Origin of the sequence: Nannocystis pusilla (genome assembly GCF_026626665.1) — a bacterium.
GTDB lineage: Bacteria > Myxococcota_A > Polyangia > Nannocystales > Nannocystaceae > Nannocystis > Nannocystis pusilla.
Genome location: NZ_JAPNKE010000002.1, coordinates 10,346,129 through 10,403,799, shown reverse-complemented (window position 1 = coordinate 10,403,799; position 57,671 = coordinate 10,346,129). Strand labels below are relative to the sequence as shown.

Here is a 57,671-nt window from a genome sequence, read left to right as displayed (position 1 = left end):
TCCGCCGCCCCGGACCGCCGCTGCGCTTCCGGCAACTGCACGACCGCGAGCCGCAGCCCCTGAGGCCCGGCACGCGCGAGTCGATCCTCGTCGCCTGTCCCCGCTGCGACGGCTGCGCGCGCCTCGTCACCCTGTACAGCGAAGACACCCCGCCGTCGCGGACGCGCCGCATGCACTGTCCCGCGTGCGGGGCGATCCGCGAGGAGCCGATCGGCCTGCGCTACTGGCTGCGGACCGACTGCTGCGGCCACGTCCTGTGGGCCACCGGAGCCGAGCACCTGCGGGAGCTCGAGGACTACGTGCGCAGCCCGCTGCGCGAGCGCCTGCGCCTGTTCCTGCCCGACCGCTACCGGATCGCCCGCCTGCCGCGCTGGCTGATCCTCGCCCGCCACCGCGACGAGGTCCTCCGCGGCCTCGCCCGCCTCCGGCGCATGCTGCCGACCGGCGGCTGACGATCACCGGACTCTCCTCTCGACCCATGCATCCAAGACAAAAGCGCGGGGCAATCATCGCATGTCCTCGGGGACATCTGCGATGTTGCGCCGCGCAGCTGTAAAAAGGTGACGAGAGCGGCGAGCTCGCAAGCGGGTCCAGGGGTCGCGAGCTCGCCGTCCTAGTCGAAGTCGTGGCCCGGACGCGACCGCGCGGGGCGGTCGCGGGCCGGGGCGTCCTGCCGCGATCACTCGCCGCAGAAGAAGAAGCCGGCGTAGATGTCGCCGTCGCAGAACAGCGCGCCGCCGAGGTTGCAAGCGGCCTCGCAATGGGCCATCAGGCCGGCCTGGCAGGCCGCCATCTCGTGCAGGCCGCAGTCCTCGCCGAGCTCGACGATGCAAGCCGCCTCGACCGCGATCGGGTCGCACTTCGCCAGGCACTCGGCGCCCAGGGCGACCGCGCAGTCGACGTCCACGCCCAGGCCGACGTCGAGGCAGATGTCGAGGTCGAGGTCGACATCGACGTCGAGGTCGACGTCGAAGCACGCGTCGATGTCGAGGTCGATGTCGAGCAAGCCGTCGAGCAGGCCGTCGAGCAGGCCGTCGAGGCCGTCGAGGCAGCTGTCGGCGCCGAGGAACACGCCGTCGCAGAACAGCGCGCCGCCGGCCTCGATCTCCGCCTCGCAGTGCGCGGTCATGTCGGCCACGCAGCCGAGGAACGCGTCGAGACCGCAGTCGACGCCAAGCTGGGCGATGCACGCGGCTTCGACGCTGAGCGGATCGCAGTAAAGGCCTGCGTCGACGTCGGTGACGATCGCGCAATCAGCTCCGAGATCGACGTCGATGTCGTAGCAGGTGCCCAGGTCGAGGTCGACATCGACGTCGATGTCGAGGTCGATGCCGAGGTCGAGCCCCAGCCCTCCTCCCCAACCTCCTCCACAGCCGTTCTCGCAGCCGTGGGCCTCGGCGTCGGTGGCCGTGTAGGCGAGGCCGGCGGTGGTGGCGAACGAGAGGGCGACGAAGAACGAAGAGATGATGCGAGACATGGCAAGTTCCTTTCGAGGCACACGGAGTGTGCGATTCACTGGTAGATGGGGGTCCACACAGCGAGGAGTTTATCGATTCGCCGCGGACCGTCCCGCAGGCGACATTGACGACTCAACCATGGTGAGCACGTTGACCCGGGCAAGCAGAAAAATCGGGGGTGAGCGGTTGCACCCGGGGCCTGCAGACCGCGTCGGCAAGGCGCTACGAGCCCGCCAGACCCGCCAGGGGCCCGTTTACGGCGATTTTGTGGGCACCGAGTGCAACTGCGAATCGCCGGCGCCGAGCCCGGCCGCAAGCACCCTCCCTGCGGTTGCCGCGCCGCAAATCACGGCAGTTGTGTAATGATCGCAGGCGAATTGGTACGGCGAAACGCCGCGCGAACGACCAATTCGAGGCCGACATCGTCGAGGTGTAGGACCGAGTAACCACCACACCCCGAAACCGTCGTTCTCGCGCTCCGCCACAAACATGAGCCCGCCCGCAGGACCTGCCCCGGGCCCGCTGCGGGCCCATCTCGCAGATCGGCGCCGCGCCGGCGAATGTCGCCAGTGCGGCCCGCACAGCTCGCTCTCGCCGGCGCGCCTCGGTCCGCGTCCGCGCCCGCGCCGGGACACTGGTGCCGACATTCGCCCCGGGTCGTCGCGCGACGCTGCCGATATTTTCCCGCTCAATCGTGGCAGTTATCGGACGAACTGCGATGCGCCGTCTTCGGCAGGGTCTGAACCGCGTTCCAGACCCTGTCGACGCCATCAGGCGGCCCATGTCTGCCTGTGCGGTCCTCCCGAGCCCCGGCTCGGCTCGCCGGGCTCAATGTCAACACCGCGAGATGTCTCGCCAATCAATCATCGATCGCCGGCTCGCGGCGTACGCAGCACGTACTCCCGCTCGAGCGTGGTGCCGGCGCGATCGATGGTCAGGGTCAAGCGCCCGCGAGCGAGGGCTGCTTCCGTGTCCCACACGAAGTCCCCCGTCACGGGCGCGCCGTCCACTCCGACGATCCGATCGCGCGCCCGCAGGTCCAGCCGCCGCATCACCTCGCTGCCGTGAGCGCTCGTCACCCGAAACGCGACGAGCTCGCCGTCCTCCTCGTCCGGCATGAACCACGCGCCCTCGAGCAGCGCCTCCGGATCGATCTCACCCTTCAGCACGGCCGGATCGATCTCGCAGCGGCTGTGGTCGTAGGTGCAGCGCAGGCTCTCGGCCGTGTCCGGCGTGTGCGGCACGATCGCGCCGGCCGAGAAGTCGAGGTAGCCGCGCTCCTGCGGGCTGCGGTCGTCGAGCTCGCCGGCGCTCTGCTGGCGCAACGCGGCCGCGCCGGCGACGTCGCCGACGTACTCGAGCAGCGCCGCCTGCTGCCGGCGCAGCCACCCGCGCCGGCCCGGATCGGGCTCGCCGCGCAGCGCGGTGGCGAAATCGCCGAGCGCCTCCCGCACCGCCTCGCACGCGGGCAGGGTGCCGTCAGGCGCGACGCAGGTGCCCGCGGGCACCGCGTGGCGCACGTGCGCGGCCGCGAAGATCGCCAGATCCCCGGCCAGCCGGCGCCGCAACCGGTGCTCCGCCGGCAACTTCGCCAGCGCCGCGCGCAGGCCGTCCACGCGGCCGCCCGCGCGTGCTCGCTGTGCGGCCCGGCCTCGAGCAGCTCGGCCACGCCCGCCCAGGCCCGCGCGGCGACGTCGGCGAACCCGGCGGCCGCGCTGGTCTCCGCGATCCCCTGCAGCAGCTTGAGCGTGCGCGCCCGCGGCGGCAGCGGGCGCTCGTGGTGGACGATCCGCTCGCCCGTCCGCGGATCGGTGTACGAGTGCCTGTTCGACGCGCCCGCCGGGGCGTGGAAGCCGAGCAACGCGGCGGCGAGCTCGATCTCCGCGTTGACCCGCGCGTCGCCCAGCAGGTACGCCGCGCCCAGCGCCTCGAACCCCTTGCCCAGCTCGGGCACGCGCGCCGCGTGCAACACCCGCGGCGCGAAACCTCCCGCCAGCAGCAGGCGCGCCCGCCAGCTCATGCGCCGCGTCGGCGCGAAGCCCTGGCTGACGAGCGGGTTGTACTGCGACGATTGCTCGCAGTCGGCGAGGTCGGGCAAGAACTCGTGGGCGTGTCCGATCAGCGTCGCGCTCTCGCGCGCCCTCGCTCGCCGCGATCACCAGATCGTCGAGCGCGGTGAGACGGTCCGCCAGGCAGGTGTTGGTCCAGTTGAACTGATCTTTGGTCGCCGACGGCTTCGCCGCCACCTCGAGCCAGCGCGCCGCGTAGGCGTCGAGCGCCAGCGCCAGCATGTCGACCTCGTCGCGCGGCTGCGGCAGCGCCCACCGCAGCGCCCGCGCCCGCTCCGGGTTCCACACCTCGTCGATGTCCTTGCCCGGGCGATCGTTGTACTTGAAGCCCAGCTCCTCCGTCGGGACGGCCGCCGACGCGGTCGGCGAGCTTTTCATAAAATATACATAGGACCCAGGGCCATGCTCGAAGAGACAGCCACCCCCACGACCAGCAGCGCCGTCCGCCACGCCCGCGACGCGCTCGCGCGGGCCAGCGCGGCCAGCAGCGCGTCCATCGACGGGAAGCGGGCCTCCGGCTCGAGCTGCAGCCCGCGCTCGAGCACCGCCTGCAGCGCCCGCGGCACCGCCCGCGTCGGCGTCACCATCTCCTTGCGCGCGAACGCCTCGCACAGCTGCGCCAGGGTCTCGCCGCGGAACGGCCGGTGCCCGTGCAGCGCCTCGAACAGCACAACGCAGAACGCGAACTGGTCGCTGCGCGCGGTGGCCTGGAGGCCCATCAGCTGCTCGGGGGCCATGTACGCCGGCGTGCCGAGCACCGCGCCGGTGCGCGTCATCGGCTCGGCCAGCGCGGCGGCGTGCTCGTCGACGGTGCGCTCGGCCTCGGCGATCGCGTCCTCGCCGAGCCGCGCGAGGCCGAAGTCGGAGATCCGGATCCGCCCGCCGCCGACGAGGACGTTGGCCGGCTTGAAGTCGCGGTGCACGAGCCCCGCCGCGTGCGCCGCCGCCAGCCCGCGCCCGGCCTGCGTCAGCACCTCGACGACCTCCTGCCAGCGCCGCGGCGCCGCCCGCAGCCAGTCGCCGAGCGTCCCGCCGGCCTCGTACTCCATCGCCAGCCACACCTGCCCGGCGTGGATCCCGGCGTCGAACACCGCGAGCACGTTCGGGTGCTGCAGCCGCGCCATCGCCTGCGCCTCACGCAGCAGCCGCTGCTGCGCCAGCGGCCCGAGCTGGCCGGGGCGCAGCAGCTTGAGCGCGACGGTGCGGTCGAGCTGCGGATCGCGGGCCGCATAGACCACCCCCATCCCGCCGGCGCCGATCACCCGCAGCACCTGGAACCGGCCGATCGCGCTCGGCGCGTGCGGCTCGTCGAACAGCGACGCCGCGACCTGGCGGCGGATCTGCTCGAGCGGGTGCAGGAGTTCGTTCTCGGGCGCTTGCAACGTTTCGGAGCTCGGGGTGAGGACGGCGAAGGCGACGGTCATGGGAGGCTCTTCCCGCGACGTTCCACGAGGATGCCGATCGATCACCCCCGGTGACGATTTTTTTCGCCGCCCGCCGCGGGCCCGACTACCATCGGCGCGTGGAGACCGACGAGGCGCTGGTCGCCGCCTGGCGAGACGGGGACAAGCGCGCCGGCAGCCGCCTGTTTGCCCGCCACTTCGAGCCGATCGCGCGCTTCTTCTACAGCAAGGTCCAGACCGGCGTGGAGGACCTCGTGCAGCGCACCTTCCTCGCCCTCGTCGAGCGCAGCGAGCACCTCCCCGAGGGCGTGCCGGTGCGCGCCTACCTGTTCGGGATCGCGCGCAAGCTGCTGCTCCGCCGCTTCCGCGACCAGTACCGCGACGGCATCTTCGACGGCGACACCGTCTCGGTGGCCGACCTCGGCGAGTCGCCCAGCGCCCTGGTCGACCGCCGCGAGCACCTCCAGCTGCTCTACCAGGCCCTGCGCGCGCTGCCGCTCGAGCTGCAGATCGTCGTCGAGCTGTACTACTGGGAGGGCTACGCGGCCCCGGCCATCGCCGCCGCGCTGGAGCTGCCCGAGGGCACCGTCCGCAGCCGCCTCCGCCGCGCCCGCGAGCTGCTCGGCGACCACCTCCGCGCCCTCGCCCCCGCGCCCGCGCTCGCCGAGGCGACCCTCCACGACCTCGAGCGCTGGGCCCGCGAGCTGCGCGACCAGCTCGGCCGCACCTGATTCTTCTCTCTTTAAGAGAAAACATGTGCGAACGGACATGCCCCATCGGGCATGTCCGTTCGAACATGTCTTTACTCGGGCTCGGCCTGCTTGCGCGAGGCCCGGGCGATCAGCGCGAAGAACAGCGGGGTGGCGAAGATCGCCAGCACCGTGGCCGCGAGCATCCCGCCGAGCACGCCCGTGCCGATCGCCCGCTGGCTGTTGGAGCTGGCGCCGGAGGCGATCGCCAGCGGCACCACGCCGAGGATGAACGCCAGCGAGGTCATGACGATCGGGCGGAAGCGCAGCCGGCAGGCCTCGACCGCCGCGGCGCGGACCGAGCGGCCCTCGGCGACCAGCTCCTTGGCGACCTCGATGATGAGGATCGCGTTCTTCGCGGTGAGGCCGATGATCGTGATGAGGCCGACCTTGAAGTAGACGTCGTTGGGCAGCTCGCGCCACAGGATGGCGAGGACCGAGCCGAGCACGCCGGTGGGGATGACGAGCAGCACCGCCAGCGGGATCGACCAGCTCTCGTACAGCGCCGCGAGGCACAGGAACACGCACACCAGCGACAGCGCCAGCAGGTAGATCGCCTGGCTGCCCGACAGCTTCTCCTGCAGCGACTGGCCGGTCCACGCGTAATCGAAGCCCTCCGGCAGCTGGCCCGCGAGGCGCTCCATCTCGGCCATCGCGTCGCCGCTGGCGCGCCCCGGCGCCGCCATGCCGCTGAACTTGATCGTCTGATAGCCGTTGAAGCTCGCCACCTGCGATGGCCCCATCGTCCACGCCACCTCGGCGAACGCGCGCATCGGCACCATCTTGCCCTCGCCGTTGCGCACGAACAGGTCGAGCAGGTCCTCCGCCTTCATGCGCCGGGCCGCGTCCGCCTGGACGATCACCCGCTGCATCCGCGACTGGTTGGGGAAGTCGTTGACGTAGCCCGAGCCGAGGCTTGTCGACAGCGTCTGGTTGATCGCCGCGAACCCGACCCCGAGCGCGCTCGCCTTGTCGCGGTCGACCCGGAGCTCGATCTGCGGCGCCGTCGGCAGGCCCTCGACGTACACGTTGGCCAGCACCGGGCTCTGCGAGGCCGCCGCCAGCAGCTGATCGCGGGCCGCCGCCAGCGCCTTCTGCCCGCGCTGGGCCTTGTCCTGCAGGCGGAAGCTGAAGCCGCTCGAGTTGCCGAGCGACTCGATCGCCGGCGGCGCGAGGGCGAACGCGATCGCGTCGGCCATCCCGCCGAGCGCGGCGTTGGCCCGCCCGCCCACGGCGTCGGCCGAGTCCTCCGGCCCGCGCTGCGACCAGTCGTCGAGCATGACGAACGCGAGCGCCGCGTTCTGCCCCTGGCCCGAGAAGCCGAAGCCCGCGATCGTGGCGACGCTGGCGACCGCCGCCTCGCTGGCGAAGTGCGCCTCGATCTTCTCGATCACGTCGAGCGTGCGCTCCTGCGACGCCTCCGGCGGGGTCTGCACGTCGACGATCAGATAGCCCTGGTCCTCGGTCGGCAGGAAGCTCGACGGCAGCCGCTGGTAGCACCACGCCAGCGCGCCGAGCAGGGCCACGTAGATCGCCAGGAACCGCGCCGGCCGGCGCAGCACCCCGCCGACGCCCGAGCGGTAGCCGGTCGTCAGGGCCTCGAAGCCGCGGTTGAACCACGCGAACGGCCCGCGGCGCGCGCGGCCGTGGTCCGCGCCGTGCGGCCGCAGCAGCGTGCCGCACAGCGCCGGCGTCAGCGACAGCGCGAGGAACGCCGAGAACGCGATCGACGTCGCCATCGACACCGCGAACTGGCGGTAGATCACGCCGACCGAGCCGGGGAAGAACGCCATCGGCAGGAACACCGCGATCAGCACCACCGTGATGCCGACGATCGCCCCGGTGATCTGGGCCATCGCCTTGCGCGTCGCCGCCTTCGGCCCGAGCCCCTCCTCGGCCATGATGCGCTCGACGTTCTCGACCACCACGATCGCGTCGTCGACGAGGATGCCGATCGCCAGCACCATGCCGAACATGGTCAGCACGTTGATCGAGAACCCGGCCAGCAGCAGCGCCGCGCACGTCCCGAGCAGCGCCACCGGCACCACGATCGCGGGGATGATGGTGTAGCGGAAGTCCTGCAGGAACAGGAACATCACCGCGAACACCAGCCCCATCGCCTCGAGCAGGGTGACCACGACCTGGCGGATCGACACCTCGACGAACGGCGTGGTGTCGTAGGGGACCGAGATCTCGACGTTCGCCGGCATCGTCCGCATCAGCTCGGCGATCTTCTCGTGCACGCCGGTGGCGGTGGCCAGCGCGTTGCCGCCGGGCGCGAGCTGGATGCCGATGCCGGCCGCGGGCACGCCGTCGAGGCGCGACTGGAACAGGTAGCTCTGGCCGCCGAGCTCGACGTCGGCGACGTCGCGCAGACGCACCAGCGAGCCGTCGGTGCCCGCCCGCAGGACGATCTGCTCGAACTCCTGCACGGTGCCGAGCTGGCCCTTGACGAGCACGTTGGCGGCGATCCGCTGACCGTCGACCGCCGGCGGCGCGCCGACCGTGCCCGACGCGATCTGGGCGTTCTGACTCTCGATCGCGGCCGTGACGTCGCCGGCGGTGAGGCCGAAGCCGACCAGGCGGACCGGATCGATCCACACGCGCAGCGCCTTCTCGGTCGAGAACAGGGTCGCGCGACCGACCCCGGGCACGCGCCGCAGCTCGCCGAGGATCCGTCGGGCCGCGAGGTCGCCGAGCTCGATCTCCGTCATGCTGCCGTCGGTCGCCCGCACCGTGACGAACTGCATGATCGCGGTCGTCGCCTCCTCGATCTGCACGCCCTGCTGCGCCACCACCCGGGGCAGCCGCGCCTCGACCCGCTTGAGCCGGTTCTGCACCGCCACCGTCGCCTTCGCCGGATCGTAGCCGGGCGCGAACGACACCATGATCTGCGCCGTCCCCGAGGCGTCGCTGGTCGACTCGAAGTACATCACCCCCGGGATGCCGTTGAGCTCCTCCTCGAGGATGCGCGTGACGCCCTCGTAGAGCCGCTCCGGCGGCGCGCCGGGGTAGATCGCGGTCACCGAGACGGTCACCGGCGCCACGCTCGGGTACTGCGAGATCGGCAGATAGACCAGCGAGATCGCTCCCGCCAGCATGATGAACAGCGACACGGCCCAGGCGAAGATCGGGCGATCGATGAAGAAGCGGATCATGACGGTGCCCCCTCGGGCGAAGGAAAATCAGCGCTGCGCGGTGGCCGACGCCGGCGCCGGCGCGGCCCAGGGCACGGCCTTCACGCTCGCGCCCGGACCGATCTTCTGGAACCCCTCGACGACCACGTGCTCGCCGGCGACAAGGCCCTCCTCGACGATCCAGCCGCGCTCGGTGAGCGGCCCGGTGCGCAGTGGTTTGAGCGCGATCTTGCCGGCGTCGTCGACCACGTACGCCTGCGCCTCGCCGGCGCTGCTGCGCTGGATCGCCTGCGGCGGCACCACGATCGCCTCGACGTCGCGCCCGCGGGCCAGCCGCACGCGCACGTAGGTCCCGGGCAGCAGGGCGCCCTCCGGGTTGGGGAACGACGCCCGCGTCGTCACCTGGGCGGTGCCCGGGTCGACGCTCACGTCGGTGAACAGCAGCTGCCCGACCTCGCCGTACACGCTGCCGTCGGCGCGCACCAGCTCGACCTTGGCCGCGCCGTCGCGCTCGCTCGGGTCGACGAGGTCGACCGGCTGCACGAAGTCGACGTAGATCGGATCGATCTGCTGAATGGTGGCGAGGTGGGTGGCCGCGATCTCGTTGACCAGCGCGCCCTCGGTCACCAGGGCGCGACCGATCCGCCCGCTGATCGGCGCGCGCACCGTGGCGTGGTCGAGGTCGACGCGCGCGCGGGCCAGCCGCGCCCGCGCCGACGCGACGTCCGCCTCGGCCTGCTTGAGCGCCGCGTCGGCGACGTCGTTCTGGGCGGTGCTGACGGTCTGCCGCTCGAGCAGCGTCAGCGTGCGATTCGCGTGGCGCTGCGCCTGGTCGCGCGTCGCCTCCGCCCGCACCAGCGCGGCCGTCTGCGCGTCGCGCTCGGCCCGGTAGAGCGTGGGTTCGAGGCGAAACAACACGTCGCCCTTGCGCACGAAGCTACCCTCCTCGAACACGCGCTCGAGGACGATGCCGGAGATCCGCGCACGGACCTCGGCGACGCGTGAGGAGGCGAGACGTCCCGGCAGCTCGCGCACGCGAGGGACCGCCTGGGTCGCAGCGACCACGGTCGACACCTCGGTGACGGGCGGCTCGCTTGCGGGGGCCGCGTGAGTGGCCGACGGCTCACACCCGACGAGCAGGGCGAGCAGCGCCAGGCCAGGGACGAACGAGGAGGAGAGATACGGTTGCATGATTCAGGACCCGTCGCATTCGCACCTCTCCGACCGGACGACGTCCGGGTCCGAGGCGCAGCGCGCATTGGTAGAAATGTGGGGGGACGATCGCAGGTGCCGTGGAGCGCCGCAGGCTCCGTCGTTACCGCTTTCGGGTCAGGTCGATCATTTGCGTGAGGAGAGTCTGACGGTCGATCGGGGGTTCACCGTCCTGCGCCATCAGGTCCTCCAGCCACACCCCGTCGGCCGCGTAGCGGACGAGTTGCAGCTCCGGCGCGGCGTCGGTGTCGCGGTGACGTTGCAGGCGCGCCCGGTACCAGTCGCCCCACGCCTGCCGCAGCGCCGGGTCGATCAACGTCGACACCGAGAGCGCCGCGCACGGACAGGGGCCCGTGTGGTCGACGCGCAACGTGCTGCGGACATATGCCCGCGTGAATCGCCCGTGGCCCACGGGATCCGCCGCCATGGCCGCGTCGATCTCGCCGTCGAGGTTGCGCAGCTGTTCGGCGAACAGCGCCTCGGTCAGCTTCTGCTTGCTGGCGAAATGATGCAGCAGCCCGCCCTTCGTCACCCCCGCCGCCTCGGCCACCGCCTGCACGGTCAGGTTGGCGAGGCCGCGGTCGACCAAAATCTGCGCAGCGCAATCGAGCAACTTCTGTCGCACGACATCCGGCTCTTTCTTGCGCTGGTTGGCGAGCGACACGGGGCGGGAAACATACCGGCTGGTCGGTATCTTCGCAAGCGGACTCGCGCCCGTCGCCGCCGCCCGGACCCTCGCTTTATGCCCGAATACGGGCCAACGGACAACGTTCGGCGACTCACGCCCGTTCGCTGCTTTCCCGTCGCGTCGTTCCCGCTCGCTCTCGGGGTTCGCGCGAGAACGCGCAATCGACCCCGCCCTCCGACATACGTAAGACTGCCCTCGCGGCCTCGCAGTACCAACTTTATCATGAGACCGCTGCGACGAATGCACGCAGCGCCGATCGCCGCTCACAGGTGCACGACCAGCTGCCCGTCCTTCAACCCACGCACCCGCTTCGCGGCGCATTGATGCCACTCGTCGTCGGCGCGCAGCGGTTCGAAATCGACGGCGACCACACGTCCGCCGCGGATGTCGAACGCCACGTTGCCCGACGGCGCGGCCGGGCAGCGGCGCAGCTGATCGACCAGCGTGGGTCGAACGCGGCGGATCGGCCCGGGCGGCGGTGACGGCGGTGGCGGCTTCGCGTCGGGCACGACGACCACCACCGGCGACGGCGCGAGGCTCGGCGGCGGCGCCTCGGCGATCTGCAGCTCCGCCGGCACCGCGGGCGTCAGCCACCACAGCGACCCGCCCAGCGCCAGCAACAACGCCACCGACGCCCAACGCAACAGGGCCCAGCGCGAGCGCGGCGGGCTCGCGGGCGACAGCGGCGGCGCGGCGCTCCGCGGCGCCGCCTCGCCGCCCTCGCGCTCCACGTCGGCCGCGGGCGGCTTCGCGGTCGCGACCTCGGGCAACGACTTCGAGGGCGTCAGGACGCGCCGCAGCTCGCGGGCGAACGCCTGCGCGGAGCTCGGCCGTCGCGCGGGATCGGTGCCGAGGGCGCGCTGCAGCAGCTGATCGAGCTCGGGCGGCACGTGCGTGCCGAGCCGCGACAGCGGGATCGGCGGCGAGCCGCCCGCGATCTCGGCCTGCTGTTGCTGCGCGGTGTGACCGTCCCAGGGGATCCGGCCCGTGAGCAATTGTAGAGCGTCACGCCGAGCGCGAACACCTCGGAGGCCTCGGTGAACGGCGAGGTCTCGATCTTTTTCCTTGATCTGGGCGTACACCTCCGGCGCGCAGTAACCGGGCGTGTGGGCGATCCACGCCGTGGGCTCGGCCAGCTGCGACACGATCGGCGCCGCCAGCGGCCGCTGACGCACGAGCCCGAGATCGATGAGCACGACCCGCTCGTCGTCGTCGCCGCCGCCCAGCACCATGAAGTTGTCGGGCTTGATGTCGCGGTGAAACCACCCGGCCGCGTGCAGGCTCGCCACCGCGTCGGCCGCCTTCGCCATCAGCTCGACCGCCCGCCGCCAGTACATCGGCCGGCCGTCCGCGAGCCCCTGCAGGCTCTTGCCGTCGAGCCACTCCATCACCAGGTACTCGACCTTGGCCTCGAGGCGGAAGTCGAGCACGCGCACCACGTGAGGGTCGCGCAGGCGAAAGCCGAGGATCGCCTCGGTCTTGAAGTGGGCGAAGCAATAGTCGTCGTTGCGGGCGAAGTCCTCCGGGTCACCGTCGGCGCCGACCATGCGCCGCACCTTGACCGCGACCGGCGTCTCCAGCACCTCGTGCCAGCCCTCGTACAGGTCGGCGAAGCCACCGGCCGCGACGTGCCGCTTGATGCGGTACACACCGCCCAAGGTGCATCCCACGAGCGCCTTCGGATCCGGCCTGACCATGGCGCCTCATAGCACGACCTCCGGTCTGCGGTATACGAGGGGCGTGAGGCCAGCGCCTTCAAGACGATGTACACGCACATGTTTCCCCGGCGCTGCAAGTTCTTGGTATACGAGACGAGACCAGGCCCTGCGACGGTAAGACGATGTACACGCACATGTTGCTCTTCACGCTGGTCGGAGCCCCCGGCACCTGTCCCGAAGTTTTAGTGGCGGCCTGCACCGAATACGCGGCCGACCGCCGGCTCGAAGCCGCCGAGCTCGCCGCACCGATCGCAGCCGCCGCGTCCGTGGCGCCGGAGGACCGCCGAATGGCGGCCGCCATGGCCGCGGGGGTGTGGATCGACGAGGACCGGCCCGACACGCGCTGCCGGGCCAAGGCGCTGCTCGACGCCTACTTCGCCGACCCGACCCTGCCGCGCAACTCGGCGCTCGAGCGCCGGCGCCGCGCGGTCGAGGCCGATAAGTGTGAAAAGTCCGGCTCGCCCGACGAGGCCCCGCCGTCCGCCGCGGCGACTCCCCCGCCCGCGACGGCGCCCGCACCCGTGGCGCGGCCCGTGAGGCAGCCGCCGAAGTCGCCGGTCGACGACAAGGAGCGCCTCGGCACCGGCCGCGGGCTGCTCGGCGCCGGCGTCGGCCTCGCGGCGCTGATGATCGGCTCGCTCGTGGTCTCGGGCGCGTACCTCCTCGAGGCCCGCTCGATCACGTCGCGGGCGATCGTCGAGGAGCGCAAGATGACGTTCGAGGAGAAGGACGAGTTCCTGCGGGTGTTCGGGATCGCGGAGCAGACGCGGTGGCTCACTCTGGGCTTCGGGGTCGCCGGCGCGATGACGCTGGCCGCCGGGATCCCGATGTTCGTGAAGGCCAAGCGACGGGCCCGAGTGAGGCCGTACGTGCGCGGCGGGGCCGCCGGTGTCATCTTCAGCGGGGCGTTCTGATCGAGCTTCGCGACATGTCCCGAAGTACACTCGTGCTCCCGCTCGCCGCCGCCGCCTGCTTCTCGCAGACCTGGGTCGACGGCTCGGAGCGGTTCCCCACCGAGACCGACGGCGAAGCCGGCTCGTCGGCGACCACGAGCACGGGCACGAGCACGACCACCGGCGAGCCGTGGCAGACCGTGACGGGCACCACGTCGCCGGGCACCACCCATCTCGTCACGAGCTCGTCCACGTTCGAGGAGCCGGCCGACGTACCGCCCGAGATCTTCAGCTTCACGGTCGAGCCCGACACGCTGCACGAGGCCGGCACCGCCGAGGCGAAGGTCAGCGTCAGCGCCGACGTGGTGTCGCTGCAGCTGCGCGTCGACGGCGAAGAGGTGTGGGCCGGGCCGCCGTCCGAGTTCGCGTGGACCTTCGCGGCCACCTCGAAGGCCGCGTCCGAGGGCACGTACACGCTCGAGCTCGTCGCCCGCGACAGCGAGGGCCTCACCGCCAGCGCGACGGCGATGCTGTGGGTCACGCTGCCCGACACCGGCACCGAGCGCTGCGTGTTCACCGAAGACGTCGGCGCGGGCCGGCTGACCGCCGCGGTCTATGCCAAGGACGCGCTGGTCGTCGTCGGCGCGCTGGCAAATCCGTCCTACGAGGCCACGGTGTGGCGCCTCGATCCCGACTCGTGCCAGCCGCAAGCCGGCTACCCGCGGCAGCTGTCCGAGTGGAGCCCCATGGACATCCAGGCGACGTCGGAGGCGGTCGGCCTGGCGCTCGACGCGGAGGGCCGCATGGCGATCGCCGCCAACATCGGCGCAGGCCTGTCCCGCCAGCCCTACCTGGCGGTGCTGTCGCCCGAAGGCGCGCTCCAGTGGGAGTACGTCGGCCCGATCGGGCAGACGTACAGCGGCGTCACCGCCGCGCCGAATCGCTTCGTGGCGGTGGGTGAGGTGCTCGTCAACGATATGCTGCCGGCGCTCTTCGACGGCCTCGTCGAGAGCTTCGACACCACTGGCACGAAGGTCTGGTGGGACACCCTCGCCGCACCGCTGCCGGGCGATGACTTTCCAGACGACCCCAAAATCCTCGGCGAACATCCCCGCGCGGTCACGTGGCAAGCAGAGAGTCAAACGCTTCTCATCGTCGGCGAACGGCAAGTACCCGCTGACATGTTGATCACGCGGGCCTTCTCTGCGCGCTACACGGCGAACGGCGCCGTTATCAGCGCGTGGACCTCGAGTGGCCTCGACGGCGACGAGGACGGTCTACTCGCAGTCTCCAACTGCGGCGGAGTCCAAGTGGCCGCCGGTTGGGTGGGCTCCGGTCCGAACAGTCGCACGCCCGCTACCCGCTGGCTCGATCCCCTCGGCAATGGTGACAAACGCCGGCTCGACAACCTGGCCAAGACGTCGATGCAGGCTATCGCCTGCGACCTTGAGCAGAAAGTATCGGCCGTGGCGACGACCGACACCGGCGCCTATGCGGTCGGCTTCACGGCGAGCGACGATCCATTCACGTTCAAGCTCATGTTCCCACAGGCCGCATTGACGGCCCTCGATTGCGATTTCCGTGGCTTCTGTGCCACCGCCGGACTCCTGGGGAACCACGCGTGGGTGCGCGTACATCACCCCTGACGGCAGTTCTCTGACGAATCCACTCGATTTTATTTCGGGATGAACTGATCGCACAACGCAGCCACCTGCGCCGCTGTCTCTTTGAACGCTTCTCCGTAGGACGGCGCGCAGATCGACTCGACCTTGCCGTGCTTGAGATAATCCTCGGCGAATAGCCGAAGACGGTTCTTTGCGGCCACTGGCGGCTTGTCGGGGTAGCACAAACTGGGCGACACCTCGGCGTCGGAGGTGATGACGAGGCCGAACACCGCATCCTCGTCGCCCCCCTTGACCGCGTACAAGGCCTTGGTCCACTGATAGGGACCCCCTTGGGAGATCTGGTCGAACATATCCTGGATGACCACCACTACGAGCAACGCATCGTCACGCAAAAAACCTTCGTTGCAGCCGCCGGGGCCGTTCAAGACTTCACCTGTCTCGACCAAAGGATGATCGAGAGCCGCGAGGATCGAGTCGAAGGGGAACGGACTGGCCCCGCCCCAGCCGACGCGGGCGAGGCAGTCGAAAGCGGCGGAGAGGTCGGGCTCCTCGGCAGTGATGTAGCGACGGCCACCCGCCAGCTTGCAGCGGCGCCCGGAGGAACCAATCTCGCTAGCGAAGGTTTCGCCGGCTCCCATCGTGAAATCGCACTCATCGATGGTCGCACCGCACAGATCCGGCACGCCGTCGGGATCGCAGTCGGCTGGATCCTGACACAACGAGCAATCATCCATGGACCACCAGTTCGACGAATCGGTCACGAGGACGTGCAGATCGAACCCGCCGAGTTCCTCCTCGAGCGCCTCCGCGAAGGCAGGAAACGCCGCCAGCAAACGCGGCTGCGCGAATTCCATCGTATACTCGGCAGAGATTGCGAAGATGATGTCCACCTTGCCCTGGCAGCCGATCGGCGCCACATCGCCGAAATCCGGCAGAATACCGCTGCTGCTGCTGCTGCTGCTGCTCAGAACGGGCTCGCTCAGCCCTGAAGTCGACACGTCGCCGCCGGTCGACATCTCGATCGCGCCCGTGGTCGTCGTCGGCGCTGCGGTCGTCGCGCTCGTGTTCGCGTCCGTGGACGCAGTCGACGGCCCGCCCGTGGTTCCCTCGGCGCCCCCGCTGCCGAAGGGCGTCGTCTCGGCGAGCGGCAGAGCGTTGCAGCCAACGAGGTAGAGAGCGACGGCAAGACTCGTGATGCGCGACATCGCGCACCAAGCTACCGGCCCCCAACGGCCCGTGCTACCCCTTTGCGCGTCCTTCGGCGCAATCCAAGATCTTATTTCGTTGCTTGAGCAACGACCGGCTTCGCGGCAACAGGGGCGGCAACCTCGTCGCCCTCGCGCGGCTCGAACCCATCAACCGTCGATGCCGGCTCATGGACCACTCAGGGCGGCCGCCGACGCCGCTGTCTCTTCGAAAACTTCCACAGGAGAGCATCCAGGTCGCTACAGCCGATCTCGTGGGCAACCACGCAAGGATCCGCATGCATCGCCCGTAACGCGTGTTCGCTGCCAATGCATTTGCCAGCGCTCGCGGGTCGCAAGGGCGGCAAGCAGTGGAGCCTTGCGACATGGGGCCGGCTCGTCTCCGAGGAGCCACTGAAACGACGCGGGAGCGTCGGGCCTGAGATTTAGCCGCGCTCGGCCCGGTGCCACTGCTGGCGCTGGCGTCGCGGTTGAAGGCGTCGATGTCGACGGTGTGGGTGCCGACCCCGCCGGTGCTCTCAGCGACGTCCGTGATCGTGCTGCTCGCTCGCGGGATTCGCCGACCGCGCTGCCGAGACCGCCGCACCCAGCCGCCAAGTGCGGCGACCTCGGCGGCATCGTCGCCGGGGTGCTGGATTACGCAAGATCGTCCGCATGCGACGGAACCGCGAAATGCCGGCTTCCACCTTGCCGATGTTTGAACCTCATCCAGCCTCCCAGAATGCTCATGCACACCATCGCCCTCGTCCTCTCCCTCACCTTGCCTACCCCTATGTGAAGAACAAGTGTGACAAAGCCCAGAACGGAAACAAGAAGTGAAGGGAAACAAGAAGTGAAGGGGCACATGCAGATCTCGATCTACGGGAAACGGCCCTTCCCTGCTCAATACCTGGGCTTCTGGCCCACGCGCGAATCTGGAACGTGGCGATTCGCACGCCGCTGGGGTTTGGGGCGATGGCCTTGGCGTTCATCTCGCTCATGTTATTGGACAGTTGGTTCAGCTTATCGACGTGGCACCTATGGGTGTGCAGTTTGCTGCTACTTCCTGTTGCTGGCATGATCGAGCGGTTCACCCGCGACCGTGTCCAACGGCGCCCACTTCGTTTTTCCGCCCCCTCCGCGGCCTTGGTCCAGGCTGGCCCTGATCAACCTCTTGGCTTCTGCGCTACCGAGGAGTTTCAACGAGCCTTCTTCCGTCACCATTTTGGGAGCTTGGGAGGAGCCATACGCCTCGCCCTGGAGCTGTCACTCGGCGCTCTCGTCGTATTCTCCACGGGCCCACTTTGGGGCATCGGCATCATCCTGGTCTATGCCATTGGGCTGGGGGCGAGCGAACGGCGCTTCCGCAGACGGCGGCCCAGATTGCCCGAGTGATTCGAGACCGCGCGCATTCAGCTCGCTCGCTGCACGTACACGTGCTGCGCGTCGACGAGGGCGGCCCCGCGGCGGGCGCGGCCGTCGATAGATCGCCGGTGACGGTGCTCGTCGACGACGTCGCCGTCGCGCTCGGGGTCACCGTCCACAGCCCATCCGCGCTCACCTCGGCGCCCGCGCTGCCGCAGGCAGTCGTCTCGGCGAGCGACGCAGCGTCAGCGCCAAGAATGTAAAAAACAGCCGCAAAGCGGGAAGTGCGCAGCCGCGCGTGCCAGGCTACTGGCCCCTAGAAGCCCACGCCAGGCGCCTTGCGCGACTTCCCGCACTACACAAATCTTATTTCTTTGCGTACACAACGACTGGACGTCGTGCTGCGGGGCGTCAACCTCGCCGCCACCAGCGTTTCTCGGACAGGTCGACCGCTCGCCGTCTCGGCGGCGGTCGTGGTTCGTGCGCGGCCGCTCCGTCGGTATCATCTTCTTGCGCGGCGCGTGCGGAGCCGAGGACATGTCCCGAAGTACACTTCTCCTCTCCCTCGTGACTGTGGGTTGCTACACGGAAGTGGCGAACCACGCGACGGCGCTGTTCCCCAAGGACAGCGACAGCAGCGGCGCCTCCTCCTCGGTGACGAGCACCGGCATCGACGCGAGCGCGACGAGCGGCATGCCGGCGACCACCCAGGAGCCGCTGCCCGCCACTCCGGGCTCCGGCGACCCGTGGAGCATGACGACCGGCGAACCGGAGAACCAGCCGCCGAAGATCCTCGAGTTCGAGATCAAGCCCGACATGCTGAACGAGGCCGGCACGGCCCACGCGATCGCGTCCTTCAGCGAGAGCGTGACCATGCTGACGTTGAAGGTCAACGACGAAGATATACTGGCCGGTACTCCGGCGAACTTCGAGTGGTCCTTCACTGCCACCTCGAAGGTCGAGTCGGACGGCGTCTACCAGCTCGAGCTGACCGCCGAGGATGACAAGGGTCAGATGGACGTCGCAACGGCGACGCTGAAGGTGGAGCTGCCCAAGACGGGGGACCCTCGGTGCGAGTTCGAGGAGGGATCCGACAACGGCTGGTTCGCGGGCGTCGTCTACGGCGACCCGCTGGTGCTGGCGGGCACGCTCGGGTGGCCTACCGAGGCGGCGGTGTGGCGCCTCGATCCCGACTCGTGCAAGCCGCAGTTCGGTTCCCCGTGGAAGATCTCCCAGTGGACCGACAAAGCCCTCCCGGGGCCCTCGCAGGCCGTCGGCCTGGCGGTCGACGGCGAGGGCCGCACCGCCATCGTCGCCAACGTCGGCGACTTCCCCGACTATCTGCCCTACATCGCCGTGCTCTCGCCCGAGGGCCCGCTCGACTGGGAACGGCTCGGCGAGCCGGGTCACGTCTACAACGGCGTCACCGCCAGCCCCGCGGGCTTCTTCGTGGTCGGCGAGGAGCAGTGGATCGACCAGAACGTCCTGCGTGCCGACGGCTTCATCGAGGGCTTCGACGACAACGGGACAGAGCTCTGGCACGAGAAGATCGCCGCGCCGCTGCCGGGCGACGACTGGAGCGACGATCTCAACATCTTCGACGAGCATCCACGCGCGCTGGTTTGGTCCGACGCGCTGCAAGTCCTGGTCGTGGTCGGCGAGCGCTACATCTTGGAGGACAAGGACACGCGCCTGCGCTCCTTCTCGCTGCAGTACGCGCTCGATGGTGAACTCGACGCGACCTGGACCTCGAGCGGGCTCGACGCGCTCGATGACGGCCTCGCCACGGCGACGATCTGCGCGGACGAGCTGGTGGCGGGCGGATGGATCGAAGAAAGCGGCAGCCCTCCGTCGCCCGTCACTCGGTGGCTCGATCCCTCGGGCAACGGCGGGGCGAAGCGCCGGATCGAGCAGCTCGATGACGCGAAGTTCTACGGGATCGCCTGCGACAGCGAGGCGGAATCACGGCAGCAGCGACCGTCAACGGCAACCCGATCTCTGCGGGAGTGGTCGTGTTTCAGTTCAGCGACGCCCCCGTCGTCTATGACGAATCTTTTCCCAGCGCCAGTTTGAAGGCGGCCGCCTGCGATGTCAGAGGGTTTTGCGCGGTGGCAGGCGCCCGGGAAAATCGAGCCTGGATGAGAGTCCACCACCCCTGAGGCCCATCGCGGCGGCCCGCTCAATCCGGGATGAACTGGTCGCACAGCGGCGCGAGCTTGGCGGCGACCTGCTTGAAGAACGGGCCGTACTCGGGCGCGCAGATCGACGCCATCGTCCCGTGCTTGAGGTAGTCCTCCATGAACGCGCGCATGCGGTTGGGCTGGCCTTGCGGGCCGTCGGGGGCGCAGAGGCTGGGTGTGATGTCGTTGTCGGCCGTGATCGCCAGCGCGATCACGGCGTCCTCGTCGCCGCCCTTCACGGCGTACAGCGCCTTCCGCCACTGGTAGGGCCCGCCCAGCGACCAGTTCTCGTACGAATCCTGGATGATCACCAGCAGCAGCAGCGCGTCGTCGCGCAAGAACCCCTCGTTGCAGCCGCCCGGCGCGTTGAGCTCGATGCCCGTCTCGACCAAGGGGTGGTCGAGGGCCGAGAAGATCGAGTCGAAGGTCTGCGGCGTGGCGCTACCCCAGCCCACGCGCGCGATGCAGTCGAACGCGGCCGGGAGGTCGGGCTCCGCGCTGGTGATGTAGCGATGACCGCCCGCGAGCTTGCAGCGCCGGCCCGAGGAGCCGAGCTCGCTGCCGAAGGTCTCCCCCGAGCCCATGGTGTAGTCACACTCGTCGATCGTGGCGCCGCACAGATCCGGCATGCCGTTCGGGTCGCAGTCGGCGGGATCCTGGCACAACGCGCAGTCGTCCATCGACCAGGTGTACGAGGAGTCCGTCACGAGGACGTGCAGGTCGAACCCCCCAAGCTCCTCCTCGAGCGCCTGCGCGAACTCGGGGAACGCCGCGAGCAACCGCGGCTGATACTCCTTCATCGGGTACTCGGTGGAGATCGCGAAGATGATGTCGATCTTCCCCTGGCAGCCGTCCGGCGCGACGTCGCCGAAGTCCGGCGCGACGCTACCGCTGCTGCTGCTCACGACGGCCTCGCTCGTCGACGTCGACGTCGACACGTCACCGGAGCCCGAGGTCGTCGTCGGCGTGGTCGTGCTCGTCGTCGTGCTCGACGAGGTCGAGGTCGTCGCGCTCGTCGTCTCGACCTCGCTGCTCGCGCTCCCGAACGGCGTGGCATCGGGCACGGCGGTGTGACAGCCAACAAAGTAGAGCGTGGCAACGAGGCCGATGAAGCGCGACATCGCGCGAACCCTACCGAGCGCCTCTCACCGGCGCTACTCGTTTGGCGCTGCCCTGCGCGACGCGAGCGCCATTTTATAAAATTGCGTTTCGCAACGAGCTCGCAGCGAGCGAGCCGCTCTCGGCGAGCCGATGTGGACATTCGGACAGCAACGAAAAAACCCGTCTTCAATCGCTTGCTGGCGCCGCACGCTCGCAACGGCGTTCGGCGAGCCGATGTGGACGTTCCGGACAACAATGAAAAAACCCGTCTTCAATCGCTTGCTGGCGCCTCCCGCTCGCAACGGCGTTCGGCGAGCCGCGGCGGTCGGACCGTCGTGCTGAGTAGCAAGGAAAAATACGACTGCGAGCGATTGGGGGCTTCGGCGCTCAAAGCGGCTCGCTCGATGTTCTGAATAGCAAGCGAAAATAGAACTGCGAGCGATTGCTGACGCTCGCTCGACGCGTCGCTCGAGGCCCCGGCGGTCCGTCCCATGTTCACAATGGCAAGAAAATACACGGCTGGCGACGATCGCAGGCCTCACGCTCGACTCGCCCCGCCGAGCGGCGAGAGAAGAGCCCGATTGCCTTCGGTGCTCGAAAATCCGAGCCCGGCGGGGTCATGACATTGCGCGCTGTCGCTCTTCACGCCCGGCGCGAAGTTCTCGTGAACCGAGAGTGCTCTCTGCTCACCTTGCCAGGCAGCGCCGAGCCCGCCGGCGATCCAAACGAGACGCGACCTCTCGCGCGAACGGCCTCGTTACGAGGGTGCTACCCGGTTGACGCCTTCTCGCAGCAGCGCTCGCATTTATACCATTGCGTATCAAGGAGGCGATTCTCTCCGACCCAATCTATTTCTTTGGGCACTCCAGAAAAATGCTCGCCCTGTCCTTCGGGCCAGCGACGGCCGCGGAAGTGGCCCTGCGCGAACGATCAGCTGCGTCGGCGCCGCCGCCCTTTTTGCGGAGAGGTCCCGCCTCGCCGGCTCCCAGCAAAATTGTCATCGCTCTTAAAATTTTGCGCAAACAAGGACTCTCCGCCGAGCGAGGCTCTTTTCGACTTGCCCCGCATGAAAAAATCCTCGTCACGGGTCACTGCAAGACCCAGCCTGCCGTCGCTGGCTCGGCCCGAGATTGCCCGCTGCCTCGGCCTGTCCCTCATGAACGTCGAGACGTGCGCCCGCCGGCAGCGCAGGATGGCCTGATCGCCGAAGTCGTGCTCCGACCGACCTGCCACCAGCAGCGGCGCGTCGAACACCATCGCGAAGCTCGTTCCGCGGGACGAGCAAGTCTCCCGATCGCCCGTGCGACGCACTCGACCAGCGCGCTCGTGACCTCGCCCGTGCGGCCCGGGATGCGCTCGACCCACGCGCTCGTGACCCTGGCCCGTGCGACCCGCGGAGCGCTCGACTCGTGACCCTTGCCCGTGCGGTGCGCTCGACCCACGCGCTCGTGACCCTGGCCCGTGCGACCCGCGGCGCGCTCGACTCGTGACCCTTGCCCGTGCGGCCCCCGGCGCGCTCGACTCGTGACCCTCGCCCGTGCGGCCCGGGATGCGCTCGACCCCCGCGCTCGTGACCTCGCCCGTGCGGTGCGCTCGACCCACGCTCGTGACCCTGGCCCGTGCGGCCCGCGGCGCGCTCGACCCACGCGCTCGTGACCCTCGCCCGTGCGGCCCGCGACGCGCCCACCAAGCGTCTGCGAGCCCCGCTTCGCCGGCGACACCTGCTCGCGTAGACTCGCCGCGGTGACGGACCACCTCGGCGAGCTCGCGGCGCTCGGCACGGCCGTGTGCTGGGCGCTCGGCTCGCTCGCGTTCACCCGCGCGGGGCGGCGGATCGGCAGCCTCCCGCTCAACGTCATCCGCCTGGCCCTCGCGCTGCTGTTCGCGGTGGTCGCCGGCCTCGCGCTGCGCGGGCGGGCCTTGCCGACCGACGCGACCGCCGAGCAGTGGTGGTGGTTGGGGCTGTCCGGCTTCGTCGGCTACTTCCTCGGCGACCTGTGTCAGTTCCGGGCTTTCATCGAGATCGGCCCGCGCCTCACGCTGCTGATCATGGCGCTCGCGCCGCCGCTGACCGCGGTGATCGACTTCGCCGTGCTCGGCCAGCGACTCACGCCGCTGTCGCTGGTCGGGATGGCGATCACCCTCGCGGGTGTCGCTTGGGTCCTGTCTGAAAGGACACCTGCGGCCGCGACCCCGGGGCCGGCCGCCCCGAAGCTGCGGGGGATCTTGCTCGGCCTCGGGGGCGCGTTCGGGCAGGCCGTGGGGCTGGTGCTGAGCAAGCGCGGGATGGTCGGCTACGAGGCGCTGGCGGGGGCGCAGATCCGGATGCTCGTCGGTCTGGCGTGCTTCGTCGCCCTGGTGCTGGCGACCTCGACGGGGCCGCGGCTGCGGGCCGCCCTGGGCGACCGCGGCGCGCTCGGCTACGCCACCGTCGGCGCCCTGCTCGGCCCTTTCCTCGGCGTCTCGTTGGCTCTGTTCGCGCTCCAGCGGACCTCGGCCGGGGTCGCCGCCAGCCTGCTCAGCACCTCGCCGATCTTCATCATCCCGCTGGCGGCGCGGCTCGAGGGCGAGCGCGTCGGCGTGCGCGGGCTGCTCGGGGCCGTGGTCGCGGTCGCCGGCGTCGCGCTGTTGTTCGCCGGCTGACCCGAGAATTCCCCAGCCCGTCGTCCGCGGCCCCCAGCGCCGGGCTGTTTGCCAGCGGAGGCTCCGGAGGCCCCGGAGCGGCCCGCGGCGGCGGAACGGCTGGGGTCGCTGCCTGGGAAAAATTCTTGTCGCCGCGAGCCCCGCCGGGCATTGCCCGTCGCTCGGTCCCCGCACAAATTCACCAGCGTATGAGCACTCCTGACGCCGTCCTCGACTTCTGGTTCTCGCCGCGGGTCCGGCCGAAGTGGTTCGTCCGCTGCGACGAGCTCGACCGCGAGATCCGCAGCACCTTCGGCGAGCTGCACGCGCGCTGCCAGCGGCGCCCTCGACGGCTGGGGCGCCGCGCCGCGGGGCGCGCTGGCCCTCGTCATCCTGCTCGATCAGTTCCCGCGCAACATGTTCCGCGGCACCCCCGAGGCCTTCGCCTCCGACGCCAAGGCCCGCGAGGTCGCCAACGCCGCGCTCGACGCCGGCCACGAGCACGCCCTCACCCAGGAGGAGCGGCTGTTCCTCTACCTGCCGCTCGAGCACAGCGAGGAGCTCGCCGACCAGGAGCGCTGCGTCGAGCTGATGCGCGCCCTCGACGAGACCCCCATGTGGCTCGACTACGCCGTCCGCCACCGCGACGTCATCGCCCGCTTCGGCCGCTTCCCCCACCGCAACGCGGTCCTCGGGCGCGAGAGCACCGCCGAAGAGTGCGAGTTCCTGATGCAGCCGGGCTCGTCGTTCTAGCTCGCCCGCGGTCCGAACGGGCATGTCCGAACATGCATGTCCGAACGTGCATGTCCGAACGTGCATGTCCGAACGCTCATGTCCGAACGTGCATGTCCGGACGGGATGTCCGAACGAAACGTCCGAGCGGGCCTGTCCGGACGGGCCTGTCCGGACGGGATGTCCGAACGAAACGTCCGAGCGGGCCTGTCCGGACGGGATGCCCGAACGAAACGTCCGAGCGGGCCTGTCCGGACGGGATGTCCGAACGGACATATCCGAAATGGATGTCCGAAAGGGCATGTCCCGCAGGACGCGTCCTTCAGCTCACGCCCACTGGACCACTCGACCGCGCTCGCCGTCCCAGCACCACGGGGTCGCGGCGTCGAGCAAGGCTCCCCCGAGCCAGCGCGCCGGGGTGAGCCAGCGCGTGCGACCGGCGAGCGCCGCCTGGCCTGCCTCGGTGATCTCGGCGGTCATCTCGGCCGGCGAGGCGCCGGTCAGGCGCACCAGCGGGGCCTCGCCTTCGGCCAGCCGACGCAGGCGCACCAGCACCAGCAGGTCGGTCAGCCACGGGCGGGCCTCGGCGCGACCGCAGGCCGTCAGCAGCGCCCGCACGTCGGCCCGGCCCTCGGCCAGGGCGGTCAGCAGCTGCCGCTCGGTGCGGGCCAGGCCGTCGTCACGACCTGGCCATTCGGCCAGATGCAGCCCCAGCGCGTCGCGCAGCGCCGGCCAGGCGACGAACGCCGCCCGGTCGTCGACCAGCGCCTGCAGCCGCATCGGCGTCGGCGCGCGGTAGGCGTCCCAGGCCCGCACCGCCAGCCCGATCGTCGCCGGGTCCACCGGCTCGCGGGCGGCGAACGCCTGCCGCAGGCCCGCCTCGCCGAGCTCGCTGACGCTGCAGCCCGGGCGGTCCGGAGCGTCCTCGGCCGTGGCCCACGACAGCCGGGCCCCGGCCGGGCCGAGCCGCGCGATCAGGGCCAGCGCGATCGCCTGGCAGAACCACTCGTTACCTGTCCACAGGACCAGCTCGTCGCGCACCGCCGCGGCCGCCAGCGCCTCGTCCTGCGCGCGCAGGCGGGCGGCGATCTGCGGCGCCGCGGCCGGGTCGCCGGTGTGCTCGGCCAGCCAGTCGGCGCGAGCTGGCGGAACGCCTCGTCGTCGACCTCGGCCGGGACCGGGCCTCCGCACAGCACCTCCGACCACTCGAGACGCTCCCCCGGGACGCCGGCCTCGGCCAGCCGGGCGAGCAGGACGGACCCGCCATGTAAGTGGATCGGCACGCGCGAAGCATAGTGAACTCCGGGGCCCGTGCCCACTCTCGCGCCGCGGACGGGCCACGGACGAGGCCGCTGTCGCTGGGGCAAGAGTCCATGCATGCGCACCGAACAGGACTCCGGCGCGAGACGACGAATTTTCCCCGCCGACCTGGCGACCTCACGCGCGGTCCAGTCGGCCCGCGAGGGTCCGCGGCCGCGAGCGGCGCGGGTACATGTCCCCCAAAACATGTCCCTCAAGACATCCGATCATCACCCTGCTCTCGCTCCGGCCGGGCGTTCGCCGTTCCGCCGCAGCGACGCCGGCCGCCCGGCTCTCCCGCGTCCGCGTGCCCGTCCCGGCGGCGCGATTGACAGCCGGAGCGCCCCGGATGTATCGCAGAGGCATGAGCGCGAAAACGTACAAGGGGAGCTGTCACTGCCAGGACGTGCAGTTCGAGGCCGACATCGACGTCGCCGCCGGCAGCGGCAAGTGCAACTGCTCGATCTGCACCAAGACCCGCGCCTGGGGCACCATCGTCAAGCCCGAGGCCTTCCGCCTGCTCAAGGGCGAGGAGGCGCTGTCGGACTACCAGTTCGGCTCCCAGAGCATGCACCACCTGTTCTGCCGCCGCTGCGGCGTGCGTCCGTTCGGCCGCGGCCACCTCGACGTGCTCGGCGGCGACTTCGTCACGGTCAACCTCGCCTGCCTCGACGACGTCGACTGGACCGCCCTCGCCGACGCGCCGGTGATGTACGCCGACGGCGCCAACAACAACTGGCAGGCGCCGCCCGCCGAGACGCGCCACCTCTGAGCGGCTCGCCGGATCACCTGTCCTCGCCGACAGGTCTCGCCTGCCGCCGAGCTCCGTCGCACGCGGCGCGCCCGGGGACGCAGAGGCGCCCCCACGGGCAGCGCCCGCGCAGGCGCAGCTTAGCGGACATGTCCTCCAAGACATGTCCCGCGGCCCCCGCCGCTCGCACCTGTCCTTGCGAGCAGCTCACCGGCGAGCTACCGATCTCCAGCGCCCACGAGCCGCCCTCGCAGCCTCGCGGCCCTGGCACCTCACACCTGTCCCTTGGAACATCCCCCACATCGCCTGCGAGCCCGACGCCGCCAACGAGGCCCCGCCAGTCATGACGTGAAAGGCAGCTGTTCAGCGGCCAGCCCGCGCCTCAAACCTGTCCCTTCGGCCATCCCCCGCCGTCGTGCCCGCGAGCGCACCGCCGCCAACAAGGCCGCGCCGGTCATGACTTGACACCTGTCTCTTCGGCCATCCCGCACCGTCGTGCCGCGAGCTACGCCGCGAGCGATGCCGCGCCGGTCATGACGTGAGAGGCGGCTGTTCAGCGGCCAGCCCCGCGCCTCACACCTGTCTTTTCAGCCATCCCCATGCTCGTGCTGCGAGCTCGACGCCGCGAACGAGGCCGCCGGTCATGACGTGACACCTGTCCCTTCGGCCATCCACCACCGTCGTGCCGCGAGCGCACCGCCGCGAGCGAGGCCGCGCCGGTCATGACGTGAGAAGGCGGCTGTTCGGCGGCCAGCCCTGGCCGTCGAACGGCCGCCCCGCGACCTGCCCCGAGAGACACCCGCCATCGGAGCCCACGACGGCGCGGCGGCTTCTCACGGCTGCGGCCGTGCCAGGGGTCCGGGGAAGGGCCGGCCGCGGATTAGAGACCCGATGGGTGCGAGGCACGAGCGCCCATCGGGTCGGTTAACTCGCGGCCGGACCTTCCCCGGACCCCCCGCGAGGCGCAGTCGGCAATACGCGACCCCCCGCGCGAGGCCCGGAGGCCCCTCGCAGCTCAGTGCGCGCACCCGGCCGAGCATCAGCAGCAGCGCCGGCAACACCAGCAAGCTGGCGACCAGGCAGCTCGAGATGCCCATCACCATCACGGAGCCGAAGCTCTTCATGCCGCCGTAGTCGCTGAGCGTCAGCGACGCGAAGCTGGCGATCGTCGTCAGCGCCGACAGCACCACCGCGCTGCCGGTGCCGCGGACCAGGTCGTCGAGGCGCGCGTGGCTGTTGTGCTGCTCGCTCTCCTGGCAGCGGTGCATGAGGTGGACCCCGAACGCCGTGCCGATGCCGATCACCAGCGGCAGCGACACGATGTTGGCCACGTCGAACGTGCGGCCGACCGCGGCCATCAGGCCGAGCATCCACAGCCACCCGAGCACCGTCGGGATCAGCGCGAGCGCCCCGTCGCGGAGCGAGCGGAGGTCGAGGGTGACGACCACGAGGATCAGCAGCGCCGCCCACAGCGCGGCGCGGCGGAAGCCGGCCACGATCATCGACGAGTGCAGCTCGATGTTGATCGCCAGGCCCGAGGCGTCGGGCGAGATCGAGGTGACCGCGTCGCGGAAGGCCTCCGCCGACGCCGAGTCCCACGGCGACACCGCGGGGACCACGAACAGCGCCAGGCCGTGGCCGTCGCGGGCGACGAAGCGGGTGCGGAACAGCTGCGGCAGGTCGCTCGGCGCGTAGCTGCCGCGGTCGGCCACGTTCTTGGCGGTGGTCCAGGCGCGGCCGAGCAGGTCGGCCACCTGCGGCTCGGCCGCGGCCAGCCGCTCGCGCTCGGCCGGGCCGGCCTTCTCGAGCCGCTCGCGCAGCGCGCGGAAGCTGGCCTGCGCCTGGTCGACCGCCTCGGTCGGCTGACCGCCCTGCTGCAGCGCGAACCGGACCTCGTCGAGCACGTCGACGATCGCCTTGATCTTCGGCAGCAGCTCCTCCGGCGTGGTGTGGCGCGCCGCCAGCCTGGCGAAGTCCGGCAGCGGCCCGAGCTTCTCGATCGCCTCGAGCTGCGCCAGCCGCTGCGGGTCGAGCGGCGGCAGCAGGTCGGTCGCCGTCTGCACCCCTGCGACCTCGGGCAGGGCCCGCAGCGCCTCGGCCTTGGCCCGCGCCGACTCGACATCGTCGGCGGCCGCGTTGGCGTAGACCGGGCTCATCAGCGGGTCGCCCTCGAGCGCCTCGAGCGCGTGCACGCCCTCGCTGTTGCGCGGCAGGAAGTCGAAGTAGCGGCCGTTGAAGGCGATCCGCGACAGCCCCCAGCCGCCGCCGACGGCGCCCAGCACCGCCAGCAAGACGATGAACACGCGCGCGCGCGCGACGAAGCCGACCAGCCGGTGGACCATCGGCGGCTCCTTCTTGACCGCCGCGAGCCCCGTCTTGCCGGCCAGGATCAGCAGCGACGGCAGCACGAACAGCGTCGCCAGCACCACGAACAGCAGGCCGACCGCGGTGATGACCCCGAGCTCGGCGTAGGCGGTGAAGTCGGAGCCCAGCGTGGTGAGGAACGCCAGCACCGTCACCAGCGCGCCGACCACGATCGGCGGGCCGGTGTGCATCAGCGCCTCGCGGATCGCCGCCGCCACCGACGAGCCGGCGCGCCGCTGCTCGTTGAAGCGGTGCATCATGTGCACGCCGAAGTCGATGCCGAGCCCGAGCAGCGTCGACACGAAGCTCGAGGTGATCAGATTGAGGTAGCCGTAGATCCAGTAGACCGCGCCGAGCGTGAGCGCCAGCCCGGCCAGCAGCGGCACCAGGCTCAGCACCGTCTGCCGCAGCGAGCGCAGCATCACCAGGCACAGCACCAGGATCGCCAGGCCCGACCACAAGCTCGACTGGACCAGGCCGCGGCTGACGAGCTTCTGCTCCTCGCTGGCGAGCTCCGGCAGGCCGGTGATCTCCGCGCGGACGCCGGCCGGGCCGGCCGCCAGCGCCGCGTCGCGGACCTCGTGGATCTGCTTGATCAGCGGCGCGAAGTCGCTGACCTCGTTGCCGGAGAACTCGGGGAACACGCTGACGACGTGGTACTTGCCGTCGACCGTCTGGATGTAGCCGGCCTCGTCGCGGCCGCGCGCCGGCGCCTCGCCGGCCTGGGCCTGCATCGCCGCGCGCATGAGATCTTCGCCGGCGAGGTAGCGGTCGAAGGTGCTCGCCATCCCGCCGAGCTGCTTGAGGCCCTCGGCCGCGCGCGCGGGATCTTGCGGCGCGGCCTCGCCGTCGAGGCCCGCCTGCAGCTGCCCCTCGATCGCCCCGAACCACGCCGGCAGACCGCCCTCGACCAGCGGCGCGAGCGCCACGTCGGGCGGCAAGTTACCTGTCACTGAGACAGGACCTCGGGGCGCTGTAGGAGCAGCACCTCGGCGACCTCGCTCGGACCGACGCGGGCGAGCACGCGGCCGCGCAGCTTCGGCACCGCTTCGAACCCGGCGATCAGCCGGTCGACGACCGCGCGGCTGTCCTCCGGGCGCTCGCTCGAGACCACCACCACCGGCGCGTCCGGGTTGCCGAAGCGCTCGAAGAACCGCAGCATCCGCGCCTGGTCGGGGTTCTCGTCCGACACCAGCCCGTAGCGCGACGTCGACACCCGCAGCTGCGGCAGCGTCACCGCCGAGGCGGCCACCAACAAGCCAGCGACCGTCAGCACCAGCCGCGGACGGCTCAGGCTCAAGGACGCGATGCGGGAAAAGATCCGTTGCGGGAGAGATTCGGGCATCGGCGGACCGCCCTGAGCTATACTCGGGCTCTGCTCTGGGCAACTTATCCAGGTTTTTGACCGCGCCGGGCGACCCAAGGTGTGACGCGGAGCACATCTCGCCCTCTGACGCCGCTCAGGCCGGTCCAGGGGCGTTTCGAGGCGGTCCGGCCGGGCCTGCGAATCGGCCTCACGAGCCGGGGCGGGCCGCGGCCTCGCGGACGCCTCGCCTCGCCCCGCGGCTCGACTTCCTGCTCGGCCTACCCGGCCTGCTCTGCCTGCTCGGCCTGCTCGTGATGGCGTGCGGCTTCACCGGCCAGGATCGCCGCGCGGTCGAGGGCGTGCTCCGCGAGCAAGCCGCGGCCTGGAACCACGGCGACCTCGAGGGTTTCTTGCGCGCCTACGAGCCGTCGGAGGCGCTGGTGTTCACTTCGGGCGGCGCGATCCGGCGCGGCTACGCGGCGGCGCGGGCCCGCTATCTCGAGCGCTATGGCGCGCGCGGGGCCGAGACGATGGGCCACCTCGAGTTCGAGATCGTCGACGTTCGCGGGCTCAGCCGCGACGTCGCGGTGGTCCTCGGTCGCTGGCGCCTGACGCAGACCGAGGCTGCCGGCGCGGGTGTCTTCACGTTGGTGTTCCGGCGCGACGCTCGCGGCTGGAGCATCGTCCACGACCACACCTCCGTCGACAAAAGCGGCCCGACTCCCGCGCCGAGCGCCGACGACGACGTCGCAAAAACAGACGGACACGGACAGTCGCCCTGAGTTATAGTCGCCGTCGACCTTAACCTCCGTTTTCGCGCGGGAGAGTGGTGTGATGCGACGTTTTTCGGGTGTTCTGTTTTTGGCTTCCTTCGGGCTCGTGAGCGGCTGCGGCGACAACGGCAATGACACGCAGGGCGCGACCGGCACCATGATGACGACGACGTTGCCGCCGCTGACGACGACGACGCCGAGCACCACCACCGGCACCGAGACCGACACGACCGCGCCGACGACCACCGACGGCACCGGCACCGCCACCGAGTCGACCACGACGCCGACCACCACCGAGACCACCGGGCCGACCAGCACCACCGAGCCGGTCGACACCACCGCGGGTCCGACCACCGAGCCGCAGACCTCGACGACCCTGACGACGATGGGCACCACTACCGACACGCCCTGTCAGGAGATCTCGGTCACCGTCCAGCCGGTCAAGCCGAACACCATGCTCGTGCTCGACAAGTCGGGCTCGATGCTGCAGAAGTGGGACGCCGACGCCGACCCCGTCACGCCCGACGTGACGCGCTGGTACAGCCTCTACGCGGTCGTCAATCAGGTGCTGACCGACTTCAACGACAAGTTCAACTTCGGCATGAACCTGTTCCCGTCGAAGAACGCGCTCGGCGAGTACAAGATGACGGCCTGCCTCGTCAACGACGCCGTCGAGGTGCCGGTCGCCGAGCTCAACAAGGACGCGATCATCCCGGTCCTGCCGGCGCAGAGCAACATGACGATCGCCGGCGGCACCCCGACCGCGCTCGGCATGACCGCCGCGCTCAACCACCTCAAGTCGCTCGACCCGGCCGTGCCGCGCATCGTCATGCTCGTCACCGACGGCGCCGCCAACTGCAGCACCACGGCCCCCAACCTCACCGAGCTGTTCGAGGTCTACGACGCCAACCTGGCCCCGATCGTCGGCGACGCCTTCTCGGTCGACAACATCCCGACCTACGTCATCGGCATCGCCATCGACAACGCGCCGAACCCGAACATCCAGGACGGCAACCCCAACATGATCAACCCGTACGAGAAGCTCAACGAGCTGGCCACGCTCGGCGGCACGGCCAAGGCGGGCGACGAGAAGTTCTACAGCGCCAAGAACGCCATCGAGCTCAGCGACGCGCTGAACGCCATCGTCCAGGACGCGCAGAGCTGCATCATCCCGCTCGAGTCGCCGCCGGCGTTCCCCGACAAGACGATCGTCAAGCTCGGCAACACCGAGGTCCCGATGATCACCGACTGCGCCAACGAGAGCGGCTGGCGCTACATCGAGCCGATGCCGTACACGGCGCTCGAGCTGTGCGGCACCGCCTGCGCCGATCTCAAGATCGCCGGCGCGGCCGACGTCGAGTACTACTGCGACGCCGGCTGAGCGACGCCGCGCGGCGGTCGACCCGCAGCTCGAGGGCCGCGCGCTCCGTCGCGCGGCCCTCTTGCTTCTTGCCGCGACTTCGCCGGTCACGCGGCCCCTCGGTCGCACCTCCCGGCCCATCTTGCCGGACATGCGTCCTCCTCGCCCTCCGGGCCTTGCCTCTATCGCTGCCGCCCTCGCCGCGCTGTCGTCCGCCTGCAACGACGAGCGCCCCGCCACCACCGCGACCGAGGGCGCCACGACGCCCGGCGTCACCGGGGTCACCACCGTCGAGGCCTCGACCGCCGCGCCGGAGACCGGGCCGACCACGACCGAGGGCGGCATCGAGACGGGCGAAGCGACCTCGATGCCGGCCGCGCCGACGGTGGGCGGCTGCGTCCCGGACTGTCCCGAAGGACAGTATTGCGTCGGCGACGCGTGCCAGCCCGGCTGCGCCGACGACGGCGACTGCACCGCGCCGAGCACCTGCGACCTGACCGACCACACCTGCAAGGGCTGCACCGCCGACGCCGGCTGCGCCCCCGGCAGCGTGTGCCAGGACGGCGCCTGCGTGGCCGGCTGCAGCGACGGCCAGGCGTGCGCCGGCGGCCTCGCCTGCTGCGGCGACGCCTGCGTCGACCCGCTCGCCGACCCGGCCCACTGCGGCGGCTGCGACCCGTGCCCGCTGCCGTTCCACGCCGCCGCGACCTGCTCGATGGGACAGTGTGGCCTCGGCGCCTGCGAAGACGGCTGGCAGGACTGCGACGGCGACCCCGCCAACGGCTGCGAGAAGTCCGGCAGCTGCCAGTGCACCCCGAACGCGGTCGAGGACTGCTACGGCGGTCCGCCGAACACCGCCGGCGTCGGCGCCTGCAAGCCCGGCCAGCGCACCTGCAACCCGCAGGGCACCGGCTTCGGCCCGTGCGAGGGCGAGGTCCTGCCGGCGCTCGCCGACGTCTGCGACAACGCCCTCGACGACAACTGCGACGGCGAGGTCGACGAGGACCCCGACGCCGACGGCGACGGCTGGACCGTGTGCGGCGGCGACTGCTGCGACGAGCTCGGCCCCGACTGCAGCAACCCCGACCTCGTCAACCCCGGCGCCTTCGAGGTCATGGGCAACGCCGTCGACGACGACTGCGACGGCGGGGCCGACAACGTCCTGCCGGCCTGCGACGACGGCCTCGCCAGCGACGCCGGCGACCCGCTGGCCTACGCCAGGGCGATGGACCTGTGCCAGTTCACGACCGAGGCGCCGCCGCTCGCCGAGCGCACGTGGGGCGTGATCTCCGGCGCCTTCACCCGCTCCAACGGCATGGGCGACCCGGCTCCCGCGGCGCGATCGATCCGCCCCGGCTTCGGCAGCGTCATCGTCCCGCAGAAGAACCACCGCCTGGCCGTCCTGTCGACCGGCGCCGCCGCCGACGCCAACGACAAGAACCCCGCCTTCTCCCCCTTCCAGGGCGGCACCGAGCTGGCCACCCCGGCGGCCGTCCCCGCCGACTGGCTGGCCGCCAACGGCAACAACTTCCCCAACGCGCCCGGCTGCCCCGAGCCCGGCGGCGGCGCGACCGGCCAGGACACGATCCAGCTGAAGCTGCGGATCCGCGTACCCACGAACGCGCAGTCGTTCAGCGCCCACGTGTACTTCTTCTCGAGCGAGTACCCCGAGTGGGTGTGCAGCCCGTACAACGACTTCTTCCTGACGCTGGTCGACGGCATGGGCGCCGGCAACCCGGCCGACAAGAACGTCGCCATCTACAAGAACCAGATGGACCAGCTGTTCCCGCTCGGGGTCAACATCCTCAAGGGCGCGCCCGGCCTGTTCACGCAGTGCAAGAACGGCCAGATCAGCTGCGCAGCCCCGCCGGCCGGCACCTACGACAGCTGCACCGGCAACGACGAGCTCGCCGGCACCGGCTTCCACACCCTGAACCCCCAGCCGCACTTCAAGGACGACCTCGGCTTCTGCGGCACCAACAACCAGGTCGGCGGCGGCACCGGCTGGCTCACGATGTCCGGCAACGTCAAGCCCGGCGAGACGATGGAGATCCGGTTCGTCCTGTGGGACACCGGCGACCCCTGGTACGACTCGCTGGTGCTGCTCGACAACTTCGAGTGGTCGCTGCAAGCGTCGCAGCCGGGCGTCAAGCCGGGCTGAGCCTTCGGACATGCTCTATCGAGCATGTCCGATACGACATTCCGTATCGGACATGCCCTTCAAGACATGTCCCGATCGGCGCCCTCGACCTCGTCGGTGATGCCGGCGAGCGCGCGGGCCAGCGCCTTCTTGTCCTCGACCTGCATCTGCCGGGCGATCTGGATCCGCTGCGCCTGCGGCGAGCCGGCCCCGTGCATCGACTCGGTCAGGTAGCCGACGGCGTTGCGGCCGAGCGTCAGGTTCTCGATCAGCCGCAGCGCCCGCGCCCGCGCCTCGACCGACACGCCGTCGCGCCCGCGCAGGTACTTTTTCAACAGCGGCCCGACCTCGGGGTCGGCGAAGTCGTGCTCCGACGGCAGCGTCGCCAGCAGCCCGCCGGCCAGGTCCTGGGCCAACCTCGCCATCTCGTAGGGGAAGCGGGTCACGTTGTGCTTGCACACGTTGGCGAGCATCGGGTCGTTCTGCCAGTTGCCCGCCGGCGTGGCGGTCGACTCGTGCGAGGCCGCGATCCCGGCGCCGTAGATCGTCTCGTTGAGGTGGGCCATCTCGACCAGCTTGTCGCGCACGTGCGAGACCTGCGGCACCCCGTTGTAGTCGGCGATCAGCGCCGCCGCGCCGATCAGCACGTCGCCGACGCCCGCCTTGCACACGTAGCTGCGGCGGTGATACGCCGTGAACCGCTCGACCAGGTCGGCCGCGAACTCGACCTCGCCGTCCATGAAGACGAGCTCGTCGGGCACGAACACGTCGTCGAGGATGATGAGCGCCTCCTGGCCGCCGTAGCGGGCGTTGCCGACGTCGACCGCGCCGCCCTCGAGCGCCCGCGTGTCGCACGACTGCCGCCCGACCACGAAGGTCAGACCCGGGTGGTCGACCGGCACCGCGCACACGATCGCGTGGTCGCGGTCGCGCGGCCCGAGCCGCATCGTCGGCATCACCACGATCCAGTGCGAGTTGATGCAGCCGGTCTGGTGCGCCTTGGCCCCGCGGATCACCACCCCGCCCGGCTCGCGCCGGACCACCCGCACGAACATGTCGGGGTCGCTCTGCTCGTGCGGCGCCTTGCCGCGGTCGCCCTTCACGTCGGTCATCGCCCCGCCGACCACCAGGTTCTGCCGCTGCATCGCCCGCACGAACGCGCGCAGGCGGCCGTGGTAGGGCGTCTGGCGCGCCTGGTCGATGAGCCAGGTCGTGGTGTAGAGCGCGTTGATCGCGTCCATGCCGACGCAGCGCTGGAAGCAGGTCCCGGTCAGCTGGCCGAGCCGGCGCTGCATCTTGTTCTGCTGCACCACGTCGGCCGCCGACTCGGTGACGTGGAGGAAGCGGTTGACCCGCTGGCCGGTCTCGCCCACCACCGCGGTCGCCAGCTCGGGGCGCTCGAGCGCGAGGTCGTAGGTGCGCGCGACCGCGTTGATCGACGGGCGCAAGATCGGGTGGTCGACCGGCTCGGCCACCCGCTCCCCGAGCAAGAACACCCGCAGGCCGCGACCGCGCAGGCTGGCGACGTAGTCCTCGCCGCTGACGATCGGCGGTCGCGGCTTCAGCCACGACGGGGACGGCTCGGTCTCGCTGGACGACGCGGCTGCGCTGGACATGCCGGCCAGGATACCCGAGCCGCCCGCCGCCCGGCGCGCGCCGGCGCTACGCGGTCATCGGGAGCGGCACCGCCTGCGGCTGCCGCGGCAGCGTGCAGGTGAAGGTGGTGCCCTCCTCCGCGCTCGAGCAGACGTCGAGCGTGCCGCCGTGGGCGAGCAAGATCTGGCGCGAGATGTGGAGCCCGAGCCCCAGCGAGGCCCGCCCTCGCAGCGACGGGTCGCCCTGGAACGCTTCGAAGAGCGAGCCGCGCCGTTCGGGCGGGATCGGCGGGCCCCAGTTGTGCACCTCGATCGTCACCGCGTCGGCCTGGGCGCTGACCCGCGTCGCCACCCGCACCACCGTGTTCGTCGGGCTGTACTTGAGCGCGTTCGTCAGCAGGTTCGACAGCACCTGCGCGATCCGGTCGGGGTCGGCGCGGGTCTGGATCGGGTCCTCGCAGGCGTACTCGATGATGCGCTCGGGGAACATGGTCGCCGCCTCGTCGATCGCCTCGCGCACGAGCACCCGCAAGGACACGTCCTGCGGCCGCACGGGGATCCGGCCCGACTTGCGCTCGTGGCTGTAGTCGAGCAGGTCGTTGATGAGCCGCGTGGCCCGCTGCGCGCCGGTCTGGATCCGCAGCAGCAGCCGCGCCGTCTTGTCGTCGGGCGCGCCGCGCCGGACGACCGCCTCGGACGCGACCAGCATCGCCGTCAGCGGGCTGCGCAGGTCGTGCGAGACGATGGCGATCAGCTGCCGCTCGAACTCGCTCGCCCGCTCGCGCTCGGCCGCGCCGGCCTGCAGGTCGCGGTCACGGTCGCGCGAGAACTGGTCGACCGCCTCGGCGATGCCGGCGGAGAACGCGGCGCACAGCGCCCGCACCTCGGCGAGCTGCAGCGGGCCGCCCGACTCCTCGATGGTGTCGAACAGGACCTCGCGGAGCATGTCGTACTCGATCACCACGGTGCGCAGGTCGAAGCCGACGCGGTAGCGCTGGCGCCCGTGCTCGCGCGCGACCTCGCCGCACGGCGCTGCCTGCGGCTGACGGCGCAGCGCGGCCGCCACCTGGTCGAGGAACTCCGGCAGGGAGTTGCGCAGGGTCGGCGTGCTGAGCCGGTCGTCGACCAGGTTCTCGGCCCGCATGCGCTCGGTCCAGCGCTCGATGATCGTCTCACGGCGCCGCTCCAGCAGATCGGCCAGCGTACAGCTCTGCGGAGAAGGTGACGTCATGGTCCCATCAATCTAGCCCATGTCCCACGCCGCGGACCTGCGCGCGGGCGCCTCGCCGCCGCTCACGTCACGCACGCCCGGCCGCTCCCCGGGAGCCGCTCGCGCCGCTCGGGGCCGGCGCTCCGTCGCGGTCAGCGCTGGAACGCGTAGACCGAGCCGAGCTGCAGCAGCTGCGTCAGCGCGTCGAGGGCGGTCCGGACCTCGAGCAGCAGCTGCGGGTCGGCCAGGTCCTCGGGCGTGAGGCGGTCGCGGTAGTGCTTCTCGACCCATGCGACCAGCGCGGTCTCGAGGTCGTCGTCGACGATCACGCGCCCGCCCAGCGCCGCGGCCTCGCGCTCGTCGAGGCTGACGCGCAGGCGCAGCGACGCCGGGCCGCCGCCGTGGCGCAGCGCCGGGCGCAGGTCGACCTCGCGGATCTGGCCCACGTGCCCGTCGGCCACCAGGCGGTCGAGGTAGCCGCGCGCCGCCGCGTTCTCGCGCGTCTCGGCGGCGACCAATAGACCGAGCTGTCCGTCGGGACAGGTAAAGAACTGGCCGCCGAACACGCTGGTGGCCACCGCGTCCTGCAGCGGCAGGTCGGCGTTGCGGGCCAGGGCGACCTGCAGGGCCGAGCCGAGCCGTCGCCGCAGCTCGGTCAGCACGCTGCCGACGTCGCGCAGCGCGAGCTCGTGGATCAGCAGCAGCGAGCCGTGCGCGACCGCGAGGATGTCGGTGTGCGAGGCGCCGCCGTCGAGGCCGTCGGGGTGCTGCTGCGGGAACAGCACGCGCGCCGGGTCGAGCTGCAGCAGCCGCGCCTGCGCCTGCGAGGCCTCGATCGTCTGCCGCGCCGGGAACCGCGACGCCGCGTGCCGCGCGTACGCCCCGCGGCCCCACGCGAACACGTGGACCGCCGGCCGCCCGCCGACCTGCAGCCGCAAGGTGTTGGCCGCCCCCTCGTCGCCGAGCTGGTGGACCGCCGGCAGCGGCGCGTGGACGGCGAAGCGCGCCTCGTCGCGGAAGATCGCCGACAGCACCGCGTGGGTGACCTCGGGCTCCTGGGCGCGGTGCAGCATGTGCTGCAGGTTGGCGACGGCGATGTGGACGCGGCCGTCGCGCGTGTCGCTGCTCGGCGCCACCGTCGCCGCGTTGGCGGCCCACATCGACGACGGGTTGCTGCACAGGCGCAGCCACATGCCGTCGCCCTCGCCGGCCGAGCGCAGGACCCGCTCGTCGTCGCCGGTGAAGCCGATCCGCCGCAGCCAGTCGACGTTGGGCCGCGGCTGCGGCGGCAACACCGCCTGCACGAGCCCGAGCGAGCGGGCCAGGCGGATCTTCGCCAGCCCGGCGAGCGCCGCCGCTTTCGGGTTGGTGGTCGAGCCGGCGCGCTGACTCGGCGCGACGCCGGCGGCGAGCCCATCGTTGTAGGTCGGTCCGATCAGCCCGTCGAAGTTGACCTCGCCCATGCCCTCGCGGTTTTGGCACCACCCCGGGCGTGGCGCAAGCGCCGGGGCGCGCGGTATAGTGGCCGCGCGGTGACGCAGCTCGGCAGCATCTTCGAACCCGAGGCGCCCGGACCCCGCGGACGCGACCTCCACGCCGACGTCACGGTGCCGGCGTGGGCCCTCGGCCTCCCGTTCCCGTTCGAGGTCCGCGTGCCGCTCGACCTCGCGGCCGAGGGCGGATACGCGCGCCGCACCGTGTCCTCGCTCGACAGCGACGACCGCGTGCGCCTGTCGCTGCCGGCCGGCTTCCCCGCCGGCGGGGTCGTGCGCCTGCGGGGCCAGGGCGAGGCGCTCGAGGGCGGCCGCCCCGGCGATCTCCTGGTCCACGTCGAGGTCGACCGCCGCCGCGCCGAGCCGCCGCCCGAGGTGAAGCTGGCGCTGGCGGCCATGCCGACCCCCGCCCCGCCCGCCGAGGCCGACGGCGGCGCCGCGGTCACCTACCGCCTGCCGGTCCAGGGCCCGTCGCTCGACGCCAACACCCTGACCTGGATGGCCGCGCTGCTGGCCCTGGTCGCCGCGGCGATGATGTTCGCCTGAGCTGTCCGCAAGGGCATGTCCGAGCGGGCATGTCGCTCCGGACAGGCTCATTTGGACATGGCTGATTCGACCTGTCCTGAACGCCATCTCCATGACCCGCGCGCCGCGTCGGCCGCGGGCACCTGGTCGCGCCGTCACAGCCTCCGGGGGCGCGTCGGTGCCCGGCGAGACGGCGTGCGGCAGGCGACCACGCCGTCACCGCCTCCGCCTTGCTCGGAGGCGCACATACCTCCGCGGAGATGCAGGCTCGGGCGCGCCGTCTCCCTGTCTTGCACGACAGGCACGCCTCGCCTCGCCGGGCTCGCGCTCACGAGCCGAAGTAGAAGCCGACGTACAGCCCGAGGTACACGGTGTGCGACATGGGCCGGCCCTTGGCCGCCGGCATGAAGCCGATCCAGCCGAGCTCGGGGCCGATCGAGAAACCGCCGCCGCGGGTCGGCCGGCGCTTCGCGGCCCTGGAAAGAACTCGTAGCGGACCGCCGCGGTGAACACCGCCCCGCCGAAGCCCGAGCGATCCGTCCGGCGCGCCTCGCGGACCGCCCCGCCGCCGGCGCCGAAGCCGGCCCGCAGCGACAGCGGGATCTGCTTCTTCGCAGCCGGATAGAACCCGAAGTCGACCAGGAACGCGCCCTGCAGCAGGCGCTGGCGCGGGTCGGCGCTGCGGTAGGCGAGGTTGCCGGAGATCTCCACGCCGATGCTCAGCCAGGGATAAATGACCTCGCCGACCCGCAGCGTCGCGCCGCCGCCGACGAAGGGGTTCGGCGTCGGGAAGTCGTTGACCCGCGCGAAGCTGATGCCCGGGCCGAGCGTGCCGCCGACGTAGGTGCCGTCGACCCGCGGCGGCTTCTCGCTGGCCGGGCGCGCCGGCGGCGGGGTCTCGGCGGCCGTCTCGACGGCCGCCGCGTCGCCCGGGCCGTCGAGCTTGCGCTCCGATCGCGAGCTGTCCTCGGGGTCAGCCTCCGGCCCCTCCGCCTCCGCAGAGCTGTCCGAAGGAGCAGGTGCCGCGGGGTCGCCGGGCGCCGCGGGTGAGGTGGACTTCGCGGTCGGTGACCCGGCCGTGGCTGCGGCCGTCGATGACCCGACCGTCGGTGCGGCCGCCACCGAGCTGTCCGCAGGGACAGGTGCCGGCGCCGCGGGCGCGGCGGTCGCGACCTCCGCCGTCAGCGCGACGACCACCGCGATCGCCGACGACCCGAGCCGCGAGGCGCGACGCGCCGGTGCGAGGGCGGGGGCGGGCGCGAGTCGCCGGGGCGGCGCGGGGACGAAGGTCACGGCGGAGAGCATGGACGAGCCCCTGCGTTTGGAGCAAGCGGGTTGCCACCGCGGGGCCGCACGGCTATCGTCCGCGGCACCTTCGGCGACATGCAGCGCAGGCGGCTCATCGAGGGCGTCGGGAGCTTTCTCTGCGGCGTCGTCCTCTCAGCGGCGGTGTACGAGACGGGCTTGCGCCAGCCGGGAGGCGGGTCCGAGCAGGCCGGCGACGGCCCCGAGCCGGTCGTCGATCCGGCGCCGACCGAGGGCCCCGAGGCGCCTGCGATCTCCCCCGCCGGTGAGCCGGCCGAGGCGCCCGCGATCGCCGCGGACCCGCCGGCCACGCCCGGCGACCCGTTCACGCCCGACGCGAGCGGCACCTTCACCGCCTTCCCGGCCGTCTACGCCGCGCCGCCCGAGTGGACCCCGGAGCTCGACGCGAAGAACCCCAAGCACGGCCTCGTCACCGGCCTCGCCGCGCTCGTGCGCGAGCGGACCGAGCGCGACGCCCCGATCCTCGGCATCCTGCGCGCCGGCACGCGGGTGCGCACCGACGCGGAGCTGAGCTTCGGCGGCGGCTGCACCAAGGGCTGGCACAGGGTCTACCCGGCCGGGTGGATCTGCCTCAACGCCGGCCTCGAGGTCGGCGACGCCCCGCCCGACGACGGCCTGGTCGCCACGCCGCGCCCGCGCCTCGACGCCGCCATGCCCTACGAGTACTGGCGCGTCTCGCACGACGGCACCCCGTTCTTCCACCGCCTGCCCGGCTTCAGCGAGCAGGACCAGGCCGACATGGCCGCCAAGACATGGCTTTCGGAACATGGCCGAACGCTCATGCCGACCACGCCGGCCGACCGCCCGCCCGAGGTCCCCGCGGTGGTCAAGGAGTACCTCAACGCCGGCTTCTACGTCACGGTGGCCGGCGAGGCGGTCAAGAGCGAGCGCAAGTTCCTCCGCACCCTGCGCGGCACCTTCGCCCGCAAGTACCAGCTCGAGCAGCGCGAGGGCTCGACCTTCCAGGGCCTGGTGCTGCGCGGCGAGGAGGACCTGCCGATCCACTGGATCGTGCGCGAGACGCCGCTGCAGCGCCGCTCGGGCGAGGGCGAGGCGCTCGTCAAGCTCGAGGACAAGAAGCCGGTCCGGCGCTCGCGCTACCCGTTCGTGCGCAAGGTGACGATCGGCACCGCCCGCTTCTACGAGGACGCCGAGGGCAACCTGTTGCCCGAGTACGCGGTCGGTCAGTCGTACAAGCTGAAGCGCCCGCCCGGCATCGGCCCCGACGAGAAGTGGGTCCACGTCGACCTGTCCGAGCAGACGCTGGTCGCCTACGCCGGCGACCGCCCGGTGTTCACCACCATCGTGTCGACCGGCAAGGAGCCCGGCATGACGCCGGTCGGCGTCCACCGCCTGCAGAGCAAGCACATCGCCACGTCGATGCGCGACCAGCCCGTCGAGGACGACGCCTACTCGATCGAAGACGTCCCGTGGACGCAGTACTTCCACAACAACGTCGCGCTCCACGGCGCCTTCTGGCACGGCGGCTTCGGCCTGGTGCGCAGCCACGGCTGCGTCAACCTGTCGCCGCCCGACGCCCGCTGGCTGTTCGGCTTCACCGAGCCCGCGCTGCCCGACGGCTGGCACTCGGTCTCGCCGGCGACCGGCGCGTTCGGCAAGGGCTCGGCGGTCGTCGTCACCGAGTGAGCCGCGAGGCGTTGGGGCGCGCGTTGCAGCTCGAGCTGCAGCAGCGCGCCGCGGCCGGAGCCGGCGTCGCCGAGTTGGTGGCGCAGATCTGCGAGGCCTGCGAGGCGCGAGGCGAGGTCGCCGGCCGGTTCTTCGTCGCCCGCGTCATGATCGCCGCGTTCGCGCTGCCGCTGCGCCTCGCCCACGATGTCGCCGCCTGGTTCGAGGATCGCGCGGCGCCCTGCGAGGCGCTGGACCGCGAGCTCGCGCCTCACCTCCGCTCGCCGCGCTGAGCCCGGTGTCGTCGTTCTCCCGACCTCGTGCGCGCGACGGCGCGAGAACGGCGTCGCTCGGTCCGCGGTGTCGCTCGGGCGCCAGCGCGGACACGCCCGCGGCGCTCGTGCTACACATGGCACCCATTTCCGCGAAGCAGGAGACGCGAGTTCCATGAAGGTCTACGGGCACCCGATGAGTACGTGTACGCGCAAGGTCCTGATGACGCTGGCCGAGAAGGGCCACCGGGCCGAATTCGTCATGGTCGACATCATGAAGGGCGAGGGCCACAACGCCGAGCACCTCGCGCGGCAGCCGTGGGGCCAGATCCCGGCGTTCGAGGACGACGACGGCTGGCAGATGTACGAGTCGCGGGCGATCTGCCGCTACCTCGACGCCAAGCTCTCGGGCCCCTCGCTGATGCCGGCCGACCTGCGCCAGCGCGCCCAGGTGGAGCAGTGGATCTCGATCGAGACCTCCAACTTCACCGGCCCGGCGATGAAGATCATCTACAACCTCGTGTTCGGCAAGTTCTTCGGCAAGGACCCCGACATGGCCGCCGTCGAGGAGGGCCGCAAGGGCGTCAAGAAGGCCGTCGCGGTGATGGAGCGCCAGCTCGAAAACCGCAACTTCCTGGTCGGCGACGGCCTCACTCTGGCCGACATCTTCTTCATGCCGTACATCGAGTACCTCGCCGCCGCCGGCGAGCTCGGCCTCATCGACGCCAGCGAGCGCGTCGGGCACTGGTGGCGCCGCCTCAGCGAGCGGCCCACCTGGGCGCAGGTCATCGGCCGGACCAACGCCGCCTCGTGACCCTTCGGGCGCCCCACCCCCGCGCCCGTCCAGGACGGCCGCGTCCGGACATGTCCCTTCGGACATGCTCGACGCGGCCGTCGCCGCGCGCGCCGTCAGCGTGAATGTCTCTTCGGACATGTCCTCCGCGACACCCGCTCCCCCGACCATGCGCTCCCTCCTCCCCGCCCTCGCGCTGACGCTCGCCGCCGCCGCCTGCGATCCCGCGCCGCAGAAGGCGCCCGAGCCGGCAGCGACGACCCCTGCGCCCGCGGCTCCGGCCGCGCCCACCGGCGCCGCCTCCGACCTCAAGTCGGACGAGGACCTGCGCCTCTTGCCCGCGGTCGCCGTGCGCGACGGCGACGGCTGGCGCGTCCACCTGCGCGCCTGGGTGTTCGAGCCCGAAGAGGGCTCGTGGCGGCGCGGCGCCGCGGTCGCGGCCCTCGTGTCCGCGCTCGAGCTGCCGCCCGGCAGCGAGTCGAGCGAGGTGTTCCGCAAGCGGGCCCGCGCCTTTTTGGTCGACAACGAGAGCGGCAAGCAGGTCGTCGTCCGCATTTCTTCCAAAGAACACACCCTCGAGGTCACCGGCGCCAACGGCCACAGCGAGACCACGCTGCACCTCGCCGATGCCGACCTGCTCGCAGCATCGACCCCCGTCGCCGCCGTCCTGAAGCCCGGCGACACGCGCAGCTTCACTGGCACGATCGTCCGCCTCGACGCCGCCGGCGTCTCGGTCGTCTCGGACGTCGACGACACCATCAAGATCAGCGAGGTCCGCGACAAGCAGCGCCTGCTCGAGCGGACCTTTTAAAGAGTTCGAGGCGGTGCCGGCGATGGCCGCCGCGTACCAGCGCTGGGCGGCGGCCGGCGCCGCGTTCCACTACCTCTCGGCCAGCCCGTGGCAGCTCTACGACGCGCTGCTCGACTTCACCGGCGCCGCCGGCTTCCCGGCCGGCAGCATGCACCTCAAGCTGTTCCGCCCGAAGGACTCGAGCTTCTTCTCGCTGTTCCAGGACCCGCGCGAGTACAAGGCCCCGCTGCTGCGCATGCTCCTCCGCGGCGCGCCGGGCCGGCGCTTCGTGCTCGTCGGCGACTCCGGCGAGATGGACCCCGAGGCCTACGGCGACGCCTACCGTGAGTTCCCCGACCAGGTCGTCGCGATCTACATCCGTGACGTCACCGACGAGGGTCGCGACGCCCCACGCTACCGCACGGCCTTCGCGGGCGTCCCGGAGGCGCGCTGGCAGATCTTCACCGACGCGGCGGCCCTGCCGCCGACCTTGCCCGGAGGATGACGGCCCGGCGCTTCGGTTGACGGGGACTTGCGGGCGCGGCTAGCGTGCTTTGCCAGGAAGTCCATGTTCACTCGTCTCCTGAGCTCCGCCAGTATCGTCGCGATTCTCGCCTTTTCGCTCCCGGGCGAGGCCATGGCCCGCCGCGTCGAGCCGGGCGCCTGGCAGCCCGCTCCGGGGTCGGGATGCGCCAGCAGCGAGCGGTCGACCTCGGGGGCGCCCCGCCGCGCGTCGCCGCGGCCGCCTGGCGCCGCCTCGCCGCCGAGCTCGGCCCGAACGCCCAGGCCATCTGGGACGCCGACACGCACGTCCCCACGCGCGCGTGGGGCCTGGGCCTGCCGGCCGACGGCGCCCTCGCCTCTAGCCTGGTCGCCCGGCGCGTCGCCAGCGACTTCCTCGCCGCGCACCTCGACCTGCTGGCCCCCGGCGCCCGCATCGACGACTTCGAGCTCGTCGGCGACGACCTCTCGGCCGGCATCCGCAGCCTCGGCTACGTCCAGACCTACCACGGCCGCCGCGTCGTCGGCGGTCAGCTCAGCCTGCGCTTCAAGCACGACCGCCTCGCCCTGATCGGCAGCGAGGCCCCGCCGCACGTGCGAGCTGTCCTCACGGACAGCCCGATCGCCGACGACCTCGCCCGCACCCGCGCGCTCGAGTGGCTGCGCGCCGAGTCCCCGCGGGCCGCCGCCGGCGCGGTCTCGGCCCCCGTCATCCTCCCGCTCGTCGGTTCCGGCCCGATCCGCTACGTCGAGGCGCGCGCCGTCGACGTCACCTCCGACCAGCCCCTCGGCGGCTGGACCGTCTACGTCGACGCCGCCACCGGCGCCCCGCTCGCGCGCGTCTCGAAGTTCGTCTCGGCCACCGGCACCGTCCTCTACCACGTCCCCGAGCGCAGCCCGAGCTTCGGCGAGCGGGTGCTGCGGCCGGCCCCGTTCCTCGACGTCACGATCGACGACGTCCCGGCCACCACCGACGCCGCCGGCCTCGTCGGCTTCGACGCCGCGACCGTGCAGATCGGCCTCGGCGTGCGCGGCGAATTCGTCCGCATCATCAACAAGGCCGGCGAGCTGGCCAGCCAGGTCGTCGCGCTCGACGAGGGCAGCGAGGTCCAGTGGAGTGGCGCGGACGACCCGCACCTCGACGCCCAGCTCACCGCCTACGTCGCCGCCAACGCCGCCAAGGAGTACGTGCGGGCGATCGCCAGCGAGCCGCTCGCCTGGCTCGACGGACAGGTCAACCTCACCGTCAGCGACAACAGCGGCGCCTGCAACGCGATGTCGAACGGCGACGACCTGTTCTTCTACGACGGCAACGAGAACTGCGAGAACACCGCGCGGATCCCCGACGTCGTCTACCACGAGGCCGGCCACAGCGTGCACAACCAGTCCCTCATCCCGGGCGTCGGCCTGTTCGAGGGCGCGCTGTCGGAGGGCATCTCCGACTACCTCAGCGCCACCATCACCGGCGACCCGGCCATGGCCCGCGGCTTCTTCCTCGACAGCCAGCCGCTGCGCGACCTCGACCCCGACGGCTTCGAGTGGCACTGGCCCGAGGATCGCGGCGAGGCCCACGACGAGGGGCGCATCATCGGCGGCACCTTGTGGGACCTGCGGACCGAGCTCGTCGCCGAGATGGGCCAGGCCGAGGGCGTCGCTCACTCCGACAAGATCTGGTACGAGTCGATCCGGCGGGCCAGCGACATCCCGACCATGTACCCCGAGGCGTTGTTGGTCGACGACGACGACGGCGACCTGTCCAACGGGACACCTCACGGCTGTCTCATCGACCAGGTGTTCTACAAGCACGGCCTGGTCGGCGCCGCCATCCTCGGCGGCAAGGTGCGCACGCTCGCGGCCGAGGGCGACGGCAGCGTCCCGGTCGCGCTCGACATCCAGGCCGCGCAGAGCTCGTGCATCGACCTCGCGCCGACCGGCGCCACCCTCGAGTGGCGCGTGCGCGGCACCGCCGACTTCCAGGAGGCCGCCATGACGGCCACCCCGGAGGGCTTCGCCGCCTCGCTCCCGCCGCAGCAGGACGGCACCGTGCTCGAGTACCGCGTGATCGCCGACCTCAGCGACGGCACCGACACCCGCTTCCCGGCCAACCAGGCCTACCCGTGGTACCAGCGCTACTACGGCGAGGTCGTGCCGATCTGGTGCGAGGGCTTCGAGGGCGACGTCTCGGCCTGGACGCTCGGCAGCGAGTGGGAGGTCGGCGCGCCGCAGGGCAAGTCGGGCGACCCCGGGGCCGCGTTCGCCGGCAGCAACGTCGCCGGCATCGACCTCGCGAGCGACGGTCGTTACTCGCCGCAGCGGGTCATGAACCTGACCGGCCCCGTCGTCGAGCTGCCGCCGGGCTTCGCCGTCTACCGCCTGCAGTACCAGCGCTGGCTCAACGTCGAGGACGCCTACTTCGACCGGGCCGAGATCCTCGTCAACGGCGAGCTCGGCTGGCGCAACTTCAACAGCATGATGGGCGACAACAACAGCGACGTCCATCATCGCGACAGCGAGTGGAGCTTCCACGACGTCGACATCACCCCGGTCACGTTCTCCGGCACGGCGCAGCTGACCTTCCGCCTGTCGTCCGACGGCGGCCTCGAGCTCGGCGGCTGGACGATCGACGACGTGTGCATCGTCGGCGTCGAGGAGGCGCCGCCGGCCGTCTGCGGCGACGGGGTGATCGCCGCGGGTGAGGGATGTGACGACGGGAATTCCGAAGACGGTGACGGATGCAGCGCGACGTGCAGCGTCGAAACGCCGGAAGACCCCACGGAAGGGGCGCCAGGCACCACTGGCGGCGAAGACACCGGCTCCGACACCGGCGCCGTCGACGACACTGCGACCGGCGGTGGAGCGAGCGAAATGGGCGGTTGTGGTTGCCGCAGCGCGGGGGGCGCGGGTGGCTCCAGCGCATGGATGCTCGTCCTTGCCGGACTCGGTTGGCGGCGGCGGACGCGGCGCTGACCGACGTCCGCGCTCCGCGCTTGACGGCCTGCTGAGGAGCGCGTAAGCGAGTAATGTGCGTTTAAAGAATATTGCTGCGGGTAGTGTTTCGGCGACGATCGTGACAGCGCTCTGCTGGCTCGCTCCGGAGCGAGCCGAAGCGTTCGTCCCGCAAGCAGGCCGGCGCGCGGGCGTCGAGCTGAGCGCCGGCGCCGGCAACAGCGTGAGGTCCTCGCGGGCGGTCCTCCACGCCGCCCCGCCCGCGGCCGAGGCCGCGTATCGCCGCTTCGCCGCCGCGCTCGACCCCGGCGACGTCCTGTGGGACCGCGCCACCGGCGTCCCGCTGCGTCTGTAGGGGCTCAAGGGCGCAGCTGTCCCGCGGGCCATGTCCGGCCGCGACCTCGAGCTGCACCACGCCCACGACCTGCTCGCGCGCCACCTCGACCTCCTCGCGCCCGGCAGCGAGGCCGCCGACTTCGTGCTCGTCGGCGACGACCTGTCCTCCGGCATCCACAGCCTCGGCTTCGCCCAGCACTACAAGGGCCGCCCGGTCCTCGGCGGTCAGGTCAGCTTCCGCTTCAAGGGCGGCCGGCTGGCGATGATCGGCAGCGAGGCCCTGCCGAAGGTCCAGGCTGTCCTCACGGACAGCCCCGTCCCCGACCCCGTCGCGCGCGAGCGGGCCCGCGAGTGGATCGCCCGCGACGGCAGCGACGCGCGCGCCGACCTCGTCGAGGGCCCGTTCATCCTCCCGCTGGTCGACGACGACCGCGTCCACGGCTACCGCGAGGTCCTGCGGGTCACCGTGCACGCCACCGCGCCGATCGGTCGCTGGGCCGTCTACGTCGACGCCGCCACCGGCGAGCCGCTGGCGCGCGAACAGCTGCTGCGCTTCGCCTCCGGCAACCTCAAGATCAACGCCCCGGTGCGCGGCCCGAACGGCCAGCGGCTCGACTTCGCGGCGGCCAACCTCGGCGTGGTCGTCAACGGCGCCGCCGCGGTCACCTCGATCACCGGCGCGGTCAGCTTCGCCGACGGCGGCCCGGCCAACGTCGCCACCACCGTGCTCGGCTCGTTCGTCGCCGTCGCCAGCGACGCCGGCGCCCCGGCCGCGACCCAGCTGACCCTTCCGCCAGGTGGTCAGGTCACCTGGCTCGCCTCGAGCGACGAGTTCCTCGACGCCCAGCTCACCACCTACGTCCACGCCGACCGGGTCAAGCAGTTCGTCCGCGCGATCGCCCCCGACTTCGCCTTCCTCGACCAGCAGATGCCGGCGATCGTCAACATCGCCGACATTTGCAACGCATTCGCCGACGGCGAGACGATCAACTTCTTCCAGTCCGACGCGCAGTGCGAGAACACCGGCCGGATCGCCGACGTCGTCTACCACGAGTTCGGCCACAACGTGCACTTCCAGGGCATCATCCCGGGCGTCGGCTTCCCCGAGGGCGCGCTGTCGGAGGGCATCTCCGACTTCCTGAGCGCGACCATCACCGACTCGCCCGACCTCGCGCCCGGCTTCTTCAAGGGCAGCGACGGCCCGCTGCGCGAGCTCGACCCGCAGGGCTCCGAGTGGCACTTCCCCGAGGACAACGGCGAGATCCACGACGGCGGGCGGATCATCGGCGGCGCGCTGTGGGACCTGCGCAAGGCGCTGCGGAACAAGCTCGGCGCCGGGCCCGGGGTCACGCAGGTCAACAAGCTGTGGTTCGAGTCGATCCGCCGCGCGGTCGACATGCCGAGCATGTACCCCGAGGTCCTGCTGGCCGACGACGACGACGGCGACCTGACCAATGGGACACCCAACGAGTGCGAGATCAACGTCGCCTTCGACGCCCACGGGTTGGTCGGTCCGTCGGCGGTCAACGCCGAGGTGTTCACCGCGGCGCCGACGCCCGACGGCATCCTCGTCGACCTGGTGGTGTCGGGCGAGCAGAAGCCCTGCCTCAACCTGAGCCCGCTCGGCGCCGAGCTGCACTGGCGCGTGCGCGGCGAGGAGCAGAGCGGGATGGTGCCGATGAACCCGAGCCAGAGCGGCTTCGCCGGCATCATGCCGAACGTCGGCGACGGCAAGGTGCTCGAGTACCAGGTGCGCCTCCTCCTGCAGGGCGGCACCACCGTCACGTTCCCCAAGAACCCGGCCGACCCGACCTACGAGCTCTACCTCGGCCCGGTCACCAACATCTTCTGCGAGGACTTCGAGTCGGGCCCGGGGCCGCAGGGCTGGCAGCTCACCGGCGACTGGGCGTTCGGCCCGCCCGCCGGCGGCCCCGACCCGGGCGCCGCGTTCAACGGCAGCAGCGTCGCCGGCAACGGCCTGGCCCCGCCCGGCACCTACGAGAGCTTCCTCGAGAGCCACATGCTCGGGCCCGTCATCAACGTCGCCGGCCACAGCACCGTGCGCCTGCAGCTGCACCGCTGGCTCGAGGTCGAGGACGCCACCTTCGACCAGGCGCTCGTGCTCGCCAACAACAGCGAGGCGTGGACCAACGCCAGCAACGCCTCGGGCAACCTCCACCACCTCGACGGCGAGTGGCGGTTCCAGGACATCGACCTCACCCCGTTCGTCGTCGACGGCCAGGTCCAGCTCGAGTTCATCCTCGAGGGCGACGAGGCGCTCGAGTTCGGCGGCTGGAACATCGACGAGCTGTGCGTCGTCGGCACCGGCTCCGTCACCCAGGGCGTGTGCGGCGACGGCATCATCAGCGGCATCGAGGCCTGCGACGACGGCAACCTCGACGCCGGCGACGGCTGCAGCCCGAGCTGCACCATCGAGTCGGTCGACCCCACCACCGGCCCCGGCCCCGTGTTCACCGTGACCGACACCGACACCGACACCGACACCGACTCGGCCACCGGCGGCGGCGACAAGGACACCGGTTGCGGCTGCAATCAGGGGGCAGGAGACCTCGGCGCAGCGATCCTCGCCCTCGCCGGCCTCGTCGTCCTCCGCCGCCGTCGCTCGTAAAACCCGCCCCCGCGCTGCCACGAATCGCCCCCGCGGCGATTCGTGGCAGTCCACGAGAGACAACACCGCGAGCCCGCGCCGATCGGCCGGGCTCGCGTCCTGCCGCCGCAGCGCGATCACGAGCCCGATTTTCCAGCAGCCTGAGCCTTGGATCCGGACACCTGACCGCTATCCTTGTCCCTGCACTATTTGCGCAGACCGAGGCCGGGCCGCGCCCGGGGGACGAGGGAGGTTGTGATGAAGCTGGACATCTTCACCGAGATTCAAGACCCGCGGCCATGGACGCCGGACCACGAGCACCGCCGGATCATGGAGGCGCTCGAGCAGGCCAAGCTGGCCGACGAGATGGGCTACGGCACGTGGTGGCAGGTCGAGCACCACGGCGGCGAGGAGTTCAGCCTGTCGTCGGCGCCGGAGATCCTGCTGACCGCGATCTCGCAGCACACGAAGAACATCCGCCTCGGCCACTCGGCCGCGCTGGCGCCGTACCGCTTCAACCACCCGATCCGGATCGCCGAGCGGGCCGCCTTCCTCGACCACCTCAGCAACGGCCGCGTCGAGCTCGGCCTGGCCCGCTCGACCATCCCCGAGTGGCGCACCTTCAACATCGCCGCCGAAGAGGCGCGCGACCAGATGCAGCAAGCGTTCGAGATGATCCCGAAGATGTGGACGCAAGAGCGCTTCTCGTGGAAGAGCCAGTACTTCGACATCAACAACGTGCCGATCGTGCCCAAGCCGCTGCAGAAGCCGCACCCGGCGCTGTGGCAGGCGTGCTCGTCGCCGGCCTCGTTCGAGCAGGCCGGCCGCAACGGGGTCGGCGCGCTCGGGGTCACGCTGTGGGCCCCGCCCGAGCAGGTCAAGGCGTGGATCGACCTCTATCGCAAGGCGATCGCGGAGTGCAAGAAGCCGGTCGGCGAGTTCATCAACGACAAGGTCGCCTTCTTCACCTTCGTCCACTGCGCCGACACCGACGAGGAGGCGATGCGCAACGGCGCCGCCACTGCTGCGGCCTGGTACACCAACCGCTCGTTCACCTTCTTCGAGGCCAAGGAGCAGTTCCTGCAAGTCGCCGCCGAGCAGGAGCGGCGCCTCAAGGACCCGGCCGGCAGCGCCCTGCTCGGCCAGTTCCTCAATGACGAGAAGGCCCGCAGCGGCGGCCGCGTCAACCGGGCCCAGATCGTCATCGGCCGCATCATGCAAGGCGAAGAGGTCTCGCCCGAGGAGGTCTATGAGGCCCTCTCCGAGCAAGACTCGCTGATCGTCGGCAGCCCCGAGACCTGCCTGCGCAAGATGCAGGTCTACGCCGACCTCGGCATCGACCGCCTGATGTGCTTCCAGCAGGTCGGCCAGCTGCCCCACGACAAGGTCATGAAGAGCATCCGCCTCGTCGGTGAGCTCATCCCCAAGCTCGAGGGCAAGTCCCAGCCGACAGTCCTCCACGGGGAAGGCTCGCTGTCGGCCCAGGTGTGACCCGCCCGCGCGTCCGCGCTCGCCTGCGGCCCGCGGGTCTCGGACCGGCCTCGGACGCGCGATGAAGGTTTATTCATATTCTTCTGGCATCGGCCAAAAACGGGGGCAATCTCAACGGAGCAAAGGACATCGCCGTGCAGCGCTCCCTGCTCTCCGCTCTGACCCTGTCGCTCGGGCTCTGTGCCTGCGGCCCCGAGCTCAACCCGCCGCGCCCGCCCCCGCGCACAGCGAACTGGCGCCCGGCGGCGTGTGGGTGGCCTACAACCTCGGCTGTGAGGTGGGCTGCGAGGAGATCAAGCGCGGCGACCGGATCCTCGCGATCGACGGCCGGCCGGTCTCGAGCGGGGCGGAGATCGATCAGATCGATCTGGCCCGCGACGAACCGCTGAAGCTGCAGATCGCCAAGTACGGCTCGAACGAGATCCGCGACGTCACGATCGTCGCCAAGCCCAACGAGCTGCTGCCGCCGATCGCCGCCGCCCCGCCGATGTTCACCGTCGGCGCCGACGCCCTCGACCGCGCGCCCGACTGGGCCCGCAGCAAGCTGTTCGGCCACGCGATCCCGGCGATCCGCTTCTACCGCGCCGACGAGCCGCGCGGCTACGTCAACGGCCGCGAGCTGTACGGCCGCGCCGCCCTGCTGGTGATCTGGGAGCTCCCGCCGATGATCGAGGAGTACCGCCGCTCGCTGGCCCTCGCGCCCTCCGTGTACGCGCACCTGCAGCAGTTCAGCGACGAGCTGGCCGCCGCCGGCGTCGACAGCTACTTCATCACCGACTTCCGCGCCGAGCCGGCGATCCGCGACATGCTGCGCCAGACCGCCGACCCCGGCCCCGACGGCTTCATCCCGATCTTCCAGCTGTCGTCGTCGCCCACCAACGGCTTCACCGTCGGCCTCGAGGGCTCCGCCGCCGACATCCGCGAGGCGATGTTCGACTACTCCCGCGCCCCCGTGGTCGTCATCTTCGACCGCCGCGGCATCGTCCGCTTCCACACCCGCGGCTTCCCAGCCGGCCCCCAAGACACCCTGTCCGTCGCCATCGACTTCGCCCTCCACTCCCTCACCGACGCCCCCTCGCTCAACGCCCTGGCATCGGTCCCGTCAGGCGCGCAGTGATCCTTTCTCAAAGGACATGTCCGATCGGACATGCCTGTCCAAACATGTCTAATGCCGCAGGTGCGGCAGCTCGTCGAAAGTCCGGCCGAGCAACGTTCGGCCGTGGCGGCCCTTCTGCACCCCGCCCCACTGCTTGAAGAAGAACGGCACGCCGGCGTCGCGCGCCTGCTCGAGCAACGAGACGACCCACTGTTCCTGCATCGGCCGCGCTCCCGGCCCGCTCTCTCCGCCGACGATGACCCAGTCGATCCCGCGCAGGTCGACGCGCCCGAGGTCCTCGAGCAGCGGCTCGACCGACAGGAACCGCAACGCGGCCGGGGTCGCGCGCAGCACGTCGATGCGCGGCAGCCCGTACTTGCGATCCTCCACGCTGACCCCGAGCCAGATCTGCGGCTGCTGCACGAGATCGCGCGGCAGCGCGGCGCACACCGAGCGCATGCGCCCGGCCCGCTTCGTCAGCACCTGGTACGTGTGCCAGGGGGCGCGGTTCATCGTCTCGAACACGCTCCGGATGAACTCGACGGGCACGCCCTCCTGGAAGAGGTCGCTCATCGAGTTGACGAAGATCCGCCGGCTCTTCCGCCAGCGCAGCGGCTCCGCGATCTTCTCCGGCACGAGCCGCAGGTCGAATCCCTGGCCATACGGATGGTTCGGCAGACCGCGCCAGCGCTCGGCGAAGGTCTCGGCGTAGCAGTGCTTGCAGCCCGGACTGATCTTGGTGCAGCCCCGCACCGGGTTCCAGGTCGCGTCGGTCCACTCGATCGCGCTGCCGTCGCTCATCACCTCGCGATAGCACAGGCCCGCGATCGGCAGGAGGCGCCAGCGAGCTGAGCAAACGCGCAAACTCGCCTTGGGCCATGCCAACCCGTCATGGCCTCGGTCGGATGAACGCGGCGCCTGCTTTCCTTTACGTGACGCGAGCCCGCCGCGCAGGCATCATCGCCGGCCATGCTCGCTGCGAGGAGACCCTCGTCGCCTCCGCCGGCGGGCGGCTCCCCTTCTCACATTCTCGCCTCACAAAGCCTGTCATGCGCCGTACCCTCGACCTCACCGCCACCACGCTGCTCGCCGTCACGCTCACGGCCTGTCCCGGGACCGACAAGACGACGGCCGGCGACGCCACCAGCGACGCCTCGACGACCGGCACCACCGGCCCGACCACCGGCACCACCGGCCCGACCACGGGTCCGTCCACCGAGCCGCCCTCGACCGACACCGACACCGACACCGGTGAGCCGAGCGCCCTGTGTCCGGAGCACACCGCCGCCGACGCCTGCTGCTGCTTCGAGGCCCACGTCAACCTCTCCTCCACCGTCGAGAACGTGTGCGGCACCACCAGCCTGTGCCCCGCGGTGGAGTTCGAGTGCAGCGAGATCGACGAGACCTGCACCGCCGCCGACGAGGCCGCCGTGGACTGCGTGCTCGCGGCGCTGTCGGCCGGCACCATGATCGGCGCGCTGACGATCCACTGGGACATCGACAACGGCTACGGCCAGCGCAAGATCGACGTCTACCTGCAGGGCGATCGCACCGCCTACGTGGCCCACAAGGAGGAGCTCGACGCCAGCGGCTTTTTCGAGCCGGTCGGCCTCTACGACCTCCGCGAGGCCGCCCACTTCGACGCCTGCCGCGCCGAGGCGGACCTCCAGGCCAAGGCCGACTGCCTCGAGACCGTCGTCGAGGGCGAGGCCAGCGAGGTCTGCATCGAGTCCTTCGCCTACGAGACCTGACCGGCGATGCCCGCGCTCTCGCGGCCCTCGCGGCGAGCGCGGCGTGACGACCTCGCGTGACGCGAGCGGCGCGGGCGGGCATCCTGCTCTCGCGTGCCCGACTTCGCCGCCCTGCTCCCGCCCGCCGAGGCCTCGCTGCTCGCGCTGCTGGTGGCCAGCTTCCTCGCGGCCACGCTCCTCCCGCTCGCCTCCGAGGTCTGGCTGCTCGCGTTGCTGGCCGCCCGGCCCGACCTGTGGCCCGCCGCGCTCGCGGTCGCGACCGTCGGCAACACAGCCGGCAGCCTCACCACCTACGCGCTCGGTCGCCTCGGCCGGATCGCGGTCGACCCCGCCGCGCTCGCCTCGCCGCGGGCCGCGTGGCTGCGGCGCCGCGGCCCGCCGGCCTTGCTGCTGGCCTGGCTCCCGTTCGTCGGCGACGCCCTGTGCGTGCTGGCCGGCTGGCTCGAGTTACCCGCCCTGCCCGTCGCCCTGTGGCTCACCCTCGGCAAGCTGGCCCGCTACGCCGCCCTCGTCTGGCTGTTCTTTCAGGCGACATGACCCTCGGGACAGCCGCGAAGCCTCCCGACCGGCGCCCATCTCGTCGCGCATGACCATCGGCCGGCCGCGAAGCACCCGGGCCTCGGAGGCTCCCACCGGGCGCCCCGCTCTCGCCCGCAGTCCGTCCGCGAGGTCGACGCTCGCCGTGTCGGACAATCTTCACCTCAGGACATGTCTCATGGAGCATGCCCATCCGGACATGTCCCCGAGAACATGCTCCCAAGCGCCTTCAGCTGACCTTGTCGCGCCCGAGGCTGCTGTACACGTCTTCCAGATCGGAGCGGACCTTGGACAGCGAGATGACCTCGACGTCCGCGAGCACCAGCTCCTTGAGCAGATGCGCCGCCCGCTCCTCGCTGCCGTGGATCCGCACACGCAGCAGGCCGCGCTCGTCCTTCTCCGGGTCGGGCTGGGGTTCGCCCTTGTGCAGCGGCAGCACCGCCTCGATCAGGCCCTCGTGCTTGCGCAAGAGCTCGATCGCCCGGACCAGCCCGCGCGTCACCTGCACCTCGTGCAGGCGGCGGCCGACCTCGTAGCGGTTGATGACCTCGTCGACCGGCCCGTGGACCTCGAGCTTGCCCTGCTGGATCACCGCGACCGCGTCGCAGAAGCCGTCGAGCTCGCGCAGGATGTGGCTGCTGATGACGATGCCGACGCCCTCGCCGGCGACCTGGCGCAGGACCTCGCGCAGCTGGCGGCGGGCGAGCGGGTCGAGGCCGTCGGCCGGCTCGTCGAGCAGCAGGAGCTCGGGCCGGTGGACCAGGGTGCGCGCGATCGCCAGGCGCTGGCGCATGCCCTTGCTCATGTCGGAGATCCGCGCATTCGCCTTGCTGGCGAGGTCGAACACCTGGAGGAGCTCGTCGACCCGCGTCTTGGCGATCTTGTCGTCCTGGCCGTAGCACTCGGCGAAGAACGTGAGGTAGCCGGCCGCGGTCATGCCGGGGTACAGCGCGGTGCCGTCGCCGAGGAAGCCGATCTTCTGGCGGATCGCGTAGCGGTCGTCCCAGGCGTCGCGGCCGTCCCACAGCACCGTCCCGCGGTCGGGCTTCTGGAGGGTGGCGAGGATCCGCAGCGTCGTGCTCTTGCCGGCGCCGTTGGGGCCGATGAGGGCCAGCACTTCGCCGGCGCGGATCTCGAGGCGGAGGTCGCGGACGGCGTCGCGGACCCCGTCGTACGAGTGATTGACGTCGACACAGACGACGCGCTGCATGGCCTGGGACTCCCGTGTGGTGGTTCGCGGTGAAGACGCGGCCGCCGCCGGCCGATGTTCCCGCCAGCGTACCAGGCATCGCCGGCCCCTGCGCGGTACACTGCCGGCCGATGCCGCGTCCCTCGCTCCGCACCGCGCTCCTCGGCGCCTCGCTCGCGCTCCTGTCCTGCTCGCGCCCCAAGGCGAGCACCGAGGCCCCCGCGGAGGCGCAGGCGACCGGCGAGAGCCCGCTGGCGCAGGCCGCCGCCGGGCTGCCCGGCTTCGAGACCAGCGGCGCCGCGCGCGACGTGCCCCACGAGCGCTTCTACGTCGAGGTCGGCGACGCGCCGGTGCGCGGGCCCGCCGACGCGCCGGTCACGATCGTCGCCTTCTCCGACTTCGAGTGCCCCTACTGCGAGAAGGGCCACCAGAGCATGCTCGCGCTCGAGAAGGAGTTTTCGGGCCAGGTGCGCTTCGCCTACAAGGCCTTCCCGCTCGAGTTCCACGGCTACGCGCTGGTCGCCGCGCTGATGGCCCGCTCGGCGCTCGAGCAGGGCAAGTTCTGGTCGTTCTACGACCGGATCTTCGGCCAGAAGGGCCTCGACCTCGAGCGCCTGCAGGACGCCGCGCGCGCCGCCGAGCTCGACCTGAGCAAGATCCAGGACGACCTCGAGGCGCTGCGCTGGGGCACCGCCGTGCAGAAGGACCTCCGCCAGGGCCGTCGCCTCGGCGTCACCGGCACCCCGGCCTACTTCATCAACGGCCGCCACATCAACGGCGCCAAGCCGCTCGAGCTGCTGCGCTCGGTGGTCAAAGAAGAGCTCGAGCTGGCGGCCAAGTGGCGCGAGCAGGGCGTCGCGCCGGAACAGATCTACGCCCACGCGATCGCCGACGGCTACCGCGAGGTCCAGGTCCGGCGGCCGCGGCCCGGCCTCAAGCCCGACGTCATCTACCCGGTGCCGGTCGACGACTCGCCGCAGCGCGGCCCGGCCACCGCCCCGGTCACCATCGTCGAGTTCGCCGACTTCGAGTGCGGCTTCTGCGTGCGCGGCCACGACACGCTGGAGAAGCTGCGCCGCCGCTACGGCGACAAGATCCGCGTGGTGTTCAAGCACTACCCGCTGCCGTTCCACAGCCACGCGTTCCTGGCCGCGCGCGCGGCCATGGCGGCCCACGCCGAGGGCAAGTTCTGGGAGTTCCACGACCGGCTCTACGCCGAGAAGGCCCAGTTCGACGAGGCCACGCTGCTGCAGATCGCCAAGGAGCTGAAGCTCGACGGCAAGAAGTTCAAGCAGCGCCTGCACGCCGCCGACGCCGACGCGCGGATCGTCACGGACCAGGACCTCGGCTCCACCCTCGGCGTGCGCGGCACCCCGGCGTACTTCGTCAACGGCCGCGCGGTCGACGGCGCGGTGCCCGAGCTCGAGTTCCGCCTCGTCATCCAGGAGGAGCTCGAGC

At 71.2% G+C, this 57,671-nt stretch carries 48 protein-coding genes (2 of these 48 running past the window's edge); 27 read left to right on the top strand and 21 right to left on the bottom strand.

The window, feature by feature from the left end:
- On the top strand, positions 1 to 452 hold the 3' portion of the coding sequence (locus OV079_RS45960) for a hypothetical protein (RefSeq protein ID WP_267776286.1). The gene continues 13 nt to the left of window position 1, outside the view; 452 of the gene's 465 nt are visible here — the last part of the coding sequence; the start codon falls outside the window, past its left edge; its stop codon occupies positions 450 to 452.
- A gap of 227 nt (positions 453 to 679) precedes the next feature.
- Here the strand turns inward: OV079_RS45960 and OV079_RS45955 are convergent, their stop codons facing one another.
- The 3 genes from OV079_RS45955 to OV079_RS45945 form a co-directional block, all read right to left on the bottom strand.
- Entirely contained in the window at positions 680 to 1,477 is a 798-nt protein-coding gene (locus tag OV079_RS45955) for a hypothetical protein (protein WP_267776285.1), read from the bottom strand.
- A gap of 843 nt (positions 1,478 to 2,320) precedes the next feature.
- Positions 2,321 to 3,073, bottom strand: a complete 753-nt coding sequence (locus OV079_RS45950) for a hypothetical protein (RefSeq protein WP_267776284.1) — start codon at positions 3,071 to 3,073, stop codon at positions 2,321 to 2,323.
- Positions 3,074 to 3,900: 827 nt separating this feature from the next.
- Entirely contained in the window at positions 3,901 to 4,950 is a 1,050-nt protein-coding gene (locus tag OV079_RS45945; RefSeq protein WP_267776282.1) for a serine/threonine-protein kinase, read from the bottom strand.
- 98 nt (positions 4,951 to 5,048) lie between these two features.
- On the opposite strand from OV079_RS45945, the gene OV079_RS45940 reads away from it, so the two are divergent.
- Positions 5,049 to 5,660 (top strand): RNA polymerase sigma factor, encoded by a 612-nt coding sequence (locus OV079_RS45940; protein WP_267776281.1) that lies wholly within the window; start codon positions 5,049 to 5,051, stop codon positions 5,658 to 5,660.
- Between the two features lie 71 nt (positions 5,661 to 5,731).
- Here OV079_RS45940 and OV079_RS45935 read toward each other — a convergent pair whose 3' ends face one another.
- The 4 genes from OV079_RS45935 to OV079_RS45920 all read right to left on the bottom strand — a co-directional run bounded on the left by OV079_RS45935 (position 5,732) and on the right by OV079_RS45920 (position 12,385).
- Complete coding sequence (locus tag OV079_RS45935; protein ID WP_267776279.1) at positions 5,732 to 8,836, bottom strand: multidrug efflux RND transporter permease subunit; 3,105 nt, start codon at positions 8,834 to 8,836, stop codon at positions 5,732 to 5,734.
- Between the two features lie 27 nt (positions 8,837 to 8,863).
- Positions 8,864 to 10,006, bottom strand: a complete 1,143-nt coding sequence (locus OV079_RS45930; protein WP_267776278.1) for an efflux RND transporter periplasmic adaptor subunit — start codon at positions 10,004 to 10,006, stop codon at positions 8,864 to 8,866.
- Positions 10,007 to 10,130: 124 nt separating this feature from the next.
- The gene (locus OV079_RS56775; RefSeq protein WP_267776277.1) at positions 10,131 to 10,691 is read right to left on the bottom strand and encodes a TetR/AcrR family transcriptional regulator; all 561 of its coding nucleotides are present in this window, start codon (positions 10,689 to 10,691) and stop codon (positions 10,131 to 10,133) included.
- Between the two features lie 287 nt (positions 10,692 to 10,978).
- Positions 10,979 to 12,385, bottom strand: coding sequence for a serine/threonine-protein kinase (locus tag OV079_RS45920; RefSeq protein ID WP_267776276.1), 1,407 nt, complete (start codon positions 12,383 to 12,385; stop codon positions 10,979 to 10,981).
- A 182-nt stretch (positions 12,386 to 12,567) separates the two neighbouring features.
- On the opposite strand from OV079_RS45920, the gene OV079_RS45915 reads away from it, so the two are divergent.
- Both OV079_RS45915 and OV079_RS45910 read left to right on the top strand, forming a co-directional pair.
- On the top strand, positions 12,568 to 13,347 hold the full coding sequence (locus OV079_RS45915; RefSeq protein ID WP_267776275.1) for a hypothetical protein: 780 nt from the start codon (positions 12,568 to 12,570) through the stop codon (positions 13,345 to 13,347).
- Positions 13,348 to 13,361: 14 nt separating this feature from the next.
- Positions 13,362 to 14,972: a hypothetical protein gene (locus tag OV079_RS45910; RefSeq protein WP_267776272.1), complete on the top strand. Its 1,611-nt coding sequence runs from the start codon at positions 13,362 to 13,364 to the stop codon at positions 14,970 to 14,972.
- 29 nt (positions 14,973 to 15,001) lie between these two features.
- On the opposite strand, the gene OV079_RS45905 is transcribed toward OV079_RS45910, so the two are convergent.
- Both OV079_RS45905 and OV079_RS45900 read right to left on the bottom strand, forming a co-directional pair.
- Positions 15,002 to 16,156, bottom strand: coding sequence for a hypothetical protein (locus OV079_RS45905; RefSeq protein WP_267776271.1), 1,155 nt, complete (start codon positions 16,154 to 16,156; stop codon positions 15,002 to 15,004).
- Positions 16,157 to 17,547: 1,391 nt separating this feature from the next.
- Positions 17,548 to 17,679, bottom strand: a complete 132-nt coding sequence (locus OV079_RS45900) for a hypothetical protein (RefSeq protein ID WP_267776269.1) — start codon at positions 17,677 to 17,679, stop codon at positions 17,548 to 17,550.
- Between the two features lie 358 nt (positions 17,680 to 18,037).
- Here OV079_RS45900 and OV079_RS45895 point away from each other — a divergent pair, with 358 nt between their 5' ends.
- Positions 18,038 to 19,573 (top strand): hypothetical protein, encoded by a 1,536-nt coding sequence (locus OV079_RS45895; RefSeq protein WP_267776268.1) that lies wholly within the window; start codon positions 18,038 to 18,040, stop codon positions 19,571 to 19,573.
- Positions 19,574 to 19,679: 106 nt separating this feature from the next.
- Here the strand turns inward: OV079_RS45895 and OV079_RS45890 are convergent, their stop codons facing one another.
- Complete coding sequence (locus OV079_RS45890; protein WP_267776267.1) at positions 19,680 to 20,480, bottom strand: hypothetical protein; 801 nt, start codon at positions 20,478 to 20,480, stop codon at positions 19,680 to 19,682.
- Positions 20,481 to 20,490: 10 nt separating this feature from the next.
- Between OV079_RS45890 and OV079_RS45885 the strand changes: the two genes are divergently transcribed.
- Positions 20,491 to 20,754 carry a hypothetical protein gene (locus OV079_RS45885; RefSeq protein WP_267776266.1) on the top strand — a complete coding sequence of 88 codons (264 nt, stop codon included), beginning with the start codon at positions 20,491 to 20,493 and terminating at the stop codon, positions 20,752 to 20,754.
- 298 nt (positions 20,755 to 21,052) lie between these two features.
- Here the strand turns inward: OV079_RS45885 and OV079_RS45880 are convergent, their stop codons facing one another.
- Positions 21,053 to 21,298 (bottom strand): hypothetical protein, encoded by a 246-nt coding sequence (locus tag OV079_RS45880; protein WP_267776265.1) that lies wholly within the window; start codon positions 21,296 to 21,298, stop codon positions 21,053 to 21,055.
- A 413-nt stretch (positions 21,299 to 21,711) separates the two neighbouring features.
- Positions 21,712 to 22,038, bottom strand: a complete 327-nt coding sequence (locus OV079_RS45875) for a hypothetical protein (protein ID WP_267776264.1) — start codon at positions 22,036 to 22,038, stop codon at positions 21,712 to 21,714.
- A 486-nt stretch (positions 22,039 to 22,524) separates the two neighbouring features.
- Here OV079_RS45875 and OV079_RS56770 point away from each other — a divergent pair, with 486 nt between their 5' ends.
- Together OV079_RS56770 and OV079_RS45865 are read left to right on the top strand one after the other, a co-directional pair.
- A complete protein-coding gene (locus OV079_RS56770) occupies positions 22,525 to 23,424 on the top strand; it encodes a DMT family transporter (protein WP_267776263.1) in 900 nt (299 codons plus the stop codon).
- 198 nt (positions 23,425 to 23,622) lie between these two features.
- Positions 23,623 to 24,156, top strand: coding sequence for a DUF924 family protein (locus OV079_RS45865; protein ID WP_338089144.1), 534 nt, complete (start codon positions 23,623 to 23,625; stop codon positions 24,154 to 24,156).
- A gap of 306 nt (positions 24,157 to 24,462) precedes the next feature.
- On the opposite strand, the gene OV079_RS45860 is transcribed toward OV079_RS45865, so the two are convergent.
- Complete coding sequence (locus OV079_RS45860) at positions 24,463 to 25,326, bottom strand: hypothetical protein (protein WP_267776262.1); 864 nt, start codon at positions 25,324 to 25,326, stop codon at positions 24,463 to 24,465.
- A 472-nt stretch (positions 25,327 to 25,798) separates the two neighbouring features.
- Between OV079_RS45860 and OV079_RS45855 the strand changes: the two genes are divergently transcribed.
- Positions 25,799 to 26,206 (top strand): GFA family protein, encoded by a 408-nt coding sequence (locus OV079_RS45855; RefSeq protein WP_267776261.1) that lies wholly within the window; start codon positions 25,799 to 25,801, stop codon positions 26,204 to 26,206.
- Between the two features lie 142 nt (positions 26,207 to 26,348).
- The gene (locus tag OV079_RS45850) at positions 26,349 to 26,537 is read left to right on the top strand and encodes a hypothetical protein (protein ID WP_267776259.1); all 189 of its coding nucleotides are present in this window, start codon (positions 26,349 to 26,351) and stop codon (positions 26,535 to 26,537) included.
- A 481-nt stretch (positions 26,538 to 27,018) separates the two neighbouring features.
- Here OV079_RS45850 and OV079_RS45845 read toward each other — a convergent pair whose 3' ends face one another.
- Positions 27,019 to 29,502, bottom strand: coding sequence for an MMPL family transporter (locus OV079_RS45845; protein ID WP_267776258.1), 2,484 nt, complete (start codon positions 29,500 to 29,502; stop codon positions 27,019 to 27,021).
- A complete protein-coding gene (locus OV079_RS45840; protein WP_267776256.1) occupies positions 29,499 to 29,849 on the bottom strand; it encodes a hypothetical protein in 351 nt (116 codons plus the stop codon). Before OV079_RS45840 ends, OV079_RS45845 begins: the two co-directional genes overlap by 4 nt.
- A 320-nt stretch (positions 29,850 to 30,169) precedes the next feature.
- Here OV079_RS45840 and OV079_RS45835 point away from each other — a divergent pair, with 320 nt between their 5' ends.
- From OV079_RS45835 to OV079_RS45825, 3 genes are all read left to right on the top strand, one after another.
- The gene (locus OV079_RS45835; RefSeq protein WP_267778801.1) at positions 30,170 to 30,637 is read left to right on the top strand and encodes a YybH family protein; all 468 of its coding nucleotides are present in this window, start codon (positions 30,170 to 30,172) and stop codon (positions 30,635 to 30,637) included.
- A gap of 97 nt (positions 30,638 to 30,734) precedes the next feature.
- On the top strand, positions 30,735 to 32,009 hold the full coding sequence (locus OV079_RS45830) for a vWA domain-containing protein (RefSeq protein WP_267776255.1): 1,275 nt from the start codon (positions 30,735 to 30,737) through the stop codon (positions 32,007 to 32,009).
- Positions 32,010 to 32,139: 130 nt separating this feature from the next.
- Positions 32,140 to 34,149 (top strand): choice-of-anchor L domain-containing protein, encoded by a 2,010-nt coding sequence (locus OV079_RS45825; protein ID WP_267776254.1) that lies wholly within the window; start codon positions 32,140 to 32,142, stop codon positions 34,147 to 34,149.
- 59 nt (positions 34,150 to 34,208) lie between these two features.
- On the opposite strand, the gene OV079_RS45820 is transcribed toward OV079_RS45825, so the two are convergent.
- The 3 genes from OV079_RS45820 to OV079_RS45810 all read right to left on the bottom strand — a co-directional run bounded on the left by OV079_RS45820 (position 34,209) and on the right by OV079_RS45810 (position 38,396).
- Entirely contained in the window at positions 34,209 to 35,744 is a 1,536-nt protein-coding gene (locus OV079_RS45820) for a 4-hydroxyphenylacetate 3-hydroxylase family protein (protein WP_267776253.1), read from the bottom strand.
- A gap of 46 nt (positions 35,745 to 35,790) precedes the next feature.
- On the bottom strand, positions 35,791 to 36,954 hold the full coding sequence (locus tag OV079_RS45815) for a sensor histidine kinase (protein ID WP_267776251.1): 1,164 nt from the start codon (positions 36,952 to 36,954) through the stop codon (positions 35,791 to 35,793).
- A gap of 131 nt (positions 36,955 to 37,085) precedes the next feature.
- Positions 37,086 to 38,396, bottom strand: coding sequence for an N-succinylarginine dihydrolase (locus tag OV079_RS45810; protein ID WP_267776250.1), 1,311 nt, complete (start codon positions 38,394 to 38,396; stop codon positions 37,086 to 37,088).
- Positions 38,397 to 38,465: 69 nt separating this feature from the next.
- Between OV079_RS45810 and OV079_RS45805 the strand changes: the two genes are divergently transcribed.
- Positions 38,466 to 38,972, top strand: coding sequence for a DnaJ C-terminal domain-containing protein (locus OV079_RS45805; RefSeq protein WP_267776249.1), 507 nt, complete (start codon positions 38,466 to 38,468; stop codon positions 38,970 to 38,972).
- Between the two features lie 195 nt (positions 38,973 to 39,167).
- Here OV079_RS45805 and OV079_RS45800 read toward each other — a convergent pair whose 3' ends face one another.
- Positions 39,168 to 40,244, bottom strand: a complete 1,077-nt coding sequence (locus OV079_RS45800; RefSeq protein ID WP_267776247.1) for a VOC family protein — start codon at positions 40,242 to 40,244, stop codon at positions 39,168 to 39,170.
- 171 nt (positions 40,245 to 40,415) lie between these two features.
- Here OV079_RS45800 and OV079_RS45795 point away from each other — a divergent pair, with 171 nt between their 5' ends.
- The 10 genes from OV079_RS45795 (at position 40,416) to OV079_RS45750 (ending at position 52,757) form a co-directional block, all read left to right on the top strand.
- Positions 40,416 to 41,924, top strand: coding sequence for a L,D-transpeptidase (locus tag OV079_RS45795; protein ID WP_267776245.1), 1,509 nt, complete (start codon positions 40,416 to 40,418; stop codon positions 41,922 to 41,924).
- An 11-nt stretch (positions 41,925 to 41,935) separates the two neighbouring features.
- Positions 41,936 to 42,196, top strand: a complete 261-nt coding sequence (locus OV079_RS45790; RefSeq protein WP_267776244.1) for a hypothetical protein — start codon at positions 41,936 to 41,938, stop codon at positions 42,194 to 42,196.
- Positions 42,197 to 42,350: 154 nt separating this feature from the next.
- Positions 42,351 to 42,989: a glutathione S-transferase family protein gene (locus tag OV079_RS45785; protein ID WP_267776243.1), complete on the top strand. Its 639-nt coding sequence runs from the start codon at positions 42,351 to 42,353 to the stop codon at positions 42,987 to 42,989.
- Between the two features lie 148 nt (positions 42,990 to 43,137).
- A complete protein-coding gene (locus OV079_RS45780) occupies positions 43,138 to 43,779 on the top strand; it encodes a hypothetical protein (RefSeq protein ID WP_267776242.1) in 642 nt (213 codons plus the stop codon).
- 13 nt (positions 43,780 to 43,792) lie between these two features.
- Positions 43,793 to 44,263, top strand: a complete 471-nt coding sequence (locus tag OV079_RS45775; protein WP_338089010.1) for a phosphatidate phosphatase App1 family protein — start codon at positions 43,793 to 43,795, stop codon at positions 44,261 to 44,263.
- A gap of 182 nt (positions 44,264 to 44,445) precedes the next feature.
- Positions 44,446 to 47,226: an MYXO-CTERM sorting domain-containing protein gene (locus OV079_RS45770; RefSeq protein ID WP_267776239.1), complete on the top strand. Its 2,781-nt coding sequence runs from the start codon at positions 44,446 to 44,448 to the stop codon at positions 47,224 to 47,226.
- 100 nt (positions 47,227 to 47,326) lie between these two features.
- The gene (locus OV079_RS45765) at positions 47,327 to 47,560 is read left to right on the top strand and encodes a hypothetical protein (protein ID WP_267776238.1); all 234 of its coding nucleotides are present in this window, start codon (positions 47,327 to 47,329) and stop codon (positions 47,558 to 47,560) included.
- A gap of 30 nt (positions 47,561 to 47,590) precedes the next feature.
- Positions 47,591 to 50,170 carry a DUF4215 domain-containing protein gene (locus OV079_RS45760; RefSeq protein WP_267776236.1) on the top strand — a complete coding sequence of 860 codons (2,580 nt, stop codon included), beginning with the start codon at positions 47,591 to 47,593 and terminating at the stop codon, positions 50,168 to 50,170.
- 237 nt (positions 50,171 to 50,407) lie between these two features.
- The gene (locus OV079_RS45755) at positions 50,408 to 51,640 is read left to right on the top strand and encodes an LLM class flavin-dependent oxidoreductase (protein ID WP_267776235.1); all 1,233 of its coding nucleotides are present in this window, start codon (positions 50,408 to 50,410) and stop codon (positions 51,638 to 51,640) included.
- 247 nt (positions 51,641 to 51,887) lie between these two features.
- A complete protein-coding gene (locus OV079_RS45750; RefSeq protein WP_267776233.1) occupies positions 51,888 to 52,757 on the top strand; it encodes a PDZ domain-containing protein in 870 nt (289 codons plus the stop codon).
- Between the two features lie 48 nt (positions 52,758 to 52,805).
- On the opposite strand, the gene OV079_RS45745 is transcribed toward OV079_RS45750, so the two are convergent.
- Complete coding sequence (locus OV079_RS45745; protein WP_267776232.1) at positions 52,806 to 53,537, bottom strand: DUF5131 family protein; 732 nt, start codon at positions 53,535 to 53,537, stop codon at positions 52,806 to 52,808.
- Between the two features lie 248 nt (positions 53,538 to 53,785).
- Between OV079_RS45745 and OV079_RS45740 the strand changes: the two genes are divergently transcribed.
- Positions 53,786 to 54,487, top strand: coding sequence for a hypothetical protein (locus OV079_RS45740; RefSeq protein WP_267776231.1), 702 nt, complete (start codon positions 53,786 to 53,788; stop codon positions 54,485 to 54,487).
- Between the two features lie 93 nt (positions 54,488 to 54,580).
- Entirely contained in the window at positions 54,581 to 55,024 is a 444-nt protein-coding gene (locus tag OV079_RS45735) for a YqaA family protein (protein WP_267776230.1), read from the top strand.
- A gap of 229 nt (positions 55,025 to 55,253) precedes the next feature.
- On the opposite strand, the gene OV079_RS45730 is transcribed toward OV079_RS45735, so the two are convergent.
- Positions 55,254 to 56,234 carry an ABC transporter ATP-binding protein gene (locus OV079_RS45730; protein WP_267776228.1) on the bottom strand — a complete coding sequence of 327 codons (981 nt, stop codon included), beginning with the start codon at positions 56,232 to 56,234 and terminating at the stop codon, positions 55,254 to 55,256.
- A 110-nt stretch (positions 56,235 to 56,344) separates the two neighbouring features.
- Between OV079_RS45730 and OV079_RS45725 the strand changes: the two genes are divergently transcribed.
- Positions 56,345 to 57,671: the 5' portion of a DsbA family protein gene (locus tag OV079_RS45725; protein WP_267776227.1), read on the top strand. The gene runs 89 nt beyond the window's last position; only the first 1,327 of its 1,416 coding nucleotides appear in the window; its start codon is at positions 56,345 to 56,347; the stop codon falls past the right edge of the window.

Coding starts and splice junctions, on each gene's coding strand:
- OV079_RS45810 (WP_267776250.1), bottom strand. CDS start 38,396: ATGGGCGAGGTCAACTTCGACGGGCTGATCGGACCGACCTACAACGAT.
- OV079_RS45835 (WP_267778801.1), top strand. CDS start 30,170: ATGGCGTGCGGCTTCACCGGCCAGGATCGCCGCGCGGTCGAGGGCGTG.
- OV079_RS45915 (WP_267776275.1), top strand. CDS start 12,568: ATGTTGCTCTTCACGCTGGTCGGAGCCCCCGGCACCTGTCCCGAAGTT.
- OV079_RS45855 (WP_267776261.1), top strand. CDS start 25,799: ATGAGCGCGAAAACGTACAAGGGGAGCTGTCACTGCCAGGACGTGCAG.
- OV079_RS45930 (WP_267776278.1), bottom strand. CDS start 10,006: ATGCAACCGTATCTCTCCTCCTCGTTCGTCCCTGGCCTGGCGCTGCTC.
- OV079_RS45875 (WP_267776264.1), bottom strand. CDS start 22,038: ATGGTGTTCGACGCGCCGCTGCTGGTGGCAGGTCGGTCGGAGCACGAC.
- OV079_RS45730 (WP_267776228.1), bottom strand. CDS start 56,234: ATGCAGCGCGTCGTCTGTGTCGACGTCAATCACTCGTACGACGGGGTC.
- OV079_RS45820 (WP_267776253.1), bottom strand. CDS start 35,744: ATGTCCAGCGCAGCCGCGTCGTCCAGCGAGACCGAGCCGTCCCCGTCG.
- OV079_RS45815 (WP_267776251.1), bottom strand. CDS start 36,954: ATGACGTCACCTTCTCCGCAGAGCTGTACGCTGGCCGATCTGCTGGAG.
- OV079_RS45745 (WP_267776232.1), bottom strand. CDS start 53,537: ATGAGCGACGGCAGCGCGATCGAGTGGACCGACGCGACCTGGAACCCG.
- OV079_RS45945 (WP_267776282.1), bottom strand. CDS start 4,950: ATGACCGTCGCCTTCGCCGTCCTCACCCCGAGCTCCGAAACGTTGCAA.
- OV079_RS45935 (WP_267776279.1), bottom strand. CDS start 8,836: ATGATCCGCTTCTTCATCGATCGCCCGATCTTCGCCTGGGCCGTGTCG.
- OV079_RS45760 (WP_267776236.1), top strand. CDS start 47,591: ATGTCCGGCCGCGACCTCGAGCTGCACCACGCCCACGACCTGCTCGCG.
- OV079_RS45755 (WP_267776235.1), top strand. CDS start 50,408: ATGAAGCTGGACATCTTCACCGAGATTCAAGACCCGCGGCCATGGACG.
- OV079_RS45955 (WP_267776285.1), bottom strand. CDS start 1,477: ATGTCTCGCATCATCTCTTCGTTCTTCGTCGCCCTCTCGTTCGCCACC.
- OV079_RS45825 (WP_267776254.1), top strand. CDS start 32,140: ATGCGTCCTCCTCGCCCTCCGGGCCTTGCCTCTATCGCTGCCGCCCTC.
- OV079_RS45895 (WP_267776268.1), top strand. CDS start 18,038: ATGTCCCGAAGTACACTTCTCCTCTCCCTCGTGACTGTGGGTTGCTAC.
- OV079_RS45785 (WP_267776243.1), top strand. CDS start 42,351: ATGAAGGTCTACGGGCACCCGATGAGTACGTGTACGCGCAAGGTCCTG.
- OV079_RS45905 (WP_267776271.1), bottom strand. CDS start 16,156: ATGTCGCGCATCACGAGTCTTGCCGTCGCTCTCTACCTCGTTGGCTGC.
- OV079_RS45740 (WP_267776231.1), top strand. CDS start 53,786: ATGCGCCGTACCCTCGACCTCACCGCCACCACGCTGCTCGCCGTCACG.
- OV079_RS45910 (WP_267776272.1), top strand. CDS start 13,362: ATGTCCCGAAGTACACTCGTGCTCCCGCTCGCCGCCGCCGCCTGCTTC.
- OV079_RS45850 (WP_267776259.1), top strand. CDS start 26,349: ATGTCCCGCGGCCCCCGCCGCTCGCACCTGTCCTTGCGAGCAGCTCAC.
- OV079_RS45770 (WP_267776239.1), top strand. CDS start 44,446: ATGCGCCAGCAGCGAGCGGTCGACCTCGGGGGCGCCCCGCCGCGCGTC.
- OV079_RS45890 (WP_267776267.1), bottom strand. CDS start 20,480: ATGAAGGAGTATCAGCCGCGGTTGCTCGCGGCGTTCCCCGAGTTCGCG.
- OV079_RS45780 (WP_267776242.1), top strand. CDS start 43,138: ATGCGCTCCCTCCTCCCCGCCCTCGCGCTGACGCTCGCCGCCGCCGCC.